This window comes from Streptomyces monomycini, from assembly GCF_022271435.1.
GTDB lineage: Bacteria > Actinomycetota > Actinomycetes > Streptomycetales > Streptomycetaceae > Streptomyces > Streptomyces monomycini.
The window spans coordinates 230,686-288,356 of record NZ_JAFIQY010000003.1; the positions used below are offsets into that span (position 1 = coordinate 230,686).

The 57,671-nt window shown below is 71.6% G+C and carries 42 protein-coding genes, 1 tRNA gene and 1 pseudogene (2 of these 44 only partly in view); 30 read left to right on the plus strand and 14 right to left on the minus strand.

Annotated features, from left to right (window positions below; genetic code table 11):
- Positions 1-1,518, minus strand: the 5' portion of a protein-coding gene (locus tag JXZ78_RS05535; RefSeq protein ID WP_030018915.1) for a discoidin domain-containing protein. 1,398 nt of this gene lie to the left of the window's left edge; 1,518 of the gene's 2,916 nt are visible here — the first part of the coding sequence; its start codon is at positions 1,516-1,518; the stop codon falls past the left edge of the window.
- A 205-nt stretch (positions 1,519-1,723) separates the two neighbouring features.
- Between JXZ78_RS05535 and JXZ78_RS05540 the strand changes: the two genes are divergently transcribed.
- From JXZ78_RS05540 to JXZ78_RS05585, 10 genes are all read left to right on the plus strand, one after another.
- The gene (locus tag JXZ78_RS05540) at positions 1,724-2,533 is read left to right on the plus strand and encodes an ATP-binding cassette domain-containing protein (protein WP_030018914.1); all 810 of its coding nucleotides are present in this window, start codon (positions 1,724-1,726) and stop codon (positions 2,531-2,533) included.
- Positions 2,505-4,793: a YhgE/Pip family protein gene (locus tag JXZ78_RS05545; RefSeq protein ID WP_030018913.1), complete on the plus strand. Its 2,289-nt coding sequence runs from the start codon at positions 2,505-2,507 to the stop codon at positions 4,791-4,793. Before JXZ78_RS05540 ends, JXZ78_RS05545 begins: the two co-directional genes overlap by 29 nt.
- A complete protein-coding gene (locus tag JXZ78_RS05550; RefSeq protein ID WP_030018912.1) occupies positions 4,790-5,482 on the plus strand; it encodes a TetR/AcrR family transcriptional regulator in 693 nt (230 codons plus the stop codon). Before JXZ78_RS05545 ends, JXZ78_RS05550 begins: the two co-directional genes overlap by 4 nt.
- A gap of 120 nt (positions 5,483-5,602) precedes the next feature.
- A complete protein-coding gene (locus tag JXZ78_RS05555; protein WP_030018911.1) occupies positions 5,603-7,345 on the plus strand; it encodes an NAD-dependent malic enzyme in 1,743 nt (580 codons plus the stop codon).
- Positions 7,346-7,900: 555 nt separating this feature from the next.
- Entirely contained in the window at positions 7,901-8,824 is a 924-nt protein-coding gene (locus JXZ78_RS05560) for a nitroreductase/quinone reductase family protein (protein WP_030018910.1), read from the plus strand.
- A gap of 688 nt (positions 8,825-9,512) precedes the next feature.
- Positions 9,513-9,773 carry an SUKH-4 family immunity protein gene (locus tag JXZ78_RS05565; protein ID WP_063726045.1) on the plus strand — a complete coding sequence of 87 codons (261 nt, stop codon included), beginning with the start codon at positions 9,513-9,515 and terminating at the stop codon, positions 9,771-9,773.
- Positions 9,774-9,944: 171 nt separating this feature from the next.
- Complete coding sequence (locus JXZ78_RS05570) at positions 9,945-10,448, plus strand: hypothetical protein (RefSeq protein WP_238782685.1); 504 nt, start codon at positions 9,945-9,947, stop codon at positions 10,446-10,448.
- Positions 10,449-10,841: 393 nt separating this feature from the next.
- Complete coding sequence (locus tag JXZ78_RS05575) at positions 10,842-16,871, plus strand: toxin glutamine deamidase domain-containing protein (protein ID WP_033037324.1); 6,030 nt, start codon at positions 10,842-10,844, stop codon at positions 16,869-16,871.
- A gap of 73 nt (positions 16,872-16,944) precedes the next feature.
- Entirely contained in the window at positions 16,945-19,194 is a 2,250-nt protein-coding gene (locus tag JXZ78_RS05580) for an SUKH-4 family immunity protein (RefSeq protein WP_030018905.1), read from the plus strand.
- 132 nt (positions 19,195-19,326) lie between these two features.
- Entirely contained in the window at positions 19,327-19,662 is a 336-nt protein-coding gene (locus tag JXZ78_RS05585; protein ID WP_030018903.1) for an SUKH-4 family immunity protein, read from the plus strand.
- A 92-nt stretch (positions 19,663-19,754) separates the two neighbouring features.
- Here JXZ78_RS05585 and speB read toward each other — a convergent pair whose 3' ends face one another.
- A complete protein-coding gene (gene speB / locus JXZ78_RS05590; protein ID WP_030018902.1) occupies positions 19,755-20,750 on the minus strand; it encodes an agmatinase in 996 nt (331 codons plus the stop codon).
- A gap of 111 nt (positions 20,751-20,861) precedes the next feature.
- Between speB and JXZ78_RS05595 the strand changes: the two genes are divergently transcribed.
- Positions 20,862-21,656, plus strand: coding sequence for a phosphatase (locus JXZ78_RS05595; protein ID WP_030018901.1), 795 nt, complete (start codon positions 20,862-20,864; stop codon positions 21,654-21,656).
- A 100-nt stretch (positions 21,657-21,756) separates the two neighbouring features.
- Here the strand turns inward: JXZ78_RS05595 and JXZ78_RS05600 are convergent, their stop codons facing one another.
- From JXZ78_RS05600 to JXZ78_RS05610, 3 genes are all read right to left on the minus strand, one after another.
- Positions 21,757-22,641 (minus strand): acyl-CoA thioesterase, encoded by an 885-nt coding sequence (locus tag JXZ78_RS05600; RefSeq protein WP_030018900.1) that lies wholly within the window; start codon positions 22,639-22,641, stop codon positions 21,757-21,759.
- 49 nt (positions 22,642-22,690) lie between these two features.
- Positions 22,691-23,848 carry an acyl-CoA dehydrogenase family protein gene (locus JXZ78_RS05605; protein WP_030018899.1) on the minus strand — a complete coding sequence of 386 codons (1,158 nt, stop codon included), beginning with the start codon at positions 23,846-23,848 and terminating at the stop codon, positions 22,691-22,693.
- Positions 23,849-23,928: 80 nt separating this feature from the next.
- The gene (locus JXZ78_RS05610) at positions 23,929-24,648 is read right to left on the minus strand and encodes an SACE_7040 family transcriptional regulator (RefSeq protein WP_030018898.1); all 720 of its coding nucleotides are present in this window, start codon (positions 24,646-24,648) and stop codon (positions 23,929-23,931) included.
- A gap of 151 nt (positions 24,649-24,799) precedes the next feature.
- Here JXZ78_RS05610 and JXZ78_RS05615 point away from each other — a divergent pair, with 151 nt between their 5' ends.
- From JXZ78_RS05615 to JXZ78_RS05630, 4 genes are read left to right on the plus strand one after another with little or no spacing between them, the layout of a single operon-like run.
- Positions 24,800-26,425: a carboxyl transferase domain-containing protein gene (locus JXZ78_RS05615; RefSeq protein ID WP_033037333.1), complete on the plus strand. Its 1,626-nt coding sequence runs from the start codon at positions 24,800-24,802 to the stop codon at positions 26,423-26,425.
- Positions 26,426-26,457: 32 nt separating this feature from the next.
- Entirely contained in the window at positions 26,458-28,473 is a 2,016-nt protein-coding gene (locus JXZ78_RS05620; protein WP_030018896.1) for an acetyl/propionyl/methylcrotonyl-CoA carboxylase subunit alpha, read from the plus strand.
- Entirely contained in the window at positions 28,470-29,408 is a 939-nt protein-coding gene (locus JXZ78_RS05625) for a hydroxymethylglutaryl-CoA lyase (RefSeq protein ID WP_030018895.1), read from the plus strand. The genes JXZ78_RS05620 and JXZ78_RS05625 overlap by 4 nt, the downstream gene beginning before the upstream one ends.
- Before the next feature lie 3 nt (positions 29,409-29,411).
- Positions 29,412-30,566, plus strand: a complete 1,155-nt coding sequence (locus tag JXZ78_RS05630) for an acyl-CoA dehydrogenase family protein (protein ID WP_030018894.1) — start codon at positions 29,412-29,414, stop codon at positions 30,564-30,566.
- 140 nt (positions 30,567-30,706) lie between these two features.
- Here the strand turns inward: JXZ78_RS05630 and JXZ78_RS05635 are convergent, their stop codons facing one another.
- The gene (locus JXZ78_RS05635) at positions 30,707-32,320 is read right to left on the minus strand and encodes a beta-N-acetylhexosaminidase (RefSeq protein ID WP_030018893.1); all 1,614 of its coding nucleotides are present in this window, start codon (positions 32,318-32,320) and stop codon (positions 30,707-30,709) included.
- A gap of 203 nt (positions 32,321-32,523) precedes the next feature.
- On the opposite strand from JXZ78_RS05635, the gene JXZ78_RS05640 reads away from it, so the two are divergent.
- Positions 32,524-32,799, plus strand: a complete 276-nt coding sequence (locus tag JXZ78_RS05640; protein WP_030018892.1) for a hypothetical protein — start codon at positions 32,524-32,526, stop codon at positions 32,797-32,799.
- A gap of 72 nt (positions 32,800-32,871) precedes the next feature.
- Positions 32,872-34,701, plus strand: coding sequence for a glutamine--fructose-6-phosphate transaminase (isomerizing) (gene glmS / locus JXZ78_RS05645; protein ID WP_030018891.1), 1,830 nt, complete (start codon positions 32,872-32,874; stop codon positions 34,699-34,701).
- A gap of 744 nt (positions 34,702-35,445) precedes the next feature.
- On the opposite strand, the gene JXZ78_RS05650 is transcribed toward glmS, so the two are convergent.
- Positions 35,446-35,967: a universal stress protein gene (locus tag JXZ78_RS05650; RefSeq protein ID WP_030018890.1), complete on the minus strand. Its 522-nt coding sequence runs from the start codon at positions 35,965-35,967 to the stop codon at positions 35,446-35,448.
- A gap of 421 nt (positions 35,968-36,388) precedes the next feature.
- Here JXZ78_RS05650 and JXZ78_RS05655 point away from each other — a divergent pair, with 421 nt between their 5' ends.
- The 4 genes from JXZ78_RS05655 to JXZ78_RS05670 all read left to right on the plus strand — a co-directional run bounded on the left by JXZ78_RS05655 (position 36,389) and on the right by JXZ78_RS05670 (position 39,308).
- Positions 36,389-36,661, plus strand: a complete 273-nt coding sequence (locus JXZ78_RS05655) for a hypothetical protein (RefSeq protein WP_238782686.1) — start codon at positions 36,389-36,391, stop codon at positions 36,659-36,661.
- A 348-nt stretch (positions 36,662-37,009) separates the two neighbouring features.
- A complete protein-coding gene (locus tag JXZ78_RS05660) occupies positions 37,010-38,512 on the plus strand; it encodes a GlxA family transcriptional regulator (protein ID WP_030018888.1) in 1,503 nt (500 codons plus the stop codon).
- A 5-nt stretch (positions 38,513-38,517) separates the two neighbouring features.
- Positions 38,518-39,126: an oligoribonuclease gene (gene orn, locus JXZ78_RS05665; RefSeq protein ID WP_030018887.1), complete on the plus strand. Its 609-nt coding sequence runs from the start codon at positions 38,518-38,520 to the stop codon at positions 39,124-39,126.
- Positions 39,127-39,232: 106 nt separating this feature from the next.
- Positions 39,233-39,308: transfer RNA gene (locus JXZ78_RS05670), tRNA-His, on the plus strand.
- Between the two features lie 168 nt (positions 39,309-39,476).
- Here JXZ78_RS05670 and JXZ78_RS05675 read toward each other — a convergent pair.
- On the minus strand, positions 39,477-40,127 hold the full coding sequence (locus JXZ78_RS05675; protein WP_030018886.1) for an NAD(P)-dependent oxidoreductase: 651 nt from the start codon (positions 40,125-40,127) through the stop codon (positions 39,477-39,479).
- Between the two features lie 135 nt (positions 40,128-40,262).
- Between JXZ78_RS05675 and JXZ78_RS05680 the strand changes: the two genes are divergently transcribed.
- From JXZ78_RS05680 to JXZ78_RS05690, 3 genes are all read left to right on the plus strand, one after another.
- Positions 40,263-41,297, plus strand: a complete 1,035-nt coding sequence (locus JXZ78_RS05680) for an AraC family transcriptional regulator (protein ID WP_238782687.1) — start codon at positions 40,263-40,265, stop codon at positions 41,295-41,297.
- Between the two features lie 331 nt (positions 41,298-41,628).
- Positions 41,629-42,798: a glycoside hydrolase family 5 protein gene (locus JXZ78_RS05685; protein WP_030025220.1), complete on the plus strand. Its 1,170-nt coding sequence runs from the start codon at positions 41,629-41,631 to the stop codon at positions 42,796-42,798.
- Positions 42,799-42,895: 97 nt separating this feature from the next.
- Complete coding sequence (locus tag JXZ78_RS05690) at positions 42,896-44,320, plus strand: glycoside hydrolase family 6 protein (RefSeq protein WP_238782688.1); 1,425 nt, start codon at positions 42,896-42,898, stop codon at positions 44,318-44,320.
- Positions 44,321-44,455: 135 nt separating this feature from the next.
- On the opposite strand, the gene JXZ78_RS05695 is transcribed toward JXZ78_RS05690, so the two are convergent.
- A complete protein-coding gene (locus JXZ78_RS05695) occupies positions 44,456-45,523 on the minus strand; it encodes a LacI family DNA-binding transcriptional regulator (RefSeq protein WP_030025221.1) in 1,068 nt (355 codons plus the stop codon).
- A gap of 190 nt (positions 45,524-45,713) precedes the next feature.
- On the opposite strand from JXZ78_RS05695, the gene JXZ78_RS05700 reads away from it, so the two are divergent.
- From JXZ78_RS05700 to JXZ78_RS05715, 4 genes are all read left to right on the plus strand, one after another.
- Positions 45,714-47,045: an ABC transporter substrate-binding protein gene (locus tag JXZ78_RS05700; protein ID WP_030025222.1), complete on the plus strand. Its 1,332-nt coding sequence runs from the start codon at positions 45,714-45,716 to the stop codon at positions 47,043-47,045.
- 69 nt (positions 47,046-47,114) lie between these two features.
- Complete coding sequence (locus JXZ78_RS05705; RefSeq protein ID WP_106968953.1) at positions 47,115-48,101, plus strand: carbohydrate ABC transporter permease; 987 nt, start codon at positions 47,115-47,117, stop codon at positions 48,099-48,101.
- A 9-nt stretch (positions 48,102-48,110) separates the two neighbouring features.
- Positions 48,111-48,953 (plus strand): carbohydrate ABC transporter permease, encoded by an 843-nt coding sequence (locus JXZ78_RS05710; RefSeq protein WP_030025224.1) that lies wholly within the window; start codon positions 48,111-48,113, stop codon positions 48,951-48,953.
- Between the two features lie 163 nt (positions 48,954-49,116).
- Positions 49,117-50,571 (plus strand): GH1 family beta-glucosidase, encoded by a 1,455-nt coding sequence (locus tag JXZ78_RS05715; protein WP_030025227.1) that lies wholly within the window; start codon positions 49,117-49,119, stop codon positions 50,569-50,571.
- A 118-nt stretch (positions 50,572-50,689) separates the two neighbouring features.
- Here the strand turns inward: JXZ78_RS05715 and JXZ78_RS05720 are convergent.
- The 3 genes and pseudogenes from JXZ78_RS05720 to JXZ78_RS05730 form a co-directional block, all read right to left on the minus strand.
- Positions 50,690-51,616 (minus strand): annotated as a pseudogene (locus tag JXZ78_RS05720) (chitinase); the annotation flags it as partial.
- A 362-nt stretch (positions 51,617-51,978) separates the two neighbouring features.
- The gene (locus JXZ78_RS05725) at positions 51,979-53,424 is read right to left on the minus strand and encodes a sensor histidine kinase (protein ID WP_030025230.1); all 1,446 of its coding nucleotides are present in this window, start codon (positions 53,422-53,424) and stop codon (positions 51,979-51,981) included.
- 91 nt (positions 53,425-53,515) lie between these two features.
- On the minus strand, positions 53,516-54,208 hold the full coding sequence (locus tag JXZ78_RS05730) for a response regulator transcription factor (protein WP_030025232.1): 693 nt from the start codon (positions 54,206-54,208) through the stop codon (positions 53,516-53,518).
- Positions 54,209-54,408: 200 nt separating this feature from the next.
- On the opposite strand from JXZ78_RS05730, the gene JXZ78_RS05735 reads away from it, so the two are divergent.
- The gene (locus JXZ78_RS05735; protein ID WP_030025237.1) at positions 54,409-55,017 is read left to right on the plus strand and encodes a hypothetical protein; all 609 of its coding nucleotides are present in this window, start codon (positions 54,409-54,411) and stop codon (positions 55,015-55,017) included.
- Positions 55,018-55,073: 56 nt separating this feature from the next.
- Here JXZ78_RS05735 and JXZ78_RS05740 read toward each other — a convergent pair whose 3' ends face one another.
- Together JXZ78_RS05740 and JXZ78_RS40655 are read right to left on the minus strand one after the other, a co-directional pair.
- The gene (locus tag JXZ78_RS05740) at positions 55,074-55,940 is read right to left on the minus strand and encodes a spermidine synthase (protein ID WP_030025238.1); all 867 of its coding nucleotides are present in this window, start codon (positions 55,938-55,940) and stop codon (positions 55,074-55,076) included.
- Between the two features lie 74 nt (positions 55,941-56,014).
- Entirely contained in the window at positions 56,015-56,575 is a 561-nt protein-coding gene (locus tag JXZ78_RS40655; protein ID WP_238782689.1) for a hypothetical protein, read from the minus strand.
- A 231-nt stretch (positions 56,576-56,806) separates the two neighbouring features.
- Between JXZ78_RS40655 and JXZ78_RS05750 the strand changes: the two genes are divergently transcribed.
- On the plus strand, positions 56,807-57,671 hold the 5' portion of the coding sequence (locus tag JXZ78_RS05750) for an NsdA family TPR-like regulatory protein (protein ID WP_238782690.1). 767 nt of this gene lie beyond the right edge of the window; 865 of the gene's 1,632 nt are visible here — the first part of the coding sequence; it begins with the start codon at positions 56,807-56,809; the stop codon falls past the right edge of the window.

Consider the following 57,671-nt stretch of genomic DNA (forward strand, 5'->3'; position numbering starts at 1 on the left):
GTCGCCCTTGCTGCCGCTGGTCCACGGGTAGAACAGGCCCTTGTAGCCCAGCTTCTTCGCGTTGGCGGCGGCTCCGGCCCGGGTCTTGTAGCGGTAGTCCACGACGGACTTGGCCAGGTCGGGGTGGGCGGCCAGGAGTCCCGGGTACATCCAGGTCTCGGCGTCCCAGAAGATTTCGCCCGCGTAGTTGTCGCTGGTCAGTCCGGCCGGGCTGATGCTGTCGCTGCTGCCGGGACGGGTGCTGGACAGCAGGCCGTACTGTGCCGCGCGCACCCACGCCTGTAGGTCGCGTTGTCCGCGTCCCTTCACTTCTACATCGCTGCGCCACAGTTTCCGCCAGGCGGCGGCGTGCTTGCGGTACAGGGCGTCCCAGCCTTGGTCCGCGGCCCGCTGCGCGGCGGCGGTCGCGGCAGCGCGCGGAGTGCGGGAGGTGAGGGCCGTGTCGACACCGACGTACTTGGCCAGCTCGTAGGAGCGCCCGGCCCGTACGGGGAACGTCACGCTCTGCTGATTGCTCAAGTCCTTGGCCGCGCCCGCGTCTCCGCCCGCGCCCTTCCGCGCGCCCTCGCGCCGTGTCGTCGTTTGCTGCGCGTTCACGTCCTGCGGGCGGACCTGAGAGCCGGGGCGCAGGGCCGAGGCGATGGCGCCGTCCGTCTTCGTACCGTCCGTACGGAAGGTGACGTCCATCGTGCGGCCGCCCGGCCGCGCACCGCCGCCGGTCTGCTTCATACGGCGCGCGCCGCGTCCGTCGAGACGGTCGGTGACGGTGGCCCGGCCGCCCCAGTGCGGCGTCATGCGCAGCCGTACGGCGCCGGTGTGGGCGCTGGTGCGGTCCGCGAGTACGTCGTACACGAGGTCGGTGACACGGCCGTCGGCGGCCGTCCAGGTCAGTGACGTACGGACCAGGCCGCAGCGGATGAACTGCGTCTGGCGGTAGTTCGAGATGCGGCCCGCCGGGGTCGCGGAGTCGAAGGTCTGCGGGCGGTCGCCGGCGGCGGCGGTGACGTCGAGGCCGGTCCACGTCGGGAGCGCGGCGACGGCCTGGCGGCCCTTCAGGTTCTCCGGGCCGCGTGCGTAGAGGCCGGAGACGAAGGAACCGTCGTAGCGCGGCGTCTTCAGCGGCCAGCCGGTCGTCTCGCCGGGGGCCGTGTAGCCGGTGCCGTTGGGGGCTATCCGCTGGCCGAGGTAGCCGTTGCCGACGAAGGCGTGGTGGCCGTCCTTGGGGTCGATACGGGTGGCGGTGGGCGTCCAGCCGTCGCCGTCGTCCGTGGCGGAACGTTTCCCCTCGGAGGGCCGCGCGCTGGAACGTTCCAGATCCCGCGGGGCGCAGGAGGCGCTGGACGGCTGGGCGGGCAGGGCGGGCCCGGCGGCCTGTGCCGCCGCTGCCGCCGAAGCGCCCGAAGCCGAAGTGGATGCCGGATCGGATGCAGGAGTGGTCGCCGACGCCGACGCCGGTGGCAGCGTCGTGACGAGGGCCCCCGCGAGGAGCGGGGCGATCAGTTTGGCCGAGTGAGTCATCGGTCTCCGTCGCAAGTGTCCAACCGGTGCTGCCGTGCGCTCAGCACCACGGACCACACCGAGAACATCACCAACAAACGCCCCAAAAGCATCGGAGCGCCCCACCCGCCACATGACGGAGTTCACAGGATCGCGCGCTGATTGGTCAATAGCCCACTCCATACGGCACACTTTTAGACTGACCAGTCAGAACAAAGGAGGGGCCGTGGACACCACCCGCCAGGGGGCGGCGGTCAACGCCAGGGGAATCGGAGTGAAAGGCCCGCGGGGGTGGGCGTTCAGAGACGTCCACCTCACCGCGGACCCGGGTGCGCTGATCGCCGTCGAGGGCCCTTCGGGCTCCGGCCGCACGTGTCTCCTGCTGGCGCTCACCGGCCGCATGAAGATCGCCGAGGGCCACGCGACGGTCGCCGGCTTCCCCCTCCCCAAGCGCATGGGTACGGTGCGCAGCCTCACCGCCATCGCGCACGTCCCCGGGATCGCCGACCTGGAACCGGCCCTGACCGCCGGGGAACACCTGGAGGAGCAGGCCCTGTTGGGCCACCGGATGGCCGGTTCGCTCGGCGCCCGGCTGCCCTGGGGCCGCCGCTACAAGGAGGCGACGCGGGCCCGCATCGAGGCCGCGCTCGCCGCCGTCGGCCTCGACCCCGCCACCCTGCCCAAGGGACTGCGCACCGCCGTACGGGACCTGGAACGCATCGAAGCGCTGCGGCTCTCGCTCGCGCTGGCCGTCATGCACGGCCCGCGGCTGGTGGCCGTCGACGACGTCGACCTCAAACTCTCCGAGGACGAGCGTTCGCAGGCCTGGCAGATGCTGCGGGACCTGGCCCTGCACGGCACGACGGTGGTGGCGGCGGCCAGCACCGCCCCGCGCGACGCGCTCGTCGTACGGACCGCACCCGCGGCCGCCGGATCCGCCTCCCCCGCCCCCACTTCGACCACCGGCACGGCCGGTACGACCGACATCCACGAGGAGGAAGCAGCCCATGCGCTCGCCGAAGCTCGCCGCGCTTGAGCTCAAGCGCTTCGGCAGGGGCAAGCTCCCCCGGCTGGGCCTCGTCGCCCTGATGCTGATCCCGCTGCTGTACGGCGCGCTCTACCTGTGCTCGTTCTGGGATCCGTACTCGAACCTGGACAAGATCCCGGTCGCGCTCGTCAACGACGACCAGGGCGCCACCGCCGCCGGCAAGAAGGTCCAGGCCGGCGACGAGCTCGTCAAGAACGTCAAGGACAGCAAGACGTTCAACTGGGAGGAGGTCAGCTCCGCCGACGCCGAGAAGGGCGTCGAGAACGGTACGTACTACCTCTCCCTGACGGTTCCGAAGGACTTCAGCGAGCGGATCGCCTCCAGCTCCGGCGACCACCCGGAGACGGGCGCGCTCCAGGTCCGTACGAACGACGCGAACAACTACATCGTCGGCTCGATCTCCAAGACGATCTTCTCGGAGATCCGCGCGAAGACCTCGGCGAAGTCGTCGCGGGAGTTCTTCGACAAGATCTTCGTGTCGTTCTCGGATCTGCACGACCAGACCGCGAAGGCCGCGGACGGCGCCACCAAGCTCGACGACGGCCTGGGCAAGGCCAAGGACGGCACGGACAAGCTCGCCGACGGCCTCGGCACGGCCAAGGACAAGAATGGTGAGCTGACGGACGGGCTCGGGGAGCTGGGCAAGGGCGCGGGGACGCTGCGCGACAAGTCCGGTGAGCTGAGCCAGGGCGCGGGTGCCGTGAACAAGGGCGCCAGGGACCTCAACTCGGGCCTCGCCACCGCCCAGGCGAAGGGCAAGCAGCTCAGCGACGGCGCCGGCCGGGTGGCCGCGGGCACCAAGCAGCTCGCCGACAAGGTCAACGGCATCGCCAAGCAGGACCTGCCGTTCCTGAAGGCGCACAGCAAGGAGATCGCCGACAAGGCGCGCGTCGTCGCCGACCTCAGCAAGGCTCTCAACGACGACCTCGGCAAACTGCCGGGGAACTCCGCCAAGGCTGCCGCCGAGACACGGAAGAACGCCGAGGACGCCAAGTCCCTCTACCAGGAGAGCTGCGGCGGCGCCTCCGCCGACAAGGCCGACTGCGCGAAGCTGAAGGGCATCGCGGCAGGCACCGCACTCGCCGCCGACGCGGCGGAGAAGGTTGACGGAGTCATAGGAAAGCTGGACCTCCAGCACCTCCGTACGCAGCTCGGCGAACTGCACAAGGGTGCCGAACTGGTAGCCGACAAGGCCCCGGGCATCGCCGGCAATGCGGAAAAGGCGATCGGCCAGATCAACGAACTCAACGCCGGTGCCCAGAAGATCTCCCAGGGGGCCGGGCAGTTCGTCCAGGGCATCAACGCGCTCGCCGACGGCAGCGGCAAGGTGGCGGACGGTACAGGCAAGATCGCCGACGGCAACGGAAAGCTCGCCAACGGCGCCGGTCAGCTGCACGACAAGCTCGGCGACGCCAAGAACGGCTCCGGAAAGATCGGCGACGGTCTCGGCCAGCTGGAGGACGGCGCGCTCGACCTCAAGGGCGGCGTCTACAAGCTCAAGGACGGCTCCAACCAGCTCGCCGGCGGCCTGAACAGCGGCGTGGACAAGATCCCGGACTACGACAAGAAGGACCGCGACGCCCGTACCGACGTCATGTCGAACCCGGTCGAGCTGGCCTCGAAGTCGATGCACAAGGCGCCCAACTACGGCACCGGACTCGCCCCGTACTTCATCCCGCTGTCCCTGTGGGTCGGCGCGATGGTCGCTTACATGCTGCTCGCACCGCTCGGCAAGCGCGCGCTCGCCGCGGGGGCGCCGGGCTGGCGGATCGCGCTGGGGTCCTGGCTGCCGGCCTTCGCCATCGGTGTCGTCCAGGTGCTGGCCCTGATGGCCGTACTGCACTGGGGCCTCGGCCTGGAGATGGAACGCGCGGGGGCCACCATCGGCTTCCTGCTGCTGGCGACGGCCGCGTTCACCGCCATCATCCAGTTCTTCGGCGCACAGTTCGGTCCGGCGGGCCGCGTACTGACCCTCGTCGTGCTGATGCTCCAGCTGACGTCGGCGGGCGGTACGTACCCGGTGCAGACCAGCCCCGGCTTCTTCGGCGCGATCCACCCGTTCCTGCCGATGAGTTACGTGGTGGACGGCCTGCGCCGGCTCATCACCGGCGGTGACCTGGGGATCGTGTGGCAGGGCTCGATCGTCCTGGCCGTGTTCACGGTCGCCGCGCTCGCGCTCACGTCGCTGACGGCGCGCAGCCGGCAGGTCGTACGGATGAAGGACCTGCACCCGGAACTGAGCCTGTGAGCGTGCGCACCGAGCACCGGGGCAGGCACGGGGACGGCGCCGTTCGCGGCGCCGCCCCCGGCGCCGGCGCCCCGGCCCACGGGCCCCGCCGCGGCGCCACCCGGCGCAAGCTGTTCGACGCCGCGGTCACCCTCATCGCCGAACAGGGCTTCTCCGCCACCACGGTGGACGAGATCGCCGAACGCGCCGGCGTCGCCAAGGGAACGGTCTACTACAACTTCGCCAGCAAGAACGTCCTCTACGAGGAGCTGCTGCGCGACGGTGTCGACCTGCTCGCCGCCTCCCTCCGGGACGCCGCCGACCGGGCGGTACGGGTGGACGGCGGCACCCGGGTCGACGCGCTGGACGCGATGATCCGGGCGGGCCTGGACTTCATCGCCGGCTCGCCCTCCCTCACCCAGCTGTACGTGGCGGAACTCTGGCGTACGAACCGGGTCTGGCAGCCGACCTTGCAGTCCGTACGGGGCCGGGCGGTCGCCGTCGTCGAGGACGTGCTGCGGGACGCCGTCGATGTCGGTGAGCTGACCGAGGAACTCGACGTCCCGCTGACGGCCTCCGCGCTCCTCGGCATGGTGCTCGTCGCGGCGCTGGACTGGCTGTCGTTCCAGCCGCACCGCTCGGTGGAGGACGTGCACTCCTCCCTGTCGCGGCTGCTGCAGGGCCGCGTCAGCCCCATCCGCCCGGACTGACGACGGAACCGCACCCACGCAGGTCAGAGCCCCGTTCCCGTATCCACCGGATGCGCGGACGGGGCTCTCGCGTGAGACTGGCCGGGCAGGCGGCAGACGAGCGCCGGAGAGTGCGTACGTATGAGCAGACAGCCGCGGCTCCCGTGGGTGATGAACGATCCCCTGGCCCATCGCGGGACCGCCTTCACCGCCGCCGAACGCGACCGCCTCGGCCTCGTCGGCCGGCTGCCCGACGCGGTTCTCACACTGGAACAGCAGGCGCGGCGCGCGTACGAGCAGCTGCGCCGTCAGCCCGACGACCTGGCCGCGTACATCCATCTGGAGCAGTTGCACGACCGCAACGAGGTTCTCTACTACCGACTGCTCACCGAACACCTCGCCGAGCTGCTGCCCATCGTCTACGACCCGACCGTGGGCGAGGCGGTCAAGACGTACAGCCACGAGTACCGGCGCCCGCGCGGCGTCTTTCTCTCCATCGACCGGCCTCAGGATCTGCGCCGCTCCTTCGAAGTGCTGGAACTCGCGCCGGACGAGGTGGACCTGGTGGTCGTCACCGACGCCGAGCAGATCCTCGGCATCGGCGACTGGGGCGTGCACGGCATCCAGATCGCGGTGGGCAAGCTGGCGGTGTACACGGCCGCCGCGGGTATCGACCCCGCGCGCTGCCTGCCGGTGATCCTGGACGTCGGCACGGACAACGAGACGCTGCTCAACGACCCGCTGTACCTCGGCGTACGGCACAGCCGGACGCGCGGCGCACGCTACGACGCCTTCGTCGCCGCGTACCTGGACACGGTCTCGACGCTGTACCCGGACGCGCTGTTGCACTTCGAGGACTTCGGCGCGGGCAACGCGCGGCGCTTCCTGGAGCGGTACGGCGAGCGCTACCGCATGTTCAACGACGACATGCAGGGCACCGGCGCCATCACGCTCGCCGCCGTCCGGTCCGCGCTCGATGTCACCGGCGTGCCGTTCCGCGAGCAGCGTGTCGTGGTGTTCGGAGCTGGGACAGCCGGCGTCGGCATCGCCGACCAGCTCCGTGAGGCGATGGTCCGCGACGGCCTGGACGGCGACGAGGCGACCCGCCGCATCTGGCTCGTCGACCGGCCGGGACTGTTGATCGACGACATGGACGGGCTGCGCGACTATCAGCGCGGCTACGCCCGGCCCAGAGGGGAGGTCGAGAAGTGGGGGGAGGCTGGGAAACGGGGGGCAGGCGAGAACGGGGAGGACGACGGTGGTGATGCGCGGAATCGCGGCGCCGGGCGGGACGGCATCGATCTGCTGACGGCCGTACGGAACGTGCGCCCGACCGTTCTGATCGGCACCTCGACCGTACGCGGTGCCTTTACCCGGCAGATCGTGCGGGAAATGGCGGAGCACGTCGAACGGCCCGTCATCTTCCCGCTCTCCAACCCGACCGAGAAGATCGAGGCGATGCCGGCGGACCTGCTGCGCTGGACCGACGGCAAGGCTCTGACGACGGCCGGCATCCCGGTGGACCCGGTGGAGATCGACGGCGTCCGGCACGTCATCGGCCAGGCCAACAACGCTCTCGTCTACCCGGGGCTCGGGCTGGGCGTCGTGGTCTCGCGCGCCGAGCGGCTGACACCCGGGATGCTGCTGGCCGCCGCGGACGCGGTCGCCGGGCAGGTCGACGGGGGTACCGGCGGCGGTCCGGGAGCGCCGCTGCTGCCGCAGGTGGAGAATCTGCGGGCTTCTTCGGCCGCCGTCGCGGTCGCGGTGGTACGGGCGGCCGTCGGCGAAGGAGTCGCGCGCGTGGCTCCCGACGATGTCGTCCAGGCGGTGCAGGACGCGATGTGGCAGCCGGAGTACGGGGACGCGCCGACGTCACCCGGTTGACGAGCCGTCGGCCGCTGGGTCTAATAGGAATGCGTGTGCGCGTGACGTCGGCCAAAGAGCAGTGGGCCGGCCGGCAGTCGGGCGACACACCTTTTCTCCAGGGACGACGCCATGAGTTCATACTCCACGGGCTGAGCCTGACATCGGCGCGCCGAGTGCGCGCGGGGCGGCGTATCGCGTGATCGCGTGCCCGGGCTGGTTTCTGGTTCCCTGGCTTTTGATTTCCTGGATTCAGATTTTCCTGCTTCGGGTATCCGGTTCCGGTTTCCGATTCTTGGTCGCTCTTGGTCTCTCTTGGCCTCTCGCGGTCTCTGCGTTCCGGTCCCGGTGTTCCGGGCTCGGTGCTCTGCGTACGCCTACGACGTAGAGCGCGTGTCATTCATGACACGTAACCGGTGGCCTCCCCGAACGAGGCCGCGCGCGGCGGCTGCCGTACGCCGTAAGCGTGCGTACGCGCTCCCCCGCATCCCCATTCCTCCCCCCCTCCCCTCCCCCTTCCCTTCACCCCCTCCTCTCTTTCTTCACCCCTTTCACTTTTCGGAGAGCGACACCAGCATGTCTCAGTCCTTCAACCAATCGGTCATCACCGAGTTCAGGGCCAACGGTGGAAAAGTCGGTGGCCCGTTCGAGGGCAGTGACCTTCTTCTGTTGACCACCACCGGCGCCGTGTCCGGAAAGCCGCACACCGTGCTCCTCGGGTGCGTCCGCGACGACGGCCTGCTGCTCGTCGTCGGGTCGAATCTCGGGGCACCGGAGCATCCCGACTGGTACCGCAATCTGCTCGCGCATCCGCAGGTGCGGGTGGAGTTCGGTACCGAGGCGTTCGAGGCGATCGCGGTCCCTGCCGAAGGCGAGCGCCGCGACCGGATGTTCGCACAGGTGGTGCGCGTGGCTCCCGGATACGGCGACTATCAGGCGGCAACGTCCCGCACGCTGCCGGTCGTGGTGCTGGAGCCCGCCGAGCCCGAGTACACGGAAGCGGACGGAGAGAATCCGGCCGCCGTCACCTCTCTCGCCGACAAGCTCGTACAGGTGCATACGTGGCTGCGCGCGCAGTTGCGGCACGTACGCGACGAGGCCGAAGCTCATCTCGCGGCGCGGGCTGCTCATCGGGGGCCCGGGGCGCCGCCGGCCCCGGGGCTCGGGCTGCAGATCCGGCAGCACTGCCTGGCGTTCTGCCAGAGCCTGGAATTCCACCACACCGGCGAGGACGCGCACATATTCCCGGCCGTCGCCCACCACCACCCCGAACTGCGCCCCGCCCTGGACCGGCTCCAGGAGGAACACCGCGCCATCGCCCGTATCCAGAACGATCTGCTGACTCTTCTGGCGGACATCGGCACCTCCGACCCGACACGTTTCCTCACCGATCTGGAGAACATGTCCGCGGAATTGCGGGGCCACCTCGCCTATGAAGAAGAGCAGTTGATCCCGGCGCTGGCCGACGTACCGTGGCCGCCGCCCGCACCAGCACCGTAAGCGGCCAGGGCGTACAGGGCCGACGAGGCGGGTGGGGTCCGCGCGACGATGCACGGCCGCGGTCATGTCCGAACTGGTCGCCGCACAGCGCGACCTGCTGCTCATCGAGAACTGGTCGAACCGGCCGCGGCGCATTCCGGAAGGAGTCGCCGTCCGGACGATCGTCACGGCGGAGGCACAGGTAGCGCTGCCCGCGGACCATCCGCTCGCCGGGCGGCCCGTCCTGCGCCTCGCCGACCTCGGGGGCGTTCCGTGGGCGGCGTGTCCGCCGGGGGCCGAGCCGCGCGAAGTTGCGGTGCGTGCCGACGGACCCGCCGCTGCGTCGCCGCCATGTGCAGGCGGCCTGGCGCCGTCGCGCGGAGTCTCCGCCCGTCCGCGCCCGCCTCGGCGTTCTCACGCAGGCGTCCCGCTCGGAGGATTCGGCCACCCTGATGAAAGTCGCCCCCGAGGAGAACCGCACGGCCGGGCGCGACGTGGGTTAAGTTGACCACCGCTGACGCAAACCTTGGCATGATCACCGGCAGAACCCCTGCCGAAGGAGGGGCAATTCATGGCAGAGTCCGACATCCCGGGCCATGTTTCCGGCCAGCCGCCCACACCTCCCCTTCCTCCGCCGCCTCCGCCCCCGCCGCACCCGGGTACGGCGGACGACGGACCACGACCGGTGCCGACGACGCCCGAGGAAGCGATGGAAATCAGCCGCCGCTACTTCCCTGAAGTCGGCTCGCCCGGCGAACCGTCCGGCCTTTTCGTCCACGAATTCGACGTCGGCTACCTGGTACGCGCGAGCTGGCCGGCTCCGGCGGACCCGCAGGCGCCACCGGCCGACCCCGGCGGCAGCAATGTGGTGATCTCCAAGGTCAACGGCGATGTGACCCACCTGCCGAACCATCCGCCGGAGGAAGCGGTGAAGATCTACCACCGCTGGTACCGGCCCAGTACGTCCTGATACGGGACCACTTGAGACGTCCGGGCGGTTGACCCGGGAGTGTGAGTTGCGCCGGTGGCACCTCAGCGTCGCACCGATGTCCACTCTCGTCCCGAGGGTTGGCAACATCTAGACTTTGGCATGAACATCTCTTTGTGCATCAGGTGACGGCACGGACAACACGGGGGCGTTGTGGGAGCTGGCGGATTCCAGACCGAGGTGGAGTCGCTGAAGACGGAGGGCACCAACTTCGTCAAGCTGGGCGAGGATTTCCAGAGCTCGGTCAAGCGGCTGATGGACGGGTTGAGTGCGCTGGGCGCCGGACCGCCCGGGACACCGCCGGCGGGCGGCAGCCAGAAAGAGCCGGAAAAGTCGTTCGGTGAGCAGTTCGTCAGCGGGCTGACCACGTTCGACAGCAAGGCCGGGGCGCCACCGTGGGGCGACGACGAGATCGGCGAGAAGTTCGGTGTCGTCTACGAGGGCGTACGCGACGGTATGTACGAGTCGATGGGCCACCTGTCGTCAAAGCTCGAAGAAATCGGCAAGGCGCTGAGCTCCATGTCCAAGCACTACGCGGAGGGCGAGGACTTCAGTGACTCGCTGATCAAGCAGCACGTACCGAACGAGCAGGGCTGGTCGGACCCGCTCGCCGCCCCGAAGGTCAGCGCACGGCTGGACGGGCCCGCGCATCACTGAACCGAGGGGCGCGCCGTTGAGCCGGGGCGGCGGGTTCGCGCGGCGATGAGTTCGGGGCCGGCGGCTGATCGGAGCCGGTGCCATCTTCAAGCCGCTCGTTGCCTCAGGTGAATGATCGATTATCCCGCAGACAGTCGATTCTTGGCGTTCGTCGCTCCAGGCCGTACGCAGCGTCCGGCCGGCCCCGCACACGCAGCGCCGGTGCGGGAGCCCTGGGGGCTCCTGGTTGCCTGCCGATCCTGAGCGTGTGCAGGCCACCGCGCAACCGCCGTCACTTTCACCGGCCGACCGTCCACCGCCACCCACCACCACCGACACCGCCGCACAGCAGCCGCCGCCGATCCCCGGCGCGCCGTACACGTACTTTCACGGGGGAGCTCCGCCTTGTCTCTCATGCTGCCGGACTCACTGGAATGGGTCCTGGACATGCTCGGCTTCAACTGGCCGACCGCCGACGAGGACAAGCTGATCGAATGCGCCCAGGTGTGGCGGCAGTTCGCGTCCGAGGTCACCACCCACCAGACGCGCGGCCACACCGCCGCGAGCAACGTGCTCGCGGCGAACGCCGGAGACGCTGTCGAGGGGTTCAGCAAGGCCTGGGAGAAGTTCGGGGCCGGCTCGGGCTATTTCGACGACGCCCGCCAGGCCGCCGAAGTCATCGCCTTCACCCTGGAGGCCGCCGCGGCGCTGGTCATCGGTATGAAGGTGGCGGTCATCGCCCAGTTGGTGATCTTGGCGGCGGAGATCATCGCGGCCCAGGTAGCGGCGCCCTTCACGCTGGGCCTGTCCGAGATCGGCGCCGCGGCCGGCACGCTGGCCACCCGCGAGATCGTCCGCCGCATCCTCAAGGAGGTGGCCAAGCAACTGCTGGACGCGATCGCGGAGGCCGCCAAGGAGCCGGTCATCTCCGCCCTGGAGGCCATGGCCTCCGATCTGATCGCCCAGACCGTCAACCAGAACTTCGGCGCCCAGAACGGATACGACCTCAAGCGCACCGCCAAGGAAGGCATCTCCGCCGGCAAGGACGCCCTGAAGAACACCGGCGAAACCCTCGGCGAGAGCCTGCGCGACGGCGCCGGACACCGCGCCGGACACCGCGCCCGCCACGGCCTGGACTCCGCCGCCGGCCACGGTGACGGCGCGGGAGACGGCGGCTCACCTTCGGGAGACGGTGGATCGGAGGGCGCCGGCGGAGGTGGCAGAGGTGGCGGAAGGTCTGGGGCGGGGGCCGGAGGCGCAGCCGGGCCCGGGGCCGGGGCGGGGGCCGGAGGTGAGGCCGGGCCCGGTGATGGAAGTGGCCGCTCCGGTGGCGGGGGCGGGGCCGGTACGGGTAGCTCGGGTACGGATAGTTCCGGTACGGGTAGCTCGGGCACGGGTGGTACCGATACGGGTAGTTCCGGCAGCAACGGCGGGTCCGGGGCGCACACTGGCGGGGGTAGGGCTGGCGACTCCCCCTCCGACGGGGGCGGGGGTTCGTCCCACACGCCTCGTCCGGGTGATTCGACCGCCGGTACGGATACGGGGTCCGGCCGTACGCCTTCCTTCGCGTCCGACAGTTCCGCCCCCGGGCCGGACGGCGATCGCGACGCTCCCCGGGCACAGCCCCTGCCGCCCCCGGACCAGCGGTCGCCCTTCGACGCCGGATTCCAGGGCGGAAACGATCACAATCCGTACGGCAGCGCCCACACCGGCAGTCCGGACGGGCAGAACACGCCGGCCGCCGACCACAACACCCCTCACGAGGCCGTCAGCACCCAGCCGGCACCGGACCGCACCCCGGAGGCGGCGCGCCCAGACCCGCACGACAACCCCGACAACCCCGGCAACCCCGACAACAACATCACCACCCAGCCCGCCCCGGACACCACCCCGGACGCGGCCCGCCCCCATCCGGACAACAACCCCAACAGCTTCACCACCCAGCCGGCACCCGGCCCGTCCCCGGAAGCGTCCGCTGCCGCTCCCCAGCAGCAGCACACGTCCGCCCACGAGCCGATGGCGGGCAACCCGCCCAGCAACAACGCCGGTGACAGCAGCAGTAACGGTACGTCGGACAACTCTGGCAACGGCAGTAACGGCCGTACGTCCGCTCCCCACGTAAGCGCTCCCCCGCAGGGCGCCCCCGTTCAGCACTCACCGTCCTCCGGCCAGCCGATCCAGCACCGCGACCCGGCTCCTGGCGACCCCATGCCGACGGTGGACGGGAACGACACCTCCGTCTCCACCCAGTCGGCCGCCACCATGACCGCACCGCCGCCCACCCAGCACAGCACGGACCCCACCAGCACCAGTACGCCATCTACAACACAGCAGACGCAACAACCACAGCAGAACACCGCCCCGCCCCCTGGCCCGGTCATGGGCGCGCCCACCGTCCCCACACAAGGCGCCACCACCGCTCCTCCCAACGCCACCCCCAGCACCACTCCCCCCTCCCGCACCAACCGTCGTCCTGACGGCTCGCAGGTCATCCGCGACATCAGCCAGCAGCGCGACCCCGAGCGTCCCGCCTACAACCGACGCCTCGACGGACCCACTCGCCCCCACCGGGCTGAGGCGCCCCACCAGGCCTCCTCCCAGCACCAACCACCGCAGCAGACACCACAGTCACAGAACCAGAACCAGAACCAGCACCAGAACCAGCCGCCTCAACCCACTCAACCCCCACCAACGCCTCAGCAGCCCCCACACCAGCCTCCCGTCGCCCAAGACCCCAGCCGCCCGAGCATCCAGCACGTCCGCGCCAGCCTGAACCACGCGCCGAGCGGTCTGTACTCGCCGTACCCGCAAGACCAGCAGGCCCTGGAAGCGAACTTCCCGCGTAACCCGGACGGCAGCCCGCGCGCGTTCAACGACCCGTTCCAGCCGTGGGCCCAGTACCAGAACGACGGCGGCCCCACCGTCCTCGGGCGTTCCAACAACTGTGCCGACTGCACCCGTTCCTTCATGGAGTCCTGGTACGGCAACCCGCAGGTCTCCGCGGTCCGTACCTACGACCCTGACGGCCAGGGCGGGATCGACCGGGCCTCCGGCGAACGGGACGGCACCCGCAACATCGAGCAGTGGGCCGGCACCCAATTCCGTCATTCCGGCCCGAACTCGCAGGACGCGTACGCCAACGTCGCCGACGAACTGCGCCAGGCCGGGCACGGCGCAGCGGCCGCCGTCCTCGTCACCTGGCCCAAGAACCCGGACGGGTCGGGCGGCGGCGCACACGTCTTCAACGCCGTCAACCACAACGGGCACGTCGTATGGGTCGACAGTCAGACCGGCGAGATCAGCACGCAGCCCATCAACACCGCGGCCGACGGCGTCTGGCACCTCACCCTTGACGCCAACCGCACCCCGTACGTCCCCGCCCAAGTCCAGAACCAGGCCCAGACCCAGACCCAGGCCCAGACCCAGGCCCAGGACCAGACCCAGGCCCAACAGCCGAGCCCTCAGAATCAGCAGCCGAACTCCCCGAACCCAACCGGTACGCCCGAAACCGAGCCCGAACCCAAACCCGAACCCGAACCCGCCGACCGGATAGGGAGCTCCCCGGCGCCCAGCGACCCCGGAGCCGAGTCCGGCCCCGAGCCCGGCGGCCCCAAGCCCGGCTCCGAGCCCGATCCCGAGCCCGATCCTTCCCATGACCACAACGCGTACGTATCCAATGATCCGTACGCCTCCGACCCCCCTGACGACACCTACTACGCACCGTCTCTCGACGATCTCCGCAACGAGCTCCGGGACGGCGAGGGCGGGCTCCTCCCCCCGGACCCGCGCGACCAACAGGCCCTGGAGGACGCGGTTCCGCTGGCGGAGGACGGCACCTTCCAGCGGTTCCCCGATCCGTACGGTGAGTGGTCCGATCTCCAGAACGACGGCGGTATCACCGAGCCGGGCCGGGACGACAACTGTGCCGACTGCAGCCGGTCCTTCCTGGAGACCTGGTACGGCAACCCGCAGGTGTCCGCGCCCCGGATGGAGGACGGCGGATTCGGGGAGCGGGACGGGGAGAGCAACGTCGAGCGCTGGCTGGGCGCGGAGTTCCAGCACGCGGGGGACGACGCCCAGTCGTACGAGCGGGTCGCCGAGGATCTCCGCAACGCCGGGCACGGCGCCGCGGCCGTCGTCTGGGTCGGCTACCTCGACGAGGACGGCGAGCCCGGCTCCTCCCATCTCTTCAACGCCGTCAACTACAACGGGACCGTCGTCTGGGTGGACACCCAGTCCCGTGAGGTGATGAGCCGTCCCATCAACACCGCGGACGTGGGCGAGGTCTGGCACATTCCGCTGGACGCCGATGCCCGGCCGCTGTATCCCCCGGCGGAAGCCGAGGCTCCGGCCCCGGACAGCGACGCCTCCGGCAACTACACCGACGGCACCGGCGGTGGCGACGCCTCCTACGGAGACCCGGCCGGCCCCCGCCCCGCGGCGGAGTCCCGCCCCCGTACGGACCCCGGCGGCATCCTCGATCCCGACCCCGAGCATCAGCGCATCCTCGAATCGGCCGTCCCCCGTACGCCGGAGGGTGTCCCGCAGCGCCACCCCGATCCGAACGAGGGGAACTGGACCGACTACATCAACCAACCCGGGGCGGATGCGCCGGGCCGCAGCAACAACTGTGTCGACGTGGCGCTGTCCACGGCCGACACGTATGCCGGTACGGCCACCGTCGCCGGCGCCCGTACTCCCGACCTCACCCCCGGCGGGGTGCCGTCCGACCGCGGCGAAGCGGGTGGCCGGGACCGGCTGGAGAGCGCGCTCGGTGCCCGTTTCACTGACTACGGCAACGGTCGCCAGGCGTTCGACGGCCTGGCGGACACCCTCCGGCGCTCCGGTCACGGCTCCCAGGCCGTCATCGTCACGCAGGGCGCGGACGGCCGCGCGCACGCGTGGAATGTCGTCAACCACAACGGCGCGATCACCTACATCGACGCCCAGACGGGCCGCCGTGGTGACGCGCCCCTGCACAGCGGTGATCACGGCGTCTTCGCCATCCCGCTCGACGCGAACCGCAAGCCCGTACCCGTGACGCCTCCCGCCGGAAACGGCGATCCGGGCACCCGGCGCGACGTTTCTCCCATTACTCCGGGGCGGCGCCCGCCCGGAAACCCGGCAGGGACCGACGGCACGAGCCATCAGGGTCAGAGCGCCCAGACGAACGGAGGGAAGGGCGAAGAGAAGGACGGAGAGAAGGGCGAGGGGAAGGGCGAAGAGAAGGGCGACGGGCCCAAGAGCAAGTATCGGGAATCCGGTATGCCGGACGGGCAGTCGCCCGACCATCTCCCCGACAATGTCCGGGTCCTGCCGGACAAGGGCCAGCAAGAGCTGCGCGAGAACCTGGACGTCTACGAGACGGACATGGACACCGTTTATGACCGGGTACGCGACTGGGTGGCCGACGGCAGCGTCGAAGATCTCATCCGGCATCTGACGCCCGAGCAGGGCGAGCCGGCCACCGATCCCGACGGATCACCGGACGGCGGGGACGGGAACGGGAACGGCTCGGCGAATGAACCGCCCCGATTCACCCTGAGTTCGGACGAGCTCGGTGACCGGCTCGACGGCTTCGCGGACCTGGATGCCGGTCAACGGGGTGCGGTCGTCTCGATTCTCGCGCGCCTGAGCCTTTCCTTCCACGAGAGTCACGCCGTCGGGGTCTCGCCTTTCCCGGTGGACCGCCCGTACAAGTGGGAGGACGATCCGGACCGTGAAACGCCGCTGCCCCGTGACAAGAAGCGGCAGAGCAATGACGCGAAAGCCGCGGAGGAGTCGCTCTCCCGTGGTGTAAAGCAACATCGCAAGGCGACGTTCATGGACGGGAAGGACTTCTCCCGCAACGTACGTGATCACCTTTTCCAGACGCTCATGGACGAGGGACGGGACCGTTCCGAGCTGAAGGAGGCGGCCGGCGGGGACGGAGCCACCACCACGCGGCCGGACTTCACCGGCCGCAACTACGCCGTCGTCGAGGTCTACGACCCGGTTTCCGGGAAGACGAACTACATCGTCGACAGTTCGATTCCGCCGGGTGAGAAGGGTGTGAGCACCGCGCATTCCGAGCCGCACCTCGTGGGATACGTGAAGCGGCTGAACGAGGCCCGGGGCGGCGACCCCGACCAGCACATCCAGATCCACGCCATGTTCACCGAGCGCGAGCCCTGCGGAACCGTCAAGGGCGCCGGACACGCGGAGTGCTCCCCCTACTTGGTACGGCACTCCGACGGGACCACGGTGCACTACGCGACCACGTACCGCAGCGGCGCCTGGGTTCCTGACCCGGATTCCGACGAACCGCAGAACATGACCAAGGCGGACATCAAGCGCATGGTCGACCAGGAAATCCAGGACCATCTCAACATCGTCGGCGAGATCTGGCTCGAATTGCGCGACGCCCAGCAGGCGAATGCGTCGGAGTCAGGATCGGAAAACTGATGCAGGAACGGGCGCCTTCTCGGTCGAAATGCTTGACAACCATCGCAATTCCACAATCCAGTAGGGTGTGACCATGACCGACGGACATGACGAGGAAGCCCATGTCACCGCGGCCGACCGGGTTCTGGAAACGCTTTCGGCGTTCGGCCGCGGGAGCGGAGTGGTCCGGGTGGCCGGCCCGCCCGGTTCCGGAAAGAGCCGGGTCCTGGAGCTGGTCCGGCAGGAGGTGCCCGAGGCCGTGACGATCGACTGTGCCGGACTGCGCGCCGACGACGTGGTCCTCCGTATGCTGGACGCGTGCGGGGTGCAGCGTGAGCACAAGGCCGGCACGGAGAGTCTCGATGTCCTGGTGAAGCGGGCCCGCGGCAGCCATACCGTGCTGCTCGCGAACGTGCAGAGGGCGGGGACGCTCCGGACCACCGACGAGCCGGGACGTATTTCGCGAGCCGTTTCCCGGTTGGGCAGAGCACGACGGGCGAAGGTACACGTCGTCATGGAAACAGCAGAGCCTCGCGGTGGGGCGGGAAGCGGTACGTCACCCCACCTCATCCGTATGGAATCCGGCATTTCCCTTCCCACGCCCGAGGAATGGCCCGCCGAAATCCGCGCATTGACCCTGGGAGAAATTCCGGTGGTGCCTCTCGACGCCTGGAGCGTGCTCTGCGAAAGCATGGGGGTGGACGGCGAGCGCAGTGCTCCGGAAGCGCTCGAAGCGCTTCTGCCGCAGCACACCGGCACCTTGCGGTGGGTGCCGGACGACCCGGCCACGGGCGGCGGCGTGGCGTTCGTCCACGAAGGCGTGGCCCGTGCACTGCGTCCGTCCGGGCCGGAGGCTGTCGCGGCGCACGTACGGGCCGCGGAACTGCTCGGGGAACGGCTTGCGTCGCGGCCGTACCCGGGAGGCTGGGCCGGTGGTGATGCCCTGGCGCGGTACGCCGCCCAGGCCGTACCCGGCCATGCCGCGGCCTCCGGACGCCTGCGGGAGATGGCGGAGGACCGCCGGCTCCTCACGTGCCTGTCCCCCGCCGCGGTGATGGAGGCCGTACGCGCCGCCTTCGGCAAGGACGTCCCGCCGGACACCGTCGCCGCGGACCTGTGCTTCGTCGAACGGTTCGCCATGGAGCCGATGCGGCAGAGCGAATGGGCCTCCTGGCTGCATCACTTCGCGACCGCCCGAGGGGACGGGGCGGGCGCGGACGCCGTGCTGGCTTCGGGGGTAGAGATGCGGTGGCGAACGCGGTGGAGCGATCTGCGTCCGATGGGGGTGTTCCACGAAGGGGATGCCGATGCCGTCTACGGAGCGGGCACTCTGCTCCGTCCGTCCGGCATCAGCGGACTCACCGCTACGGAGCGGACGGTCCGGGCTTCCAGCGACGACCTGGAAAGTACGTGGACATGGTCCCTGCGCTCGGGGCAGCGGCAGAGCGAGCCGGACGGCGCCGGGGACGAGGCATCGGACTCGACCGTCCGGCCCATGGTCAACACTTCCCGCGGCTGGCGCCCCGCCCCGCATACGACCGGGACGGCCTTCATGCCGCGCTGCCCGAGGGACGTCTCGGAGGGGGTACGGGTCGGGAACCTCGCGGTGCTCGGCGGCCGCCGTGGTGTCTTCGCCGTGGAGTTCTTGTCGGACGACCCGGCCGAGGACACGGCGGGGGAAACGTCCCCCTGGTACGCGGCGCCCCTCTTGGACGTCTACGCCCGCTCGGTCGCGCCGCGTCCGCTCGCCGACGCCTTCAGGGACCCGTCCGCGGAATTCCTCGCCGCGGTGTTCGGCGCGGACTGCCTGCTCCGCCCGTCCGAGTCGGAGCTGCCGGAGGGGCTGCGGGGTACGGATGCGGCCCGTTGGCTCGTCGGGCGCGGGATGCCGTTGACGGAGATGCTCACGCTCGACACCCGGCGACTGCGTACCGAAGGGATTCGGGAGCTTTCGGGCCTGGAGGTTTCGGGCCTGGAGGTTTCGGATCTGGAGGTTTCGGAGCAGGAGCTACCGGATCAGGAGGCAGCGGATTCCGGGCGGCCGGGGCCGTACTACCGGTTGGGCGAACTTCTCGGCGGGGACCTGCTGTTGGACGGCGCGACCGGACGCGTCCGGTGCGTGTCCGTCAATGTGGAGGAGCAGCTGGCAGCGAGTTCCCTGCCGCAGTTCGTCGCCCTGGTGTGCCTGATGCGCTGGCACCGTTTCATGCTGTCCGCGTCGCTCACCGAGGACGAGCGCGAAGCCCGGGCGGAACTGGAGGCGTGGCTCGCCGGGATCGATCCGGCGGCCGCCGCCGGGGAGGTCTGGGACACGCTGCTCAACGAGCCGGGGCTGGAGCCGTAGGCACCACCGGACGCCGGACGCCGTGAGCCCGACGCCGTAAGCCGGACGCCGTAAGCCGGACGTCATAGGCCGGACACCGTGAGCCGGACGCCCGGAAATCGAGAACCAGGAATCAGGAACCAGAGGAAGCCCATGCCCGACACCGGATCTCCCGGCGCCGACCGACCGGTGCCGGCGAACGCCGACGAAGCGCTGGCGATCGCCCGTACGGAGTACGCCCCCGTATGGCCCGACGGCACGCCCGCCCCGCTGCGGGTGCACGAGTTCGACATCGGATATCTCGTGTACGCGAAGCTGCCGCCCCGGCCGAAGACCACGCCGGACGGCCGGCGCCGCCCGCCGCGGAACCCGGGCGGGACGTGCGTGGTCGTGGCCAAGGACACCGGGGAGATCAGCAGCGTGCCGCTCCGGCCGCCGTCGGACGCCATCGCGCTGTACCGGAAGTTCTACCGGCCGGACACGCTGTAACCCGACCCGACCCGACCCGTCCAGCCCCGGCACCGCCCCGGCCGGCCCCGCCCCGGCGCGCCTCGCGACGCGCCGGAGCCGCGCAGCAGAACTCAGCCCTTCGACGCCGCGATCTGCCGCGACATGATCGTCGTCAGTTCGTACGCCGTGTGGGAAGCCGCCACCGACGTCATCTCGGCGTGGTCGTAGGCGGGGGCCACCTCCACGAGGTCGGCGGAGACGAGGTTGCAGCCGGCCAGGCCGCGCAGGATCTCCAGGAGTTCCCGGGAGGTCAGGCCGCCGGCCTCCGGGGTGCCGGTGCCGGGGGCGTGGGCCGGGTCCAGGACGTCGATGTCGATGGAGATGTACAGCGGGCGGTCGCCGATGCGCTGGCGGAGCTGGTCGGCGACCTCGTCGACGCCGCGGCGCATGACGTCCGCCGAGGTGACGATGCCGAAGCCCATCTTCTCGTCGTCGTCGAGGTCCTTCTTGCCGTAGAGGGGGCCGCGGGTGCCGACGTGGGAGAGGGCGGAGGTGTCGAGGATGCCTTCCTCGACGGCGCGGCGGAACGGGGTGCCGTGGGTGTACTCGGCGCCGAAGTAGGTGTCCCAGGTGTCCAGGTGCGCGTCGAAGTGGAGCAGCGCGACCGGGCCGTGCTTCTTGGCCATCGAGCGCAGCAGGGGCAGCGCGATGGTGTGGTCGCCGCCCAGTGTCATCAGGCGGGCGCCGGTGTCCAGGAGGTCGTCGGCGGCGGCCTCGATGGTCTCGACGGCCTCGTTGATGTTGAAGGGGTTGGCGGCTATGTCGCCGGCGTCGGCGACCTGCGCGAGCGCGAAGGGGGACGCGTCCTGGGCCGGGTTGTACGGGCGCAGCAGGCGCGACGCCTCGCGGATGGCGTTGCCGCCGAAGCGGGCGCCGGGGCGGTAGGAGACGCCGGTGTCGAAGGGGACACCGACCACCGCGACGTCGGCCGTGCCCACCTGGTCGAGGCGGGGCAGCCGGGCGAAGGTCGCCGGGCCCGCGTAGCGGGGGACGCGGGAGGAGTCGACGGGGCCGACGGGGTCCGTGGGGGCCTGGGAGGCGCCGGAAGCGGCGGGTGCGGTGGTCATGGGGGGAGCGTAGGCAGCGGGGCCCGAGGTGCCCATGGACATTTGTGGTGATGTGGCGCCGGCCGATGGACATCCCGTCCATGAGGCGGTGCTTCAAGGGACAATGACCTCATGCCGATACTGCCGCCTGTTCCCAGCCGCACCGAACTCGTCGACCATCTCGTACGGACCCGGATCGCCGGTGAGGTCGCCACTCCCCGCGAGAACAACCTCGACCACTACCGAAAGCTGGCCAACGGAGACCGTCACTACTGGCTCGGACTCGAACTCGGTGACCGCTGGACCGACGAGCAGGACGTGCTCGCCGTGATGGCCGAGCGGTGCGGCGTCATTGACGACACCCGTCACCGGATGGGCCAGGACACCATCGATCCCGAGCTGACGGTGGACGCCCTGGAGCGCGCCGCCGCCCGGCTGCGCAAGGCCGCCGCCGGGCGCGAACGCGTGCTGTTCGCGACCGGGCACCCGGGCGGGCTGCTGGACGTGCACCGGGCCACCGCCGAGGCGCTGCGCGCCCAGGGCTGCGACATCGTCGTCGTGCCGGACGGGTTGCGGGCGGACGAGGGTGTGGTGTTCCAGTTCGCCGACGTGGCGATGCTGGAGCGCGGCGCGACGCTGTGGCACACCCACTCCCCCGCGCCGATGACCGCCGTACTGGACGGGCTGGAGCGGGCGGGCGAGGCGCTGCCCGATCTGGTCATGGCCGATCACGGCTGGGCCGGGTGCGCGGGCCAGCGTGGTCTGGACGCCATCGGGTTCGCGGACTGCAACGACCCGGCGCTGTTCGTCGGCGAGGCGGAGGGCACGTTGCAGGTGACCATTCCGCTGGACGATCACGTTCTGAGCCCGCGGTACTACGACCCGCTGACGGCGTACCTGCTGGGCGCGGCGGGGCTGCTGGGCTGAACGGTCCGGTGGGCGGCACGTGGAACGCACCACGTGCCGCGCCCCCTCGTCCCCGAGACAACACTCGCCTCCGTGACAACGCTCGCCTCCGTGACGCCCCTCACCCCCGCGGCACCCGGATGACCCCCTCCTGGATCACCGACACCGCCAGCCGCCCGTCCGCCGTGAAGATCCGGCCCTTGCCCAGTCCCCGCCCGCCCTGCGCGGTGGGTGACTCCTGGTCGTACAGCAGCCAGTCGTCGGCGCGGAACGGCCGGTGGAACCACATGGCGTGGTCCAGGCTCGCGCCGACCACGTCGCCGACCGCCCACCCGCCGCGCCCGTGCGCGAGCAGCACCGAGTCCAGCAGGGTCATGTCGGAGACGTAGGTGACCAGGCAGATGTGCAGCAGCGGCTGGTCGATGTCGCCGTCCAGCTTGCCGTGCGTACGGAACCAGACCTGGGAGCGCGGTTCGCGCGGCTCGCCCGCGGTGCCGAACGGCGGTGCGTCCACGTAGCGCAGGTCGACGGCGGCCCGCGCCTCCAGGAGGCGCTGCGCGACGCCCGGTTCGCGGAAGCGGTCGGCGTAGCGGGGCAGCATCTCGGCGGCGGTCGGCAGGGTCAGCGGGTCCGGTGCGGACGGCATCGGCTCCTGGTGCTCCATGCCCTCCTCGTACACCTGGAAGGAGGCGGAGAGGTGGAAGATCGGCTGGCCGTGCTGGACAGCGACGACGCGGCGGGTGGTGAAGGACCGGCCGTCCCGGATGCGGTCGACGGTGTAGACGATGGGCGCGCCGGGGTCGCCGGGGCGCAGGAAGTAGGCGTGCAGGGAGTGCGGGGGGCGGTCGTCGGGGACCGTGCGCCCGGCGGCGACCAGGGCCTGGGCGGCGACCTGGCCGCCGAAGACCCGGGGGACGACGGACGGGCGGCTGGTGCCGCGGAAGATGTCCTGCTCGATGGGCTCCAGGTCGAGCTGTTCGAGCAGGGCGGTGAGGGCGTCGTTCACGCGCGTACGGCTTTCACTCGGGCGGGGCGCGGGGGCCGGCTGCCGGGCCTCACAGCCCCATGGACTTGGCGACGATCGAGCGCATGACCTCGCTGGTGCCGCCGTAGATGCGGGTGACGCGGGTGTCGGCGTACAGGCGGGAGATCGGGTACTCCTGCATGTAGCCGTAGCCGCCGTGCAGCTGAAGGCACTTGTCAATGACGACGGCGGCGCGCTCGGTGGTGAAGAGCTTGGCGGAGGCGGCGTCGGCGGCGGTCAGTTCGCCCGCGTCGTGGGCCTCCAGGGCGCGGTCCACGACGGCCTGCATGGCGTCCACCTCGGACTTGCAGTCCGCGAGGACGAACTTGGTGTTCTGGAAGGAGGCGACGGACTTGCCGAAGACCTCGCGCTCCTGGACGTACTCCTTGGCGAACCGGACGGCGGCGGCTGCCTGGGCGTAGGCGCCGATGGCGATGCCGAGACGTTCCTGCGGGAGGTTCTGGCCAAGGTAGGAGAACGCCTTGCCCTCCTCGCCGAGGCGGTCTTCCACGGGCACCTTGACGTCGGTGAAGGACAGTTCGGCGGTGTCGGAGCTCTTGAGGCCGAGCTTTTCCAGCTTGCGGCCGACGGCGTAGCCCTCGGAGGTGGTGTCGACGACCAGGAGGGTGATGCCGCCGCGGCGGTCCTCGGGGGTGGGCGGCGCCGTACGGGCGCAGACGATCACGCGGTCGGCGAGGACGCCGCCGGTGATGAAAGTCTTGGCGCCGTTGAGGACGTAGTGGGTGCCGTCCGCGGAGAGCTTCGCGGTGGTCTTCATGCCGGCCAGGTCGGAGCCGGTGCCGGGCTCGGTCATGGCGATGGCGGTCATCATGTCGCCGGAGACGAAGGGCGGCAGCCAGCGCCGCTTCTGCTCCTCGGTGGCGTACTTGAGGAAGTACGGGAGGCAGAGCGCGGTGTGCACGCCGGAGCCGCCGAAGCTGACGCCGGCCCGGGCGCACTCCTCGGTGATGACGGCGTTGAACTTGAAGCTGGTCTCGCCGGCGCCGCCGTACTCCTCGGGGACCTCGATGCCGAAGACGCCCAGCTCGCCGAGTTTCTTGTAGAAGTCGCGGGGGGCCTGTCCGGCCTGCATCCACTCGTCGTAGACGGGGACGACCTCGGCGGCGATGAAGTCGCGGATGGTCTCCCGGAACGCCTCGTGATCCTCGTTGAACACCGTACGACGCATCCGCCGCCTCCTCAGGTCCGCCGGCCGGCCACCACCGACCCCTCGACTAAGCGCTTGCTCAGCCGAAAGCTACCCGCCGGTCAGTGAGACTGTCCAGAGGTGCCCGAGGGGGCGGAGAGCCCCCCGGGCCCGCCCGCGACCCCGCCCGCGCGCCCGCTCGCACTCCCGCTCGCACCCTCGCCCACACGCCCGCTCGCCCCCTCGTCCACGCCCGCCGCCGCGAACGCCCCCCGGGCCAGCCGGTGCAGCAGCGCCGACATCTCCGTACGGCCCGGAAGCGCGCCGGGGCGGCTGAGGTGCGGGGTCGAGTTGAGCAGGCCGAAGACGGCGTGCACGGAGGCGCGCGCGTCCGCTTCCGCGTACGCCGGGTACACCTCGCGCACCACCTGCACCCACAGTTCCACGTACTCGCGCTGGAGGCGGCGCACCCGCTTGCGGTCGGCCTCGCGCAGCCGGTCCAGTTCGCGGTCGTGGACGGTGATCAGCGGGCGGTCGTCGAGGGCGAAGTCGATGTGCCCCTCGATCAGGGCGTCCAGCACCGCGGCGGGGCTGTCGCCCCCGGAAGCGGCGCGGATGCGGCCGCCCTCCAGGAGCCGTTCACTGATACCGACGAGCAGTTCGGCCAGCATCGCGTCCTTGCCGGCGAAATGCCGGTAGAGGCCGGGCCCGGAGATGCCGACGGCGGCACCGATCTCGTCCACGCCGACACCGTGGAACCCGCGCTCGGCGAAGAGCCGGGCCGCCTCCTTGAGGATCTGCTCGCGTCGGCTGGTGGCTGCCGGGGCGTGTGTGCTGCTCATACAACTAATTGTAGACAGGCGGGTTAGTGGTCGTTAACCTGGGAGAAATGAAGTTAACGCCCATTAACGGCCGGGCGATCCCCGGCGTCCGCGGCAGCCGTACGAAGCCGCCGTGGTGAGGGAGCCGAAGGAGGCGGGGGCACGGATGCGGATGGACCCGGCGGAAGTGGCACCGGTGCTCGACAGCACGGCCGACCCGGCGTCGGACGCCTGGCGTGCCAACGAGGCCGCCCACCAGGAGCTGGCCGAGGACCTGCGCGCCCGGCTCGCCGCGGCCCGCCTGGGCGGCGGCGAGAAGGCCAGGGCGCGGCACACCGCGCGCGGCAAGCTGCTGCCCCGGGAGCGGGTGGACGCGCTGCTGGACCCCGGCTCGCCGTTCCTGGAGCTGGCGCCGCTGGCGGCGGAGGGGATGTACGGCGGGGCCGCGCCGGCCGCGGGCGTGATCGCGGGCGTCGGGCGGGTCTCCGGCCGCGAGACGGTGATCGTCGCCAACGACGCGACGGTCAAGGGCGGCACGTACTACCCGATGACGGTCAAGAAGCACCTGCGCGCCCAGGAGGTGGCGCTGGAGAACCGCCTGCCGTGCCTGTACCTGGTCGACTCCGGCGGCGCCTTCCTGCCGATGCAGGACGAGGTCTTCCCCGACCGCGAGCACTTCGGGCGGATCTTCTACAACCAGGCCCGGATGTCCGGCGCGGGCATCCCGCAGATCGCGGCGGTCCTCGGCTCCTGCACGGCGGGCGGCGCGTACGTCCCGGCGATGAGCGACGAGGCCGTGATCGTCCGCAACCAGGGCACGATCTTCCTGGGCGGCCCGCCGCTGGTGAAGGCCGCGACCGGCGAGGTCGTCACGGCCGAGGAGCTGGGCGGCGGCGAGGTGCACTCCCGTACGTCCGGCGTCACCGACCACCTCGCCGAGGACGACGCGCACGCGCTGCGCATCGTGCGCACCATCGTCGCAACGCTCGGCGGCCGCGGCCCGCTGCCCTGGACGGTGCGGCCCGCCGAGGAACCCAAGGCCGACCCCGCCGGGCTGTACGGCGCGGTGCCCGCCGACTCCCGTACGCCTTATGACGTACGGGAGGTCATCGCGCGCGTCGTGGACGGCTCCCGCTTCGCCGAGTTCAAGGCCGAGTACGGCACGACGCTGGTGACCGGCTTCGCGCACATCCACGGCCACCCGGTCGGCATCGTCGCCAACAACGGCATCCTGTTCTCCGAGTCCGCCCAGAAGGGCGCGCATTTCATCGAGCTGTGCGACCAGCGCGGCATCCCGCTGGTCTTCCTCCAGAACATCTCCGGCTTCATGGTCGGCCGCGACTACGAGGCGGGCGGCATCGCCAAGCACGGCGCGAAGATGGTCACGGCGGTGGCCTGCACCCGCGTCCCCAAGCTGACCGTCGTCATCGGCGGCTCGTACGGCGCGGGCAACTACTCGATGTGCGGCCGGGCCTACTCGCCGCGCTTCCTGTGGATGTGGCCGAACGCGAAGATCTCGGTGATGGGCGGCGAGCAGGCCGCCTCCGTCCTCGCGACGGTCAAGCGCGACCAGCTGGAGGCACGCGGCGAGGAGTGGAGCGCCGAGGAGGAGGCCGCCTTCAAGGCCCCGGTCCGCGAGCAGTACGAGACGCAGGGCAGCGCCTACTACGCGACCGCGCGCCTGTGGGACGACGGGGTCATCGACCCGCTGGACACCCGCCGGGTGCTGGGACTGGCCCTGACGGCGTGCGGCAACGCGCCGCTGGGCGAGCCGGGCTACGGCGTCTTCCGGATGTGAGGGGAGTGCGGGGAGTGAAGGAACAGATGAGCATGTTCGACACCGTCCTGGTCGCCAACCGGGGCGAGATCGCGGTCCGCGTCATCCGGACGCTGCGCGCGCTGGGCGTCCGCTCGGTCGCCGTGTTCAGCGACGCGGACGCCGACGCCCGCCATGTCCGCGAGGCCGACACGGCCGTACGGATCGGCCCGCCGCCGTCCACCGAGAGCTATCTGCACGCGGGCCGCCTGATCGAGGCCGCGCACCGCAGCGGCGCGCAGGCCGTGCATCCCGGGTACGGCTTCCTCGCCGAGAACACCGCGTTCGCGGCGGCCTGCGCCGACGCCGGGCTGGTCTTCATCGGGCCGTCCGCCGAGGCCATCGAGCTGATGGGCGACAAGATCCGCGCGAAGGAGACGGTACGGGCGGCCGGGGTGCCGGTCGTGCCCGGCTCCTCCGGGAGCGGGCTGACCGACACGCAACTGGCCGGCTCGGCCCGCGAGATCGGGATGCCGGTGCTGCTCAAGCCGTCCGCGGGCGGCGGCGGCAAGGGCATGCGGCTGGTGCGGGACGAGGCGCTGCTGGCCGACGAGATCGCCGCCGCCCGTCGTGAGGCACGCGGCTCCTTCGGCGACGACACGCTGCTCGTGGAGCGCTGGGTGGACCGCCCGCGGCACATCGAAATCCAGGTGCTGGCGGACGGCCACGGCAACGTCGTCCACCTGGGCGAGCGCGAGTGCTCGCTCCAGCGCCGCCACCAGAAGGTGATCGAGGAGGCGCCGTCCGTCCTGCTGGACGAGGCGACGCGGGCCGCGATGGGCGAGGCGGCCGTGCAGGCCGCGCGCTCGTGCGGCTACCGGGGAGCGGGCACGGTCGAGTTCATCGTGCCGGGCGACGACCCGTCCTCGTACTACTTCATGGAGATGAACACCCGCCTCCAGGTCGAACACCCGGTCACCGAGTTCGTCACCGGCCTGGACCTGGTCGAGTGGCAGCTGCGGATCGCGGCCGGGGAGCCGCTGGCGTTCGGGCAGGACGGCGTGCGCCTGACCGGGCACGCCGTCGAGGCCCGGATCTGCGCCGAAACGGTGTCGGTCAAGGAGGGCGCACGCGGCTTCCTGCCCTCCGGCGGCACGGTCCTGGCGCTCGCCGAGCCGCAGGGCGACGGGGTGCGCACGGACTCCGGCCTGGCCGAGGGCACCGAGGTCGGCAGCCTCTACGACCCGATGCTCTCCAAGGTCATCGCATACGGCCCGGACCGCGCGACCGCCCTGCGCAAACTGCGCGCCGCGCTCGCCGAAACGGTGGTGCTCGGCGTCCCCACCAACACCGGCTTCCTGCGCCGCCTGCTGGCCCACCCGGCCGTCGTGGCGGGCGAGCTGGACACCGGGCTGGTCGAACGGGAGATGGACGCGCTGGTGCCTGCCGACGTCCCCGCCGAGGTGTACGCGGCCGCCGCTGCCGTACGGAACGCGGCCCTGGAGCCGGTGCCGGACGGCGGCTGGGTGGACCCCTTCGCCGTACCGGACGGCTGGCGGATCGGCGGCCGCCCGGCGCCCGTCACCCACCAGGTCAGGGTGCCCGGCCATGAACCGGTGGCCGCCACCGGCACCGGCCACGTCACCGCCGGCCGGGTCCGCGTCACCGTCGGCGGTGTCGTGCACACCTTCCACCGGGCCGGCGACTGGCTCGGCCGGGACGGCGACGCCTGGCACGTCACGGACCACGACCCGGTCGCCGAGACGCTGCGCGGCGCCGCCGGAGCACACGGCATGGACGCCCTGACCGCGCCGATGCCCGGCACGGTCACCGTCGTGAAGGTGGCCGTCGGCGACGAAGTGGCCGCCGGGCAGGGGCTGCTGGTCGTCGAGGCGATGAAAATGGAACACGTCATCTCCGCGCCGCACGCCGGCACGGTCAGCGAGCTGGGCGTCTCCCCCGGCAGCACGGTCGCCATGGACCAGGTGCTCGCCGTCGTCGATCCGCACGAGAGCGGGCCACAGGACCCGAGCGCCCCGGACCCGAGCGCTCCGCAGCCGTCCGGCCCGACCGAGGAGGCAGCGACATGACCGCTCCCGGACTCCCCATGCCCGTCCCGGCCCCCGGCCTGCCGGCCCGGGTCCGTATCCACGAGGTCGGCGCCCGCGACGGCCTGCAGAACGAGTCCGCCGTCGTCCCCACCGAGGTCAAGGCCGAGTTCGTACGCCGCCTCGTGGACGCCGGGCTGACGACGGTGGAGGCGACCAGCTTCGTGCACCCCAAGTGGGTGCCGCAGCTCGCCGACGCCGAACAGCTCTACCCGATGCTGGCGGACCTCGACGCGCGGCTGCCCGTCCTCGTCCCCAACGACCGCGGCCTGGACCGCGCGCTGGCCCTCGGCGCCCGCCGCATCGCCGTCTTCGGCAGCGCCACGGAGTCGTTCGCCAAGGCCAACCTCAACCGCACGGTCGAGGAATCGCTGGCCATGTTCACCCCGGTGGTCGCCCGCGCGAAGGAGGAGCAGGCGCACGTCCGCGGCTACCTCTCCATGTGCTTCGGCGACCCCTGGGAGGGCCCGGTGCCGGTCGCGCAGGTCGTGCGCGTCTGCCGCGCCCTGTTGGACATGGGCTGCGACGAGCTGAGCCTGGGCGACACCATCGGCGTGGCCACCCCCGGCCACGTCCAGGCGCTGCTCGCCGCGCTGAACGAGGCGGGCGTGCCCACCGACCGCCTCGGCGTGCACTTCCACGACACGTACGGCCAGGCGCTGGCCAACACCCTCGCCGCGCTCCAGCACGGCGTCAGCACCGTCGACGCGTCGGCGGGCGGCCTCGGCGGCTGCCCGTACGCCAAGAGCGCCACCGGCAACCTCGCCACCGAAGACCTGGTGTGGATGCTGCACGGCCTCGGTATCGAGACCGGGGTCGATCTGGGCCGGCTCACCGCCACCAGCGTGTGGATGGCCGGACAGCTGGGCCGTCCGAGCCCGTCCCGCACCGTCCGTGCCCTCTCCCACAAGGAGTGAACGATGTCCCTGGACCACCGCCTGTCCCCCGAACTCGAAGAACTGCGGCGCACGGTCGAGGCGTTCGCCCACGACGTGGTCGCCCCCAAGATCGGCGAGTTCTACGAGCAGCACGAGTTCCCGTACGAGATCGTGCGGGACATGGGCCGGATGGGCCTGTTCGGCCTGCCCTTCCCCGAGGAGTACGGCGGCATGGGCGGCGACTACCTCGCCCTCGGCGTCGCCCTGGAGGAGCTGGCCCGCGTCGACTCCTCGGTGGCCATCACGCTGGAGGCGGGCGTCTCGCTCGGCGCCATGCCGCTCTTCCACTTCGGCACCGAGGAGCAGAAGCGCGAGTGGCTGCCCCGGATGTGTACGGGTGAGGTGCTCGGCGCCTTCGGCCTGACCGAGCCGGACGGCGGCTCGGACGCGGGCGCCACCCGCACCACGGCCGTCCGCGACGGCGACGAGTGGGTGATCAACGGCAGCAAGTGCTTCATCACCAATTCCGGTACGGACATCACCGGCCTGGTCACGGTCACCGCCGTCACCGGCCGCAAGGACGACGGCAGCCCGCTGATCTCCTCGATCATCGTGCCGTCCGGCACCCCGGGCTTCACCGTCGGCGCCCCGTACTCCAAGGTCGGCTGGAACGCCTCGGACACCCGTGAGCTGTCCTTCTCCGACGTACGGGTCCCGGCCGGCAACCTGCTGGGCACCGAGGGCCGCGGCTACGCCCAGTTCCTGCGCATCCTGGACGAGGGCCGGATCGCCATCGCGGCGCTGGCCACCGGCCTCGCGCAGGGCTGTGTGGACGAGTCCGTCCGGTACGCCAAGGACCGGCACGCCTTCGGCCGGCCGATCGGCCACAACCAGGCGATCCAGTTCAAGCTGGCCGACATGGAGATGCGCGCCCACACCTCCCGGCTGGCCTGGCGGGACGCCGCGTCGCGCCTGGTGCACGGCGAGCCCTTCAAGAAGGAGGCCGCCCTGGCCAAGCTGTACTCCTCCGAGATCGCGGTGGACAACGCCCGCGAGGCCACCCAGATCCACGGCGGCTACGGCTTCATGAACGAGTACCCGGTCGCCCGGATGTGGCGCGACTCCAAGATCCTGGAGATCGGCGAGGGGACGAGCGAGGTGCAGCGGCTGCTGATCGCCCGCGAGCTGGGCGTGTAGGGCGGCTTTCCGTACGGCTTTCCGTACGGCGTTCCCGTCCGAGCTGCCCCGTACGGCTTTCCGTACGGCACGTACGCCGCGTACGGCACAGGGCGGGACCGGTGCTCCGGTCCCGCCCTGCTGTCGTCGCCGCCGTCAGCTCACTTGCGCCACGGCACCTGCGGGGACCTGTAGTAGTCGAAGCCCATGGCCTCCCAGCGGGGAGCCTGGGACGCCAGCCGGTGCTTGTAGGTGTTCCAGTCGTGCGTGGACCTCGGTGACCAGCCCAGCTCGGCGATGCCGGGCATCCGCGGGAAGGTCATGTAGTCGAGGTGCTGGTTGGTGGAGAGCGTCTCCGTCCAGATGGGCGCCTCGACGCCCATAATCGATTTTTGCGGCGCGCCCTTCAGATACGTCGCGGGGTCCCAGTCGTAGGACCGCTGGACCTCGACGTACCCGGCCCACGCCTTACCGAGCTTGGTGTCCTTGGTGTACTTCATGTCGAGGTAGGACCGGTCGGCCGGGGAGAGGATGAGGCCGGCGCCCTTCCGGGCGGCCGCCGCGACCTGCTCCCGCTCCTTGGCGGGGGTCTTGTCGTAGCCCCAGTACTGCACCGCGGCGCCCTTGGCGGGCGTGACGGCGGTCAGCTGGTGCCACCCTATGACCTTCTTCTTGTACTTCGTCACCAGCGGCTGGACCTTGTTCATGAAGGTCACGTAGTCGGCGTGGCTGGTGGAGTGCGCCTCGTCGCCGCCGATGTGCAGGTACGGGCCGGGGGTCAGCGCCGCGACCTCACGGAAGACGTCGTCCAGGAACTCGTACGTCACCTTCTTGGGCACGCACAGCGAGCTGAAGCCGACCTCGACGCCGGTGTAGATCGGCGGCGCGATGTTGTTGCAGTTCAGCTTCGCGTACGAGGCCAGCGCGGCCTGGGTGTGTCCCGGAGTGTCGATCTCGGGGATGACCTCCATGTAGCGGCTGGCGGCGTACCGCAGGATCTCGCGGTACTGGGCCTTGGTGTAGTAGCCGCCGGGGCCACCGCCGACCTGGGTGCTGCCGCCGTAGCTGGCGAGCCGCGGCCAGGAGTTGATCTGGAGCCGCCAGCCCTGGTCGTCGGTGAGGTGCAGATGCAGCTTGTTGTACTTGTACAGCGCAAGCTGATCGATGTAACGCTTCAGCTGATCGACCGTGAAGAAGTGTCGGGACACGTCGATCATCCCGCCGCGGTATCCGTACCGCGGGGTGTCCGAGATGGTGCCGCCGGCGACCTTCCAGGGGCTGTGCTGCTTGCTGCGCTTCTCGACGGACGGCGGCAGCAGCTGGCGCAGGGTCTGCACGCCGTGGAAGAGACCGGCGGGCCGGGCCGCGGTGATCGTCACCGCGTGCCGGGTGGAGGTGAGGCGGTAGCCCTCGGCGCCGAGCGCCTTGGTGTCCTTGCCGCCCAGGCGCAGCACGATGCCGTCCCGGCCGTCCTTGCCGGTGACCGGCAGCGGATAGCCGGTGGACGGGCGCAGGAGGTCCGCCAGGTAGCCGGCCACCCGCCGGACCTCGCCGGACGCGCCGGGCACCCGGATCTGCGTCCGGCCGCCGATCGTGTAGGGGTCCTTGCCGGGCTTGACGGAGGCGGGTGCAGGGATGACCTGGTCGAGGGCTATCGGCTTGGCGTGGCGGGCGGACGGGCTGCCGCGGTCGGCCGCGGCGGACTGCGCCCCGGCCGTCGACAGGCCGGTCGCCGCCACCAGCAGCAGCGAGCAGAACAGTCTGCTTCGTCTCACGAGATTCCCTTCGGTGGGCTCATCGTGCAGGGCCGTGCGTGGACGTCGTACGTGGCATGGAGCAACCGAACGTCAACATTGAGTACCGCGCGCCCCCCTAGTGGTCAAGGTGGACACCACGTGTGGAGCCATTCGGCGTGTCGCTTGCCCGATATCGGGCAGATTTCTTGCGTAACTCGTTGCGACCCATCAGTATTCATCGGGTGCTCGATCGCCGTTCGCCCCATGAGGACCTCGTCGACCACCTGGTGCGCAGCACGCCGCTACAGCGCGGTGAGGCCGCCCGGGTGGTGCTCGACGTTCTCGCGTACTTCGACGAGACGACCGAGGACTACGTCCGCAGACGCCACCGGGAGCTGCAGTCGCAGGGACTGCGCAACGAGGCGATCTTCGAACGCATCGGCCAGGAGCTGCCGCACCGCGCGGTCCGCCCACCCGAGCTCTCGGCGCGCCAGCTGCGCCGCCTCGTCTACGGCTGAACCGGCCGAGCACGCCGGCGCGCGCCGCATCGTGCGCCACTTGTCCAACTGCCTGACCGGGAGGGTCACCACATGTGCGGGATCGTCGGCTACATCGGTAAGCGGGACGTGGCTCCGCTGCTCCTCGAAGGACTGCAGCGACTGGAGTACCGCGGGTACGACTCCGCCGGTATCGCCATCCACGCCAAGGGCACCGGCAAGGCCGCCGGCGGCCTGAAGACCGCCAAGGCCAAGGGCCGCGTCCGCGAGCTGGAGTCCCGCCTGCCCAAGCGCTTCGCGGGCACCGCCGGCATCGCCCACACCCGCTGGGCCACCCACGGCGCCCCGACCGACGAGAACGCGCACCCGCACGTCGACACCGAGGGCAAGGTCGCCGTCGTCCACAACGGCATCATCGACAACGCCGACGAGCTGCGCGCCAAGCTCACCGCCGACGGCGTCGAGTTCGTCTCCGAGACCGACACCGAGGTGCTGGCCCACCTGATCGGCCGCTCCCAGGCGCCGACCCTGGAGGAGCAGGTCCGCGAGGCCCTGCGGGTCATCGAGGGCACGTACGGCATCGCCGTGCTGCACGCCGACTTCCCCGAGCGCATCGTCGTGGCCCGCAACGGCTCGCCGGTCGTCCTGGGCATCGGCGAGAAGGAGATGTTCGTCTCCTCCGACGTCGCCGCGCTGGTCTCGCACACCCGCCAGGTCGTCACCCTCGACGACGGCGAGATGGCCACCATCAAGGCCGACGACTACCGCACGTACACCACCGAGGGCTCGCACACCTCGGCCCAGCCGACCACCGTGGAGTGGGAGGCCGAGTCGTACGACATGGGCGGCCACGACACGTACATGCACAAGGAGATCAGCGAGCAGGCCGACGCGGTGGACCGCGTGCTGCGCGGGCGCATCGACGACCGCTTCTCCACCGTGCACCTGGGCGGTCTGAACCTGGACCCGCGCGAGGCGCGTGCCATCCGCCGGGTCAAGATCCTGGGCTGCGGCACCTCGTACCACGCGGGCCAGATCGGCGCCCAGATGATCGAGGAGCTGGCCCGTATCCCCTCGGACGCCGAGCCGGCCTCCGAGTTCCGCTACCGCAACCCGGTCGTGGACCCCGACACCCTCTACATCGCGGTCTCGCAGTCCGGTGAGACCTACGACGTACTGGCGGCGGTGCAGGAGCTCAAGCGCAAGGGCGCGCGCGTCCTGGGCGTGGTGAACGTGGTCGGCTCGGCGATCGCCCGGGAGACCCACGGCGGCGTGTACGTGCACGCGGGCCCCGAGGTCTGCGTGGTCTCCACCAAGTGCTTCACCAACACCGTGGTCGCCTTCGGCCTGCTGGCGCTGCACCTGGGCCGTATCCGCGACCTGTCCGTCGCCGACGGCAAGCGGATCATCGAGGGCCTGCGCCAGCTGCCCGGCCAGATCCAGGAGATCCTGGAGACGGAGGACGAGATCAAGAAGCTGGCGGCGGAGTACGCGGACGCCAGGTCGATGATGTTCATCGGCCGGGTGCGCGGCTACCCGGTCGCCCGCGAGGCCTCCCTCAAGCTCAAGGAGATCTCCTACATCCACGCCGAGGCGTACCCGGCGTCCGAGCTGAAGCACGGTCCGCTGGCGCTCATCGAGCCCGCCATGCCGACCGTGGCGATCGTCCCGGACGACGACCTGCTGGAGAAGAACCGCGCCGCGCTGGAGGAGATCAAGGCCCGCAGCGGCCGCATCCTGGCCGTCGCGCACCAGAAGCAGGACAAGGCCGACCACACCATCATCGTGCCGAAGAACGAGAACGAGCTGGACCCGATCCTGATGGGCATCCCGCTCCAGCTGCTGGCCTACCACGTGGCGCTGGCCATGGGCCGGGACATCGACAAGCCGCGGAACCTGGCGAAGTCGGTCACGGTCGAGTAGCCGGCCGGGGGCGGGGGCTGTCTGGGAGCGGGGACTGCCCCGGGGGCCGGTGAGTGTCCGGGGGCTGTCCCGGAAGGAGTCGCCCGCGGGTGGGTGGCCGTCCCGGGGGCGAGTGAACCGCCCGCCGGTCAATGACCGCCCGCGGCCGTGGGGTCCTGTCCACCTCGCGGCCGCGGGTGTCCGTCCGGGTGACGGGCGGCCGGTGGGGAGCCGCCCGTCACCCGGACGATGCGCTTTCGAGGGGGCGGGAGGCGGGGCCCCGCGCGGGCCCCCAGACGCGCGGGGCCCCGCCACCCCGGTTTCCGGCGGCGCCCTTACGCCGGCGGTGGCCGCCTTCCCGGGAACCGTCACCTCCCGGGCGGCAGCACGCTGTTGACGGCCGGAGAGCCGGGCGGCGGACCGCCCCGTCCGCCGGGCGCCCGCGCGCCCCGGGAGCTGCGCCGGCCGCGTCCGGCCGCCCCGGCCGTTCACGCTCCGTTCGCGCTCTCTTGATCGGTTTTCTACCCCTCAGCACCCCGCATTCCACCTCTACGGGCCAGTAAATATGCCGACTGCGCGGTTACGGGGCGCTGGTGACGCTCCCTCACCTCACGCCCCACGGGGTCACGGAGCGTCAGGGGCCTGGCGGGTCGGAAGCATGGCGCGTCAGGGAAACGGCGACCGGTGGCGGTCGGAGATCCGGCGCGGGAGCGGCCCGGCAAGCGGCGGCCGGGAAACCAGGAGGGCGGAAAACCGGGAGGACGGTCAGGGAATGACGATCACGGGCCGCTGCGCCCGCCGGGCCAGCCGTCCCGCGACCGAGCCGAAGATCCGGCCCACGATGCCGTGCGTCGAGCCGACCACGATCGCGTCGGCCTCGTACTCGTGGCCGACCTCTTCGAGCTCGTGGCAGATGTCGCCGCCGCGCTCCACGAGGACCCACGGGATCTCCGCGAGGTGGTCGGCGCAGGCGAGCTCCAGCCCGAGCACTTCCGTACGGTGGTCCGGCACGTCCACGAAGACCGGGGGCTCACAGCCCGCCCAGACCGTCGTGGGCAGCCGGTTGGCCACGTGGACGATGATCAGGCCGGAGCCGGAGCGCCGTGCCATACCGATTGCATACGCCAACGCTCGCTCGCTCGACGTCGATCCGTCGAAGCCGACGACGACACCGTGCCGGAAGGCGGGGTCGCAGGAGTGACGTGTCTGATCCGCCGCTTCGAGGTCCGCCGTCGGATCGGCGACCTGCTTGCGGTCCGCGGGTTCGGGGATTTCGTGACCGGCCATGGTGTCTCGGCGAAGGAGGTCCTTGCGGAGGGGCGGACGGGGAGCGGCGATTGACTTGATCCGGCAGTTGACTGAGCTGGCTTGATCGAGAGGTCGGCCCTGTAGTTCAAAGGGGAACAACACGACCGGGAATCATCTTCCCAATGCCTTACCCCAAGAGTACGGCGCCAGCCCTCCGCTGCCCAGAGCCCCGCGCGGACGGCGGACCCCTGATGCGGGAGCGGCCCCCCGCGGCCACACGGGCGGAGTACCGCTCGAACATTCCCCGGAGCATGCCGGAGCGTGGGCCGGATGGCAATGCCCCGGCCTGCCCCCGTACGTACCCATCGCGGTGACCCATGGACCCCCACAGCCGTTGTAGTACCAGCCTGCCTGGAGGGAGTACGCCGTGCCCGGTCCTTCGAACACATCAGCCGATCCGGTGAGCGATCTCGTCCGCTGGGCGGCGTTCAGCTGTGCCGTGGTGCCCCTCGTCCTCGTCCTGTGCGGCGCGTCCGCCGCCGGGGCGCTCGGCACCGCCGCGGGCCTGGCGACGGTGACCTGTGCCTGCCGGGCCCTGCTGCGCCAGTCCGAGCGCACCGCCGCCCGTCCGTCGCCCGACGAGATCGCCCCGCACCGCGGCCGGCACAGCCGTACCGGGACCGGAGCCCACCGTGGAGGGCGCCGCTCCGAGGGGCGTACGCCGGAGGAATGACGCGCCCGCAAGCCTGCCCAGGTTCGTTTTCGGCCAACTTCGTGCCCGAGTGCATCCCTTGGCAAAAGCGACCCGTAACCCGGGCCTGAGCTGGGAGGAAAGGACCGCGGGGCGTGGTTGCGCCCTACGGCTTACGGGCAGAGGCGAGAGGCGTACTTCCCAGCAGGCCCGACGAGTGGAACGCTTCGTGATCGAATGCTTCGCGCCAAGTTGCCATATCGACATACGAGCGGGTGGTGAACTTGGCACTCCATCCTCACGGGACGCAGTAGATTCGATCTTGGCAATCACGGCGGGGGAACAGTGCAGGACCGAGAGGGCGAGACGACCGAGGGGGGCTTAAGTGCCATGAGCCAGGACTCCGCTGCCGTACCAGATGCCGCACGCAAGCTCGCCGCCCGACGACGCCGCGAAATAGTCGCGGTGCTCCTCTTCAGTGGCGGCCCGATTTTCGAGAGCTCCATTCCGCTCTCGGTCTTCGGCATCGACCGCCAGGACGCGGGTGTTCCGCGGTACCGACTACTTGTGTGCGCGGGCGAAGATGCGCCTTTGCGCACCACCGGGGGGCTCGAACTGTCGGCCCCCTACGGGCTGGAGGCGATCGCCCGCGCGGGCACCGTCGTCGTTCCGGCCTGGCGGTCCATCACACAGGCACCACCACCGGCCGCGCTGGACGCGCTGCGCCGGGCGCACGAAGAAGGGGCCCGCATCGTCGGGCTCTGCACGGGGGCCTTCGTGCTCGCCGCCGCAGGGCTCCTCGACGGCAGGCCCGCGACCACCCACTGGATGTACGCGCCGACGCTCGCCAAGCGTTATCCGTCCGTCCATGTCGATCCCCGCGAGCTCTTCGTCGACGACGGCGACGTGCTGACCTCCGCGGGGACCGCCGCCGGCATCGACCTGTGCCTGCACATCGTCCGTACCGACCACGGGGCGGACGCGGCCAACGCGCTCGCCCGGCGGCTGGTGGTCCCGCCCCGGCGCACCGCGTCGGACCTGGGGCACCAGAGGTACCTGGACAGGTCATTACCGGAGGAGATCGGTGCGGACCCGCTCGCCGAGGTCGTGGCCTGGGCACTGGAGCACCTCCACGAGCAGTTCGACGTGGAGACGCTGGCGGCCCGCGCCTACATGAGCCGCCGTACCTTCGACCGCCGGTTCCGGTCCTTGACCGGGAGCGCTCCGCTGCAGTGGCTGATCACCCAGCGCGTCCTCCAGGCACAGCGGCTGCTGGAGACCTCGGACTACTCCGTGGACGAGGTCGCCGGACGCTGCGGTTTCCGGTCGCCGGTCGCCCTGCGCGGCCACTTCCGGCGGCAGTTGGGCGCCTCGCCCGCGGCCTACCGCGCGGCGTACCGCGCGCGCAGGCCGCAGAACGGGGTGCCCGAGCAGGCCACCCGGTCGGACCGGCCGGAGCGCGGTGAGCGCGCCGGTGCCGGTGCGGACCGGTTCGCCGCTGCCGCGGCGGGACATCTGCCGGGGGGCCACGGACCGCTGCACCACGGGCAGGCGTCGCACAGCCAGGCGACGCACGCCCAAGGGGGGCTCGGTCCGGGCGGTCACACGCAGGGCCACCCCCAGAGCGGTCACGGTCCGGGCGGGCACCCCCAGGGGTCGCACGGCGGACACGGGGGGCACGGCGGTCCGGGCGGGCACGGGTCGGGCGGCCAGCCGGGGCACAGTACGGCGGGCCACAACCAGCCGGTGCACAGCCAGGCCACCGCGCTCGCGCCGACAGAGCCGGGCAAACCGGAATCCGACGCCTATGCGCCGAGGCTTCCGGAACAGCCCGCCGGGCGGCCGGCCGGCCGCCCGGTGCTGCCCAGTCAGCGGGAGCGCCCCGTAGGGTGAGGCGTATGAACGATCGCATGGTGTGGATCGACTGCGAGATGACCGGGCTCTCGCTGGCGAACGACGCGCTCATCGAGGTGGCCGCCCTGGTCACCGACTCGGAGCTGAATGTCCTGGGCGACGGGGTGGACATCGTGATCCGCCCCCCGGCCGAGGCCCTGACCACCATGCCCGAGGTCGTGCGCCAGATGCACACCTCCTCCGGGCTGCTGGCCGAGCTGGACAGTGGCACCACACTGGAGGACGCACAGGAACAGGTGCTCCAGTACCTCAAGCAGCACGTACCGGAACCCGGCCGGGCACCGCTGTGCGGCAATTCCGTCGGCACCGACCGGGGCTTCCTGCTCCGCGACATGCCGGAGCTGGAGAGCCACCTGCACTACCGGATCGTGGACGTGTCGTCCGTGAAGGAACTGGCCCGGCGCTGGTATCCGAGGGCGTACTTCAACAGTCCGGAGAAGAACGGGAACCACCGGGCGCTGGCGGACATCCGTGAATCCATCGCGGAACTCCGCTACTACCGGGAGGCGGTCTTCGTGCCGCAGCCCGGCCCGGACTCGGACACCGCGAAGGAGATCGCGGCCAGGCACGTCCTGCCCGCGGACCCGGAGTGACGCGGCTCGCTCCCGGCCTGACCAAAGCCGGGAGCGAGCACCCCTCCAGACCCTGTACACTTTTCTCAGCCGGTGGGGAACAAGACACCACACAGCACCGGTCATGGTGGGTATAGCTCAGCTGGTAGAGCACCTGGTTGTGGTCCAGGATGTCGCGGGTTCAAGTCCCGTTACTCACCCCAACGAGTAGGGCCCCCGGACGTGAAAGCGTCCGGGGGCCCTAGTCGTTGGCGGGGGTGGAGGCCCGGGGCCGAGGGCCCGCCTCCAGGAAATGGCGGGTGTGACGGCTGACACATCCACAGGACAGCACCCCGCGGGGCGCTGTCCCGGTGGGCCGCCGCCCCGCGGGCTCAGTAGCCGACGGTGAAGCGCTCCCCGATGTGCCGCGGCTTCTCGATCTCGTCCAGGAGGGCGACGGCGTAGTCCTCGGCGGTGATCCGGCTGGTGCCGTCCGCGTCGGCGACCAGGTCGTCCAGGGCGGTGCGGTAGGTGCCGGTCCGCTCCCCGGGCTCGATCAGGGCGGCCGGGCTCACGTTGGTCCAGCGCACGTCCGTGACGGTGCGGTAGAAGTCCAGCGCGTCGCCGTGCGCGTGCATGATCTGGAGCAGGAACTCCGGCAGGCCCTCCGCGTCCCAGACCTGCTTGCCGTCCGGCGTACGGAGCGAGCCGGCGCCGCCCACGGAGATCAGCCGGGGCGCGTCCTCGCCCAGCGTGCGGACGCCCGCGACCAGGGACTCGGCCGAGGGCTTGATCGTCGCGAGGTGGCCCGGGCCGTCGCCGCCGCCCACCGCGCTGACCAGGACGTCCTGGCCCTGGGCCGCGGCCGCCACGGAGACCGGGTCGAGGATGTCGCCGGTGGTCACGGTCAGGTTCGGGTCGGTCTTGGTGATCTTCGCGGGGTCGCGGACGACCGCGGTGACCTGGTGGCCGCGGCGCAGCGCCTCGTCGAGGACGCGGCTGCCGATGGTGCCGTTGGCTCCGAAAATGGCGATCTTGGACATGGCGGTACTCCCTGTGCCCCTTCCGGGGCCTGGTCTGGCGTGGGTCTTGCTTTCCGTTTTCCGTCATCAGCCGCGCTGACGTCTTCTACGCTAGGGGCGCGAACACGACATACCGGGGTAGGCACGGGACCATTGATGGTGAAAAACCGACACGCCACACAGGAAGCCGGGGAGAGCATCCCGGAAGTCCCCTTCACCGCGCCGGCCGGGCGGCCCGCGGGGGTGGAGGTGCTGACCCTCGCCGAGCTGCGCGAGCGCGCCGACGCCTGCGCCCTCGCCGTACCGCACCGCCCGGACTTCCACCATCTCCTCGTGGTGGACACCGGACATCTCCGGCACACCGTGGACTTCCGAAAGTATGAGCTGTCCGCGAATGACTGGATGTGGGTGCGTCCGGGCCAGGTTCACCACTTTGGTGACTTGTCCGGTGCGGAGGGGCGGCTGGTGCTGTTCGAATCCGGCTTCCTCGACCCGGCGACGGCGGCCGCGGCCCGGCTGGAGGACTGGTTCGGCCCCGCCGTGCACCGGCCGGAGGGAGCGGAGGCGCAGGCGGTGGAGAACGCCCTGCACCACCTCCACCAGGAATTCGGGGCACTGCGCGGCCTGCCCCTGGAGACGCACATCGAGGTGCTGCGGCACCTGCTGGCCGTACTGGTCCTGCGGGCCGCCCGGCTGTCCGCACGGGATGCGGGAGTACGGGATGCGGGAGTACGGGGCAGGGGCGTACGGGGCGGGGGTGCCGGGGACGGGAGCGTCGGGGGCGGGGGCGCCCGGGGGCCGGGGGCGCGGGACGACGGGCGGGCGACGGGCGGCGGGGTCGACGGCGGCGGCGTCTGCGAGGCGAGCGAGACCTTTCTCCGCTTCCGCGACGCGGTGGAGCGCGGCTTCACCCGCAGCCGCCGTGTCGAGGACTACGCGCGGGCGCTCGGCTACTCGCCCCGCACCCTCTCCCGCGCGACGGCCGCCGCCACCGGGGTGGGCGCGAAGGAGTTCATCGACCGCCGCGTGGTGCTGGAGGCCAAGCGGCTGCTGGCCCACGGCGACCAGACCGCCGCCCGGATCGCCGTACGCCTCGGCTTCGCCGACGCCGCGAACTTCGCCAAGTTCTTCCAGCACCGTACGGGCAGTACGCCGATCTCCTTCCGTACGGAGGTACGCGGCCCGGCGTGAGGGTGTGCCGGGGAGCGGCCGGCGCGCCGGAGGGGGCGCGGGCCGGGAGGCGGGCGCGCCGGAGGGGCGCGTGCCAGGGAGGAGGGCGCGCCGAAGCGGACCGCGCGCCGGTTCGTTTGCCGGGGACCAGTGGGAGCGCTCCCAAGGATTGGGGCGGGCGAGCGGTCCGTCAAGAGGGCAGGCCCACGCGTCCGACGCGGCTGCCCGTGGCGGGAATTACGCAACTCCTCTGGGAAACCGGGCGAGTTGGCACTAGCCTCCGTGCAACCAGTGGGAGCGATTCCATCCGTCGCGGGCCGCCCATGCCCGCGTACGACCCGAGGAGTCGCTCATGCGCAGACCGTTACGCCTGTACGCCTTGGCAGTGGCCGCGGTGCTCGCTCTGCCGGGCGCGTCCCCGCCGGCCGAGCCCGCCCCGGCCGCAGCCGTGTCCACCGCGTCCTCCGTGTCCTCCGTGTCCACCGCGTCCTCCGCTCCCTCGGCCGCGCCGCCCCAGCTGCGGGTCGAGGGCAACCGTTTCGTCGACCGCGCCGGCGCCCCGTACCGCCTGCTCGGGGTGAACCGTTCCGGCGCCGAGTTCTCGTGCGTACAGGGCCGCGGGATCTTCGACGGGCCGGTGGACGACGCGTCCGTCGCGGCCATCGCGGGCTGGGGCGCCAACACCGTCCGCGTCCCGCTCAACGAGGAGTGCTGGCTGGGCACGGCCAACATCGACCCCCGGTACGCGGGCGCCGCCTACACCTCGGCCGTACGCGACTACGTGCGGCGGCTGATGGCCCACGGCCTGACGCCAGTCCTCGAACTGCACTGGAGCCACGGCCGCTACACCGGCCCGTCGGCCGGCTGCGCCGACGAACACGCGAGCTGCCAGAAACCCATGCCGGACCGGCGCCACTCCCCCGCCTTCTGGTCCTCGGTCGCCGGCGCCTTCAAGGACACGCCCGAGGTCGTGTTCGACCTGTTCAACGAGCCGTACCCGGACCGCGCGACCCCGGACACCGAACGGGCCTGGACCTGCTGGCGGGACGGCGGGAACTGTCCCGGCATCGGCTACGAGGTCGCCGGGATGCAGACCCTGCTGGACGCCGTACGGGCCACCGGCGCCCGCAATCCGGTCCTGGTGGGCGGCCTCGCGTACGCCAACGACCTCAGCCGGTGGACCGCGTACGCGCCGAAGGACCCGGCGGGCAATCTCGCGGCCGCCTGGCACGTGTACAACTTCAACGCCTGCGCCGACGAGAGCTGCTGGTCCCGGACGCCGGGGCCGGTCGCCGAGCGCGTACCGCTCGTCGCGGGCGAGATCGGCGAGAACACCTGCGCCCATGCCTTCACCGACCGCGTCATGCGGTGGCTGGACGGGCGCCGGGCGTCGTACCTGGGCTGGACCTGGAACACCTGGGACTGCGCCGCCGGACCGGCCCTCATCCGCGACTACGCCGGGACGCCCACCGCGTACGGCGTGGGGCTGCGTGATCACCTGCGCGCCGTGAACCCGTCGTGAGTCCGCAGTGAACCCGGCGTGGGTCTGCCGTGAACCCCGCGTGAGTCCGCGGCCGAGACACGTACTGGATTCCGTACCGAGAAAGGACGACCCGCTCATGAGACGTTCCGCTGAACACCTTTCCCCCGCACCCGGCCGGCGCCGCGCCGACCGGCAGCGCGCCGCCCGGCACCGCACCCGCGCCGTCGCGGTCGCGGCCTGCGCTCTGCTGGCCGCCGCCGGTACCGCCGATGTCCTGCCCGGCACCGCACACGCCGCACCGGCCGCCGCCGCCCGTGTCGACAACCCGTACGCGGGCGCGGGCGTCTACGTGAACCCGGAGTGGTCGGCGAAGGCGGCGGCCGAGCCGGGCGGCGGCAAGGTCGCCGGGCAGCCGACCGGCGTCTGGCTCGACCGCATCGCGGCCATCGGCGGCACCGGCGGCTCGATGGGCCTGCGCGGCCACCTGGACACCGCCTTACGGCAGGCGGCGGGCCGGCCGCTCGTCGTCCAGCTGGTCATCTACAACCTGCCGGGGCGGGACTGCGCGGCGCTCGCCTCCAACGGCGAACTGGGCCCGACCGAGATCGACGCGTACAAGTCCCGCTACATCGACCCCATCGCGGCCGTCCTCGCCGACCCGAAGTACGCGTCGCTGCGGATCGTGACCACCGTGGAGATCGACTCGCTGCCCAACCTCGTCACCAACACCGGCGGGCGTGCCACCGCCACCCCGCAGTGCGACGCCATGCTCGCCAACGGCAACTACGTGAAGGGCGTCGGGTACGCGCTCGACAAACTGGGCGCGGTCCCGAACGTCTACAACTACGTGGACGCCGGACACCACGGCTGGATCGGCTGGGACGACAACTTCGGCGCGTCCGCGCGGCTGCTGCACCAGGCCGCCACGGCCGAGGGCAGCACGGTCGACAAGGTGCACGGTTTCATCACCAACACCGCCAACTACAGCGCGCTCAAGGAGGAGAACTTCGCCCTGGGCGACAGCGTGGCGGGCCGGTCGGTGCGCGAGTCGAAGTGGGTGGACTGGAACCGTTACGCCGACGAGCTGTCGTTCGCCCAGGCGTTCCGCCAGGAGGCGGTGCGGGCCGGGTTCCGCCCGGACGTGGGCATGCTGATCGACACCTCGCGCAACGGCTGGGGCGGTGCCGCCCGGCCCGCCGGCCCGGGGCCCCGGACGAGTGTGGACGCTTACGTGGACGCGGGCCGGTACGACCGCAGGCTGCACGTCGGCAACTGGTGCAACCAGGCGGGGGCGGGGCTGGGCGAGCGCCCGCGGACGGCTCCGGCGGCCGGCATCGACGCGTACGTGTGGATGAAGCCGCCGGGTGAGTCGGACGGTTCGAGCTCGGCCGTCCCGAACAACGAGGGCAAGGGCTTCGACCGGATGTGCGACCCGACGTACGAGGGCAATCCGCGCAACAACTACCACCGGTCGGGCGCCCTGCCGGACGCGCCGCTGTCCGGGCACTGGTTCCCGGCGCAGTTCCGGGAGCTGCTGAAGAACGCGTATCCGGCGGTGTAGGGCTACGCGCCACGCAGCGCCGGGGCCCGAGCCGGAGCGCACGGCTCCGGCCCCGGGGCGCGCACCAGCCCGTCCCAGGCGCCGGTCCGGGGCTGAGACACGGGCCCCGGGCCGGCGCCTCGCGCCTCGCGCCTCTCAAGACGATTGCCGTCGCACCAACTCCGTCGGGAGTACCAGGTGCGGCCCGGCCTGGCCCGTCGCGGAGCGCGCATCCGGCCCGCCGCCCTCCGCTTCCCCGGTGATCTGCGCCATCAGCAGCCCCGCCATCGCCCGGCCCATCTCCTCGATCGGCTGGCGGACGCTGGTGAGCGGCGGGTCCATGTGCCGGGCGATGGCGGAGTCGTCGAAGCCGACCAGGGCCACGTCGTCCGGGATGCGGCGGCCCGCCGTCCGCAGTTCCTGCCGGGCGCCCGCGGCCATCACGTCGGAGGCGCAGAAGACGGCGTCCAGGGCGGGGCGGCGGGTGAGCAGTTCGCGCAGGGCGCGCCGTCCGCCCTCCTCGGTGAAGTCCCCGTGGGCGACTAGGGCGTCGTCCTCGGGGTGGCCGGCGGCGCGTACGGCCTGGCGGTAGCCGTCGAGGCGGCAGTGGGCCACGTACATGTCCAGGGGCCCGGCGATGGTGGCGACCTGGCGGCGGCCGCGGCCGATGAGGTGTTCCAGGGCGCTCTGCGCGCCGCCGGTGTTGTCGGAGTCCACGTACGGAACCAGTTCCCCGGCGGTGCGGCGGCCGTTCAGGACGGTCGGGATCGCCATCCGTCCCAGCAGGTCGGGCAGCGGGTCGTCGCCGTGCACGGAGACCAGCAGGACGCCGTCGACGCGGTGCGCGGCGAGGTAGTCGGCGAAGCGGCGCCGTTCCTTGGACGTGCGGATCAGGGTGAGCAGCAACTGCATGTCGTGGTCGGCGAGTCCGGCGCTGACGCCGCGCAGGATGCCGGAGAAGTAGGGCTCGGCGAAGAGCCGGGTCTCGGTCTCCGGTACGACCAGGGCGACCGTGTCGGCGCGGTTGCCGGCCAGGGCGCGGGCGGCGCGGTTGGGTACGTAGCCGAGGTCGGCCACGGCCTGCTGCACCAGGGAGCGGGTCCGTTCGCTGACCCGGGGCGAGCCGTTGATCACGCGGGAGACCGTGCCGCGGCCGACGCCCGCGCGCGCGGCGACCTCTTCGAGGGTGGGCCTGCCGCCCCCTCGACGTCCGCCTGATGCCATCGCCGCCTCCGCTTGCCGTCCTGCCCGTACATTCAACAACGAACCGCCGGGCGGGTGTTGGCGCGCGAGCCCTTGACATGCGTGCCCGGGAACGGCGACCCTTCACCTCATCACGACTGGGAGCGCTCCCACCGTACTGGACACCCCACCTTCCGCACGCACGGTCTGCAGGGCACCAGGAGGAGACGCCATGCGAACGACGATCCGCGGCACCCGCCGGCGGGCGGTGGCCCTGACGGCCGCCGTCGCGCTCGGAGCCGCACTGCTCGGCGGCTGCGCCGAGGACAGCGACGCCCCGGGCGCGAAGGGCTCGTCGGGAGCCGCCGCCGGGAAGACCACCCTGACGGTCGGTGTCTTCGGTGTCTTCGGCTACAAGCAGGCCGGGCTCTACGACGCGTACATGAAGCTCCATCCGGACATCACGATCAAAGAGACCTCCATCGAACGGAACGAGAACTACTACCCGCAGCTGCTCACCCACCTGAGCACGGGCAGCGGGCTCGCCGACATCCAGGCGGTCGAGGTCAACAACATCGCCGAGGTCACCGCCACCCAGGCGGGCAAGCTCGTCGACCTCTCGAAGGCGCCGGGTGTACGGAAGGCCGACTTCATCCCCTGGAAATGGGCGCAGGCGACCAACGCGAGCGGCAAGACGGTGGGGCTCGGCACGGACATCGGGCCGATGGCGATCTGCTACCGCAAGGACCTCTTCGCCAAGGCCGGGCTGCCGACCGACCGCGACGCGGTGGCCAAGCTCTGGGCCGGCGACTGGGGGAAGTACCTCGACGTCGGCAAGCGCTTCCAGGACAAGGCTCCGGCGGGCACGTCCTTCGTGGACTCCGCCTCCGGCGTCTACAACGCGGTGATCTCCAGCAGCGCCGAACGCTATTACGACCGCGAGGGCAAGCTGGTCTACAAGGACAGCCCGTCGGTGCGGCAGGCGTGGGACGCGGCGATGCGGGCGGCGACGGGCAGACTGACCGCCCGGCTCCAGCAGTTCCAGAAGTCCTGGGACCAGGCGTACGCCAACGGGCGCTTCGCGACCGTCTCCTGCCCGCCGTGGATGCTCGGCTACATCAAGGAGAAGTCCGGGGACAACGGCCGCGACAAGTGGGACGTGGCCGCCGCGCCCAAGCCGGGGAACTGGGGCGGTTCCTTCCTCGCCGTACCGGAAGCGGGCCGGCACAAGAGCGAGGCGGCCAAGCTGGCGGCCTGGCTGACCGCGCCCGAGCAGCAGGCGAAACTCTTCACGAAGCAGGCCAGCTTCCCCAGCGCCCGGGCGGCGTACGGGCTGCCCGCGGTGTCCGGCGCCAAGCATCCGTACTTCGGTGACGCGCCGATCGGCAAGATCTTCGCCGCGGCGGCCGAAGGCATCCCCGACCAGGTGCTCGGCCCGAAGGACCTCACCGTCAACCAGAACATCACCGATGTGGGGGTGCTCCAGGTCGACCAGCAGGGCAAGACCCCCGAGCAGGGCTGGCGGGCAGCGGTCGAGTCGATCGACAACGCGCTGGACCAGTGAGCCGTGGACGGCCGGACGACCCGCTCCCCCGACAGCCCCGCTACCGACACCCCCGCTTCCGGAAGCCCCGTGTCCGACAGGTCGGCTTCCGAAACTCCCGCTTCCGACAGGCCTGCTCCCGACAGCCCCGCCGCCGTCCGCGCGCGGGAACGCCGCAGCCGCCGCTACCGACGGGACCTGCGCTGGAGCCCGTACCTCTTCATCGCCCCGTTCTTCCTCTTCTTCGCCGCCTTCGGGCTCTTCCCGCTCCTCTACACGGGATGGGCCGCACTGCACCGTGTGGAGCTGACCGCGCCCACCGACATGGAGTGGGCCGGGCTGCGCAACTTCACCCGGCTGCTCGGCGACGACTTCTTCTGGAACGCCCTCGGGAACACGTTCGTCATCGGTGTCCTGTCGACCGTCCCGCAGCTGCTGATGGCGCTGGGCCTCGCGCATCTGCTCAACTACCGGCTGCGCGGCTCGATGTTCTTCCGGGTGGCGGTGCTCACGCCGTACGCCACGTCGGTGGCCGCCGCGACGCTGGTGTTCGTCCTGCTCTTCGGGCGCGACTACGGGCTGGTCAACTGGCTGCTGAGCACGGTCGGCGCGGACGGCGTCGACTGGGAGAACGGTTCCTGGACCTCCAAGCTGGCGGTCTCCACGATCGTCGTCTGGCGGTGGACGGGGTACAACGCGCTGATCTACCTGGCCGCCATGCAGGCGATACCGCACGACCTCTACGAGTCGGCGGCGCTCGACGGCGCCTCCCGGTGGCAGCAGTTCCGGTACGTCACGATCCCGTCGCTGCGGCCGACGATCCTGTTCACCTGTGTGGTCTCGACGATCGGCGCCACGCAGCTGTTCGGCGAGCCGCTGCTGTTCAGCGGGAGCGCCGGCGCCTCGGGAGGCGCCGACCACCAGTACCAGACGCTGGGCCTGTACCTGTACGAGCAGGGGTGGGTGAACCTGCATCTCGGCCGGGCCTCGGCCATCGCCTGGACGATGTTCCTGATCCTGCTGGTGATCGCCGCGGTCAACGCGCTGATCGCCCGCCGGCTGCGCACGAGCCAGTGAGGAGGAGCCATGACAGCCCGACGCGCCGGCCGGCAGCTGCACGGCGGCAAGGTGACCTACGCGGTGCTGATCCTCTTCACCGCGGGCTCGCTCTTCCCGCTGCTGTGGACCGCCGTCGCCGCTTCCCGGAACAACACCCGGCTCGCCCAGACGCCGCCGCCGTTCTGGTTCGGCGGGAACCTGCTCAAGAACCTCGGTACGGCCTGGTCCGACGCCAACATGGGCGCGGCGCTGCTGAACACCACGGTGGTGGCCACGACGATCGCGGCGGGCACGGTGATCTTCTCGACCGTCGCCGGGTTCGCCTTCGCCAAGCTGCGCTTCCGGGCGAAGAAGCTGCTGCTGTTGCTGGTGATCGGCACGATGATGGTGCCGCCGCAGCTCAGTGTCGTACCGCTGTTCATGACCGTCGCCGAGCTGGAGTGGACCGACCAGTTGCAGGCCGTCATCCTGCCCACCCTCGTCAGTGCCTTCGGGGTCTTCTTCATGCGGCAGTACCTGCTCCAGGCGCTGCCCACCGAGCTGATCGAGGCGGCCCGCACGGACGGCGCGAACAGCTGGCGCGTGGTGTGGCACGTCGTCTTCCCGGCCGCCCGGCCCGCGATGGCGGTGCTCGGCCTGCTCACCTTCGTCCAGGCGTGGAACGACTTCTTCTGGCCGATCATCGCGCTGACGCAGAACGGCAACCCGACCGTGCAGGTCGCGCTGACCGGCCTCGGCCGCGGCTACATTCCCGACCAGTCCGTGATCATGGCGGGCGCGCTGCTCGGCACGCTGCCGCTGCTCGTCGCGTTCGTCCTGTTCGGCAAGCAGATCGTCGGGGGGATCATGCAGGGCGCCGTCAAGGGCTGACCGGTGAACGGCCGCGCCGCTCCGCCGGGCCCGTACGCCCCGCCGTACGGGCCGGGCCGCCCCCGTGAACCACTCGCACCGCACGCGCCACCTGCACCAATCGCGCCACGCGCTCCGTACGGCCCGTGCCGTACGCCGCGTCCTCGTGAACGGGAGTACCGCCATGTCCTGCCCCCTTCGTTTTCCGCCCGGCTTCGTCTGGGGTGCGGCCACCGCCGCCTATCAGGTCGAGGGCGCCGCCCGGGAGGGCGGCCGCACCCCGTCGATCTGGGACACCTTCAGCCACACCCCCGGCAAGGTCGCCGGGGGCGACACCGGTGACGTCGCCGTCGACCACTTCCACCGGCGCCACGAGGACGTGGAGCTGATGTCCGCCCTCGGACTCGGTGCCTACCGCTTCTCCGTCTCCTGGCCACGGGTGCAGCCGACCGGCCGCGGCCCCGCCGTGCAGCGCGGCCTCGACTTCTACCGCCGGCTCGTCGACGACCTTCTCGCCCACGGCATCCGGCCGGTGCTCACGCTCTACCACTGGGACCTGCCGCAGGAGTTGGAGGCCGACATCCACGGCGGCTCCGCCTCGGGCGGCGGCTGGCCGCACCGGGACACCGCGCAGCGCTTCGCCGACTACGCGGCGATCGTCGCGGACGCCCTCGGCGACCGTGTCGAGTGGTGGACCACCCTCAACGAGCCGTGGTGCAGCGCGTTCCTCGGCTACGGGTCGGGGGTGCACGCACCCGGCCGCACCGATCCGGAGGCCGCGCTGCGCGCCGCGCACCACCTCAACCTCGCGCACGGGCTCGCCGCCCAGGCACTGCGCGCCGCGCTGCCCGCCCGCGGCCGGATCATGATCAGCCTCAACCCGGCGGCCGTACGGGCCCGCACCGGAGCGCCCGAGGACCTGGAGGCTCAGCGGCGGATCGACGCGCTGGCGACGCGTATCTTCACCGGGCCCCTGCTGCGCGGCGCGTATCCCGCGGACCTCCTCGCGGACACCGCGTGTATCACCGACTGGACCTTCGTCCACGATGGCGACCTCGCCGTCATCAAGCACCCCCTCGACGCGCTGGGCATCAACTACTACACACCCACAGTGGTATCAGGCGGCACTGACAACGCCCCCCTGCCGCGGCACGACGGGCACGGCGCCGGGGCCGGTTCGCCCTGGCCGGGTGCCGACCGGGTGGCCTTCCATCAGCCGCCGGGCGACCGTACGGCGATGGGCTGGTCGGTGGATCCGACCGGTCTCTACGACCTGCTCATGCGCTTCCACCGGGAGGTTCCGGGGCTTCCCCTGTTCATCACCGAGAACGGCGCGGCCTACGACGACCGTCCCGACGCCGAGGGCGCGGTGCACGACCCGGAGCGCATCGCCTACCTCCACGGCCACCTCGCCGCCGCGCACCGCGCGGTCACCGACGGCGCCGATCTGCGCGGCTACTTCCTGTGGTCGCTGATGGACAACTTCGAATGGGCGTACGGCTACAGCAAGCGCTTCGGCTCGGTGTACGTGGACTTCACGACGCAGGCCCGTACGCCGAAGTCGAGCGCCCATTGGTACGCGGGCGTGGCGCGGACCGGTGAACTTCCCGCGCCGCGGACCGATGTGACCGCCTCATGAGGGCGGCGGGACACAGCGGTGGGGGGGTGGCCGCTGTGTCCCGCCCGGGGATGTGGCTCGGTGCTGCGTCCGGCCGGACTGGTGCGTGGCGCCGGCCGGCTCGCGCAGGTGCCGCACTTCAGTACGCGCCGAGCGCCTTGGTGAAGTCGAGCGGCTTCTGCGTTATGGAACTGCACGTCGGCTGTGCGGAGTTCTGCGGGCCGCCCGGACAGGCCTTGTCCCGCGTCGAGGACCACATCGACAGCCAGGCGAGGTGCTTGGACTGAGCGAATGTGACCAGTTCCTTGGCGTCCTCGACCGTGAAGATTTCCTTCTGTACGTCGTTGACACCGATCATCGGGGTCACGGCAACGGCCTTCCAGGCGGCCGCTTCACCGAGGCCGAGCGTCTTCTTGAGCTGCGCCTGGGTGGCGGTGGCCGCCTGGACGGCGTACCGGCCCATGTCGCCGTCGTAGGAGGCGCCGTAGTCCATCGCCATGATGTTGACGGCGCCGATCCGCACGCCGTTCTTCTTGGCGTCGGCGATCAGGTTCACACCGTCCTGCGTCAGCCCCTCGGGCATGACCGGCAGCGTGAAGGAGACGTCCAGCCCCGGGTGCTTCTTCTGGAGCTGCGCGATCGCCCGGGCCCGTCGGGTGTTGGCGGCGGCGTCCGGCAGCGCGCCGCCCTCGATGTCGAAGTCCACCTTCTTGAGCGCGAACTTGTCGATGACCTTGCCGTAGGCGGCGGCCAGCTCGCCCGCCGACTTGCAGGCCAGCGCCAGCTCGGAGCCGTTGGCGCCGCCGAAGGAGATCCGTACGTCGCCGCCGGCCTTGCGCAGAACCGGGATCTGCCGGGCCACGGCGTCGTCGCCCAGTCCGCCCGAGCCGCCCCACTTCGGTTCGCAGCCGCCGCCTCCGGAGGTGACGAAGGAGAGGTTGAAGGTCTTCACCCCGGTCTTCTTCGCGGTGCCGGCCAGGTCGTACACGGGGTACAGGGACGTGTCGACGTACGGGGAGAAGGCGCTGCCGGCCGTGGCCGCCGTACCGCCTTCGGGCGCCTTGGTGGCCAGTGCCGAACCGGCGACGGCGAAGGCCCCGCCCGCCGCCAGCGCGGCCGCCGCTGCCGTACCGATCAGCTTGGCCTTGCGGGTCTTACGACGGCGGTGTGCCGAGGAACTCATGTCGTGCCTGCCTGTTCGTCGTGGGGGCGGTGGTGCGGTGGTGCGTCCCGCACGCTAGCGATCAGCAAACGGACAAAAGGCGGTTTCGGTGCGGCAGATGGAAGCCTTATGGCGCCGTTAAGGGAACGAAAGGGACCGGTTAAGAACGGAGGGCGCACCGGCCCCGACGGAGCCCGGCTGCCGGTCCGGCGACGGCACGGCCACGGCTCCGGCTCCGGCTCCGGCTCCGGCTCCGGCCGCATCGTTCACTCCCCGCCACTGCCGCCCTGTGCACGCCCCGCCGCCCGCCGCCCCCGTGACCGTCCGAGGCGCCGTCCCAGCCGTCGGCGCAGCCGGTGCCCGGTGTGCCGGCGGCGTCCCGCCCGCGCCCGCCGTGCGCCGTCCAGCGCCAGCCACACCCGTACCTCGGTGCCGCCCAGTACGGACCGGCCGATCCGGACGTCCCCGCCGGTCGTCTCCGCGAGCCGCCGCACGATGTCCAGGCCGAGCCCGGTGGATCCGTCGCCGCCGTCCCCGTGGCCGCGCCGCAGGGCCGCGTCCGGGTCGTCGATGCCCGGGCCCGCGTCCGAGACCAGCACGATCACCGCGTCCTCGGCGTTGTGCACGTCCACCGCGAAGGCGGTGCCCTCGGGGGTGTGCCGGAAGACGTTGCCGAGCATCGCGTCCAGGGCCGCGGCGAGGTCGGGGCGTGCGACGGGGAGGCGTACCGGCCGGTCCGCGCCCGCGACGCGCACCGTGCGCCCCTCGTCCTCCGCGAGCGCCGACCAGAAGCCCATCCGCTCCCGGATCACCTCGGCCGCGTCGCAGCCGGCCGCCGCGGCCGCCTGCTGGGCGTGCGCCCTCTGCTGCCGCGCGGTACGGATGATCTGGTCGACCTCGCGCTCCAGCTGGGCGACCGCCTCGCGGGTCTGGTCGGCCGCCGGGCCCTCGCCGAGGGAGGCGGCGTTCAGGCGCAGCACGGTCAGCGGGGTGCGCAGGCGGTGCGAGAGGTCCGCGGCCAGCTCGCGTTCGTTGGCCAGCAGCTGGACGACCTGGTCCGCCATCGCGTTGAAGGCGGCGGCCGCCGCGCGCAGTTCCCTGGGGCCGTCCTCCCGTACCCGTACGCCCAGCTTGCCCCTGCCCAGGTCGTGGGCGGCGCCGGCCAGCCGCTCGGCGGGCCGCACCATACGGGTGCCGAGGCGGTCGGCGACGGCGACCGAGCCGACGACCAGCGCGAGGCCGACGGCCGCCAGCAGCGCCCACGAGGTGGTGACGCCGTTGGTGAGCGCGGCGTCCGGCACGTACACCTCGACCACCGCGATGCCGGCGGCCACGGCGGTGGGCTGGAGCAGGACCGAGCCGCCGGGCACCGGAGTGACGGAGGCGCGGCCGAGGTCGACCGCAGCGTCGACGTCCGCGGGCCGGGCCCGCCGGGACCCGATCCCGGCCGGCTCACCGCCCTTGCCGTCCGCCGGCACATGGACGCCGATACGCCCTTGGGCGCCGCTCTCGGTGCTGGCGACGGCACGTTCCAGCTGCGCGTGGTCGGTGGTGATGGCCAGGACGGGCCCGATGGTGGCCGCCTGCCGCTCGGCGTTGGAGAACGCGCGGTCCTTGGCCATCTCCTTGACGACGAGCCCGAGCGGTACGGCGAAGGCCACCACGACCATCGCGGTGACGGCCAGACATACCTTGACCAGGGCCCATCTCACGGCGTCGGCTCCGGAGGGGCCGCCGGGCGCGGCCCGGTCCGCGCGGGCGGCTCCGGCGCGCACGCACCGCGGCGCCCCGTGCGCGGGGGCGTCACAGCGGCGGCTCCAGCTTCACGCCGACCCCGCGCAGGGTGTGCAGGTACCGCGGCCGCGCGGCCGTCTCGCCCAGTTTGCGGCGCAGCCAGGAGAGGTGGACGTCGATGGTCTGGTCGTCGCCGTAGGACTGCTGCCAGACCTCGGCGAGGAGTTCCCTGCGGGGGACGACGACGCCCGGCCGGCCGGCGAGGAAGGCGAGCAGGTCGAACTCGCGGCGGGTCAGGTCGAGCGCCGTACCGTCCAGTTCGGCCTGGCGGCGCAGCGGGTCGATGCTCAGGCCGCCCACCTGGAGCACCCGGGACGGCGGCTCGCCGCCCGCCGCGGCGCTCCGGGAGCGGCGCAGTACGGCGGCCATCCGGGCGGAGAGGTGCTCCACCGAGAACGGCTTGGTCAGGTAGTCGTCGGCCCCGTCGTTCAGCAGACGGACGATCTCGGCCTCGTCGTCCCGCGCGGTGGCGATGATCACGGGTACGTCGGTGATCCCGCGCAGCATCTTCAGGGCCTCCGCCCCGTCCAGGTCGGGCAGGCCGAGATCCAGGATGACGACGTCGAAGCCGACGTGGGCCACCTCGCGCAGCGCCTCCAGGGCCGTACCGACGCTGCGTACCGTGTGGGACGCCTCGGTCAGGTGCCGGATGAGGGCGGAGCGCACGAACTGGTCGTCCTCGACCACGAGCACACTTGCCATGGGCGGCACCGTACGCCATTCGAGGGCTCTTCTTTACCTGAGGTTGACGCCGTGGGCCGTACCATCGGCCCGCATTTCAGCGGGTGTTGCCCGCCGCACCCGCCCTGTCCCGCAACCTCCCGCGATACCTCCTTCGTTCCGCCCGCTGCGGGCCCTCCGGCCCGCCGGCCCGGCGGGGTGCGTGATGCAATATGAGCCGGATGCACAGAGGACTGGTTCACACAGCGGCCTGGACGCTGGCGACGGGCGCCGCCGTCACGCTGTCGTGGTTCGGGGTGCACACGGTGCTGGCCGGGACGGCGTACGACCCGCCGCGCGCGCTCCCGCTCTCCGACAGCACGCCGTCCGCGTCCACCGGTACCGACGGCGGAATCTCCCCCCGCGCCTCCTCCACGCACCGGCCCAGGCCGACCGCTCCGGCCTCCCCCCGCCCCGGGCAGTCCGCCGGACCGGACGATCGGCCCGGAAAGGACGACAGCGGCACGTCCGGCGGTGACGGAAGCACGTCCGGCGGTGGCGGAAAAGGTACGGGCAGCGGCCCGCACCCGCCGCCCGGTACCGACGCCCCGGCCGGGACGGGCAGCACGGTGAAAAGTTTCTCCACCGCGGGCGGCCGGGTGGTCGTCGACCTCGGTGCCCACTCCGCCCAGTTGGTGTCGGCCACCCCGGAAACGGGCTGGGAGATGCAGGTGTGGCAGCAGGACCAGTGGCTCCGGGTCGACTTCCGGGGCGGCACGGGACACACCTCGGTCATCTGCGCCTGGAACGGGCACCCGCCGACGGTCGAGACGGACAACCACGCGACATAGAGCCGGCGTTGGCGGGGCGCCCCCAGGGCCGCCCGCGCGGCCTCCCCGGCGCGCGCTCAGGTGAAGACGGCGGGCGGCGGGGACGGCGAGTCCACCGCGGTCGCGTCCGTCACCGGCTGCGCTCCCCCGGTGAAGTCCAGGAGCGCGCGCCCGTGTTCGACCCGGCCCTGCTGCGGGTCGGTCGCGGCCCGCCGGGTCAGTTCGGCGACCGGAAGCGGTCCGGCGGCGGCGAGCAGGACGGCGTTACCGAAGCGCTTGCCCCGGAGGACGGCCGGGTCGGCGGTCAGACACAGTTCGGGGAAGACCGTACGGACGGTGGCGACCTGCGCCCGTACGAAGGCCAGCGGCGGGCCGTCCGCGAGGTTCGCCGCGTACCAGCCGCCGGGCCGCAGTGCCCGCGCGACCTCGCCCGCGAACTCGGCGCTGGTCAGGTGCGCCGGAGTCCGCGCACCGCGGAACACGTCCGCGATCACCAGGTCCGCCCAGCCGTCCGGGATCTTGGCGAGCCCCGCGCGCGCGTCCGCGTTGCGCACCTTGATCCGCCAGCCACCTTCCAAGGGCAGTTCCCGGCGTACCAGTTGCACCAAGGGCGCGTCGATCTCCACGACCTGCTGGGTCGAGCGCGGCCGGGTGCCCGCCACGTAGCGCGCCATCGTCAGCGCCCCACCGCCCAGATGCACCACCTGGAGGGGCTTGCCGGGCGGCGCGGCGAGGTCGGCGATGTGACCGAGGCGGCGCTGGTACGCGAAGTCCAGGTACGCCGGGTCGTCCAGGTCCACATGGGACTGCGGGGCGCCGTCGACGAGCAGGGTCCAGCCGCGCGGCCGGTCCCGGTCGGGACGCAGTTCGGCGATGCCGCCGTCCACGGTTTCCACCACGGCCTCGGGCCCCGTACGGGACCGGCCGCGCCTGCTCTTCGCCATGCCTCCAGTATGCCGCGTAGCCGCAGGTCAGAGCATGCGGCGACGGCGGAGACGGAGAAGGGGCCCGGACGGCCTCAGCGGCAGCGGTCGACGGCCTCGATCGTGCGGGCCGCCTCGCCGAGGGCCTCGCGCAGGACGACGGGGTCGGTGGCCGTGCCGCACGCCCCGTCCGGGGACACCAGCCAGTCGGTGCCCGTGACGGGCGGCTCGACGGGGGCGCCGGGGACGCTCCGCGCGCCCCCGTCGGGCGCCTCGCGCTCGTACGTCTGCGTACAGGCGCTGCCCGGCAGGTCCCAGCCGTCGGCCGTGCCCGGCGGCACGAGGAAGCCCAGGGTGTCGCAGGCGTCGTCGTGCAGGACCGGGCCGACACCGGCCCGCAGCCGCAGGATGTCGACCGCCTCCAGGCCCTGGCGGGCCGGCACCGTCACCAGGTCGCAGGTTCGCGGCGCCTCGGGGAGCACCCCGCAGTCGGCGGAGGGCCAGCGCCGGTCGGCGGCCGGCGAACCGTGCCCGCCCGGGCGGGCGTTGGGGTGCGCCGCGCGCCCGGCGCGTCCGGCACCGCCGTGCGCCGTCCCCCCGGCACCCGTCTCACCTTGGACGGCGGTCCTGACGTCGGCCACACCGGTCTCCCGCACGGAAACCCCTCCTCTGCACGCGCCGCTCCCTTTACCTCCTGTTCAACGTCCGGACACGTCAACGGCTACGGCGGCAGGCCGCCCCAAAGAATGGCACTTCATGGCGGATCAGGTGTGAGATATCCGTTTTGTAGCCAAACCCAGCGTGTCGGCGCAGTCACAGCTAGTACCGTCGTCCCGCCGCACCGCCAGGCCGCGGCACCGCCACGGAGAGGGCACGGAGGCTCCGCCATGGCATCGCCAGCCGCGAGATCAGCGTCGTCCCAGCACGTTCCCGCCCAGCCCAACCGCGCCTTCCGGCAGCTGCGCGGCCGGCTGTCACCGGGTGAGTTCGCGGCCTCGGTACGCCGCGCCGCGCGCGAGATCGGGGAGCAGGTCGCGTGCGACGCCCGTTACGTGGGCCGCGTCGAGGCCGGGGAGATCCGGTGCCCGAACTACGCCTACGAACGGGTGTTCCGCCACATGTTCCCCGGGCTCACCCTCGCGGACATGGGCTTCGCGCCCCGCGAGACGGTGCGCGGGCGGCGGGCCCGGACGGCCCGGGAGGACGACGAAAGGGAGGCGGGCGGCGGCACCGGGGCGCCTCCCGGCACATGGACAGGCGCCGGACCGGCCGCCGGGCGCCCGGCAGGGCCCGGGGCCGGACCCGGCCGCCGCGACACGGACATCCAGACCGGCAAGGAGAGCGACGTGCTGCGTCGCGCGTTCATCACGGGCGGCCCGGCCGCCGCGCTGGGGCTCACCGCCCTGCCACCGTTCGTCCCGGAGGCCGCGGCCGGTCCCGGCCTGCCGGACGCGGTGCCCCGCGTGCCGCGCCCCTCCCCGGAGGGCGGCCCCGGACGGGCCGGGGCCTCGGAGGCGGCGGCCGTGGAGGAGGCGGTGCGCCGGATCCGGCTGCTGGACGACCGGCACGGCGGCGAGGGCCTCTACCGGCGTGCCGCGCAGCCGCTGCGGACCGCGTACGAGCTGCTGGACGCCGGGGTGCACCGCGGCTCCGTCAGCGACCGCCTGCACGCGGGCGCGGGCGAGCTGGCCATCTCCGTCGGCTGGCTGGCGCACGACTCGGGCCGCTTCGGCGACGCCCGGTCGCACTACG

Bases quoted from the DNA above. Each gene is read 5' to 3' on its own strand.
- JXZ78_RS05545 (WP_030018913.1), top strand. From the start codon at position 2,505: ATGCGCTCGCCGAAGCTCGCCGCGCTTGAGCTCAAGCGCTTCGGCAGG.
- JXZ78_RS05555 (WP_030018911.1), top strand. From the start codon at position 5,603: ATGAGCAGACAGCCGCGGCTCCCGTGGGTGATGAACGATCCCCTGGCC.
- JXZ78_RS05560 (WP_030018910.1), top strand. From the start codon at position 7,901: ATGTCTCAGTCCTTCAACCAATCGGTCATCACCGAGTTCAGGGCCAAC.
- JXZ78_RS05565 (WP_063726045.1), top strand. From the start codon at position 9,513: ATGGAAATCAGCCGCCGCTACTTCCCTGAAGTCGGCTCGCCCGGCGAA.
- JXZ78_RS05575 (WP_033037324.1), top strand. From the start codon at position 10,842: ATGCTGCCGGACTCACTGGAATGGGTCCTGGACATGCTCGGCTTCAAC.
- JXZ78_RS05580 (WP_030018905.1), top strand. From the start codon at position 16,945: ATGACCGACGGACATGACGAGGAAGCCCATGTCACCGCGGCCGACCGG.
- JXZ78_RS05585 (WP_030018903.1), top strand. From the start codon at position 19,327: ATGCCCGACACCGGATCTCCCGGCGCCGACCGACCGGTGCCGGCGAAC.
- speB (WP_030018902.1), bottom strand. From the start codon at position 20,750: ATGACCACCGCACCCGCCGCTTCCGGCGCCTCCCAGGCCCCCACGGAC.
- JXZ78_RS05595 (WP_030018901.1), top strand. From the start codon at position 20,862: ATGCCGATACTGCCGCCTGTTCCCAGCCGCACCGAACTCGTCGACCAT.
- JXZ78_RS05605 (WP_030018899.1), bottom strand. From the start codon at position 23,848: ATGCGTCGTACGGTGTTCAACGAGGATCACGAGGCGTTCCGGGAGACC.
- JXZ78_RS05610 (WP_030018898.1), bottom strand. From the start codon at position 24,648: ATGAGCAGCACACACGCCCCGGCAGCCACCAGCCGACGCGAGCAGATC.
- JXZ78_RS05615 (WP_033037333.1), top strand. From the start codon at position 24,800: ATGGACCCGGCGGAAGTGGCACCGGTGCTCGACAGCACGGCCGACCCG.
- JXZ78_RS05620 (WP_030018896.1), top strand. From the start codon at position 26,458: ATGTTCGACACCGTCCTGGTCGCCAACCGGGGCGAGATCGCGGTCCGC.
- JXZ78_RS05625 (WP_030018895.1), top strand. From the start codon at position 28,470: ATGACCGCTCCCGGACTCCCCATGCCCGTCCCGGCCCCCGGCCTGCCG.
- JXZ78_RS05630 (WP_030018894.1), top strand. From the start codon at position 29,412: ATGTCCCTGGACCACCGCCTGTCCCCCGAACTCGAAGAACTGCGGCGC.
- glmS (WP_030018891.1), top strand. From the start codon at position 32,872: ATGTGCGGGATCGTCGGCTACATCGGTAAGCGGGACGTGGCTCCGCTG.
- JXZ78_RS05650 (WP_030018890.1), bottom strand. From the start codon at position 35,967: ATGGCCGGTCACGAAATCCCCGAACCCGCGGACCGCAAGCAGGTCGCC.
- JXZ78_RS05660 (WP_030018888.1), top strand. From the start codon at position 37,010: ATGAGCCAGGACTCCGCTGCCGTACCAGATGCCGCACGCAAGCTCGCC.
- orn (WP_030018887.1), top strand. From the start codon at position 38,518: ATGAACGATCGCATGGTGTGGATCGACTGCGAGATGACCGGGCTCTCG.
- JXZ78_RS05675 (WP_030018886.1), bottom strand. From the start codon at position 40,127: ATGTCCAAGATCGCCATTTTCGGAGCCAACGGCACCATCGGCAGCCGC.
- JXZ78_RS05680 (WP_238782687.1), top strand. From the start codon at position 40,263: ATGGTGAAAAACCGACACGCCACACAGGAAGCCGGGGAGAGCATCCCG.
- JXZ78_RS05685 (WP_030025220.1), top strand. From the start codon at position 41,629: ATGCGCAGACCGTTACGCCTGTACGCCTTGGCAGTGGCCGCGGTGCTC.
- JXZ78_RS05690 (WP_238782688.1), top strand. From the start codon at position 42,896: ATGAGACGTTCCGCTGAACACCTTTCCCCCGCACCCGGCCGGCGCCGC.
- JXZ78_RS05695 (WP_030025221.1), bottom strand. From the start codon at position 45,523: ATGGCATCAGGCGGACGTCGAGGGGGCGGCAGGCCCACCCTCGAAGAG.
- JXZ78_RS05700 (WP_030025222.1), top strand. From the start codon at position 45,714: ATGCGAACGACGATCCGCGGCACCCGCCGGCGGGCGGTGGCCCTGACG.
- JXZ78_RS05710 (WP_030025224.1), top strand. From the start codon at position 48,111: ATGACAGCCCGACGCGCCGGCCGGCAGCTGCACGGCGGCAAGGTGACC.
- JXZ78_RS05715 (WP_030025227.1), top strand. From the start codon at position 49,117: ATGTCCTGCCCCCTTCGTTTTCCGCCCGGCTTCGTCTGGGGTGCGGCC.
- JXZ78_RS05730 (WP_030025232.1), bottom strand. From the start codon at position 54,208: ATGGCAAGTGTGCTCGTGGTCGAGGACGACCAGTTCGTGCGCTCCGCC.
- JXZ78_RS05735 (WP_030025237.1), top strand. From the start codon at position 54,409: ATGCACAGAGGACTGGTTCACACAGCGGCCTGGACGCTGGCGACGGGC.
- JXZ78_RS05740 (WP_030025238.1), bottom strand. From the start codon at position 55,940: ATGGCGAAGAGCAGGCGCGGCCGGTCCCGTACGGGGCCCGAGGCCGTG.